45 protein-coding genes and 2 pseudogenes are annotated in these 46656 nt (G+C 66.5%); 20 read left to right on the top strand and 27 right to left on the bottom strand.

Annotated features, from left to right (window positions below; genetic code table 11):
* Positions 1-120: hypothetical protein (locus ADBZ5N_RS03585; protein ID WP_526256116.1), on the top strand; the 120-nt coding region annotated here is incomplete at its 5' end.
* Positions 121-130: 10 nt separating this feature from the next.
* Here the strand turns inward: ADBZ5N_RS03585 and ADBZ5N_RS03580 are convergent.
* From ADBZ5N_RS03580 to ADBZ5N_RS03570, 3 genes are all read right to left on the bottom strand, one after another.
* The gene (locus ADBZ5N_RS03580; protein WP_526256106.1) at positions 131-1354 is read right to left on the bottom strand and encodes a cation:proton antiporter domain-containing protein; all 1224 of its coding nucleotides are present in this window, start codon (positions 1352-1354) and stop codon (positions 131-133) included.
* 27 nt (positions 1355-1381) lie between these two features.
* Positions 1382-2680: an RNA 5'-3' helicase PhoH2 gene (gene phoH2 / locus ADBZ5N_RS03575; protein ID WP_526256115.1), complete on the bottom strand. Its 1299-nt coding sequence runs from the start codon at positions 2678-2680 to the stop codon at positions 1382-1384.
* A gap of 124 nt (positions 2681-2804) precedes the next feature.
* Positions 2805-3635 (bottom strand): acyl-ACP desaturase, encoded by an 831-nt coding sequence (locus ADBZ5N_RS03570; RefSeq protein WP_526256105.1) that lies wholly within the window; start codon positions 3633-3635, stop codon positions 2805-2807.
* Between the two features lie 173 nt (positions 3636-3808).
* Here ADBZ5N_RS03570 and ADBZ5N_RS03565 point away from each other — a divergent pair, with 173 nt between their 5' ends.
* A complete protein-coding gene (locus ADBZ5N_RS03565; RefSeq protein ID WP_526256104.1) occupies positions 3809-5590 on the top strand; it encodes a peroxidase family protein in 1782 nt (593 codons plus the stop codon).
* Position 5591: 1 nt separating this feature from the next.
* Here ADBZ5N_RS03565 and ADBZ5N_RS03560 read toward each other — a convergent pair whose 3' ends face one another.
* Positions 5592-7067, bottom strand: coding sequence for a glycine hydroxymethyltransferase (locus ADBZ5N_RS03560; RefSeq protein ID WP_526256103.1), 1476 nt, complete (start codon positions 7065-7067; stop codon positions 5592-5594).
* A 26-nt stretch (positions 7068-7093) separates the two neighbouring features.
* The gene (locus ADBZ5N_RS03555; protein WP_526256114.1) at positions 7094-8314 is read right to left on the bottom strand and encodes a DUF885 domain-containing protein; all 1221 of its coding nucleotides are present in this window, start codon (positions 8312-8314) and stop codon (positions 7094-7096) included.
* Between the two features lie 42 nt (positions 8315-8356).
* Between ADBZ5N_RS03555 and coaA the strand changes: the two genes are divergently transcribed.
* The gene (gene coaA, locus ADBZ5N_RS03550) at positions 8357-9295 is read left to right on the top strand and encodes a type I pantothenate kinase (RefSeq protein WP_526256102.1); all 939 of its coding nucleotides are present in this window, start codon (positions 8357-8359) and stop codon (positions 9293-9295) included.
* 24 nt (positions 9296-9319) lie between these two features.
* Here coaA and ADBZ5N_RS03545 read toward each other — a convergent pair whose 3' ends face one another.
* A complete protein-coding gene (locus ADBZ5N_RS03545) occupies positions 9320-10117 on the bottom strand; it encodes a (2Z,6E)-farnesyl diphosphate synthase (RefSeq protein WP_526256113.1) in 798 nt (265 codons plus the stop codon).
* Between the two features lie 68 nt (positions 10118-10185).
* Between ADBZ5N_RS03545 and trhA the strand changes: the two genes are divergently transcribed.
* Positions 10186-10929, top strand: a complete 744-nt coding sequence (gene trhA, locus ADBZ5N_RS03540; RefSeq protein ID WP_526256101.1) for a PAQR family membrane homeostasis protein TrhA — start codon at positions 10186-10188, stop codon at positions 10927-10929.
* 78 nt (positions 10930-11007) lie between these two features.
* Here trhA and ADBZ5N_RS03535 read toward each other — a convergent pair whose 3' ends face one another.
* Genes ADBZ5N_RS03535 through mca form a run of 4 tightly spaced genes read right to left on the bottom strand, consistent with a single transcriptional unit; the run spans position 11008 to position 14572 of the window.
* Positions 11008-11394 carry a nuclear transport factor 2 family protein gene (locus ADBZ5N_RS03535; protein ID WP_526256100.1) on the bottom strand — a complete coding sequence of 129 codons (387 nt, stop codon included), beginning with the start codon at positions 11392-11394 and terminating at the stop codon, positions 11008-11010.
* Between the two features lie 10 nt (positions 11395-11404).
* Positions 11405-13414 (bottom strand): thioredoxin domain-containing protein, encoded by a 2010-nt coding sequence (locus tag ADBZ5N_RS03530; RefSeq protein ID WP_526256099.1) that lies wholly within the window; start codon positions 13412-13414, stop codon positions 11405-11407.
* A complete protein-coding gene (locus tag ADBZ5N_RS03525) occupies positions 13398-13688 on the bottom strand; it encodes a hypothetical protein (RefSeq protein WP_526256112.1) in 291 nt (96 codons plus the stop codon). The genes ADBZ5N_RS03530 and ADBZ5N_RS03525 overlap by 17 nt, the downstream gene beginning before the upstream one ends.
* An 11-nt stretch (positions 13689-13699) precedes the next feature.
* A complete protein-coding gene (gene mca / locus ADBZ5N_RS03520) occupies positions 13700-14572 on the bottom strand; it encodes a mycothiol conjugate amidase Mca (RefSeq protein ID WP_526256098.1) in 873 nt (290 codons plus the stop codon).
* Positions 14573-14642: 70 nt separating this feature from the next.
* Here mca and ADBZ5N_RS03515 point away from each other — a divergent pair, with 70 nt between their 5' ends.
* The 3 genes from ADBZ5N_RS03515 to ADBZ5N_RS03505 all read left to right on the top strand — a co-directional run bounded on the left by ADBZ5N_RS03515 (position 14643) and on the right by ADBZ5N_RS03505 (position 16491).
* Positions 14643-15083 (top strand): DUF4307 domain-containing protein, encoded by a 441-nt coding sequence (locus tag ADBZ5N_RS03515; protein ID WP_526256097.1) that lies wholly within the window; start codon positions 14643-14645, stop codon positions 15081-15083.
* Positions 15084-15306: 223 nt separating this feature from the next.
* Positions 15307-15801 (top strand): transcription elongation factor GreA, encoded by a 495-nt coding sequence (gene greA, locus ADBZ5N_RS03510; protein WP_526256096.1) that lies wholly within the window; start codon positions 15307-15309, stop codon positions 15799-15801.
* Positions 15802-15831: 30 nt separating this feature from the next.
* Positions 15832-16491, top strand: a complete 660-nt coding sequence (locus ADBZ5N_RS03505; RefSeq protein WP_526256095.1) for a GPP34 family phosphoprotein — start codon at positions 15832-15834, stop codon at positions 16489-16491.
* A gap of 5 nt (positions 16492-16496) precedes the next feature.
* On the opposite strand, the gene ADBZ5N_RS03500 is transcribed toward ADBZ5N_RS03505, so the two are convergent.
* From ADBZ5N_RS03500 to ADBZ5N_RS03480, 5 genes are read right to left on the bottom strand one after another with little or no spacing between them, the layout of a single operon-like run.
* Complete coding sequence (locus ADBZ5N_RS03500) at positions 16497-16793, bottom strand: TM2 domain-containing protein (protein WP_526256094.1); 297 nt, start codon at positions 16791-16793, stop codon at positions 16497-16499.
* 29 nt (positions 16794-16822) lie between these two features.
* Positions 16823-17977 carry a cystathionine gamma-synthase gene (locus ADBZ5N_RS03495; protein WP_526256093.1) on the bottom strand — a complete coding sequence of 385 codons (1155 nt, stop codon included), beginning with the start codon at positions 17975-17977 and terminating at the stop codon, positions 16823-16825.
* Positions 17978-18013: 36 nt separating this feature from the next.
* Positions 18014-19099: a hypothetical protein gene (locus ADBZ5N_RS03490; RefSeq protein ID WP_526256092.1), complete on the bottom strand. Its 1086-nt coding sequence runs from the start codon at positions 19097-19099 to the stop codon at positions 18014-18016.
* Positions 19100-19152: 53 nt separating this feature from the next.
* Complete coding sequence (locus ADBZ5N_RS03485) at positions 19153-20547, bottom strand: cystathionine beta-synthase (RefSeq protein ID WP_526256091.1); 1395 nt, start codon at positions 20545-20547, stop codon at positions 19153-19155.
* Between the two features lie 48 nt (positions 20548-20595).
* Positions 20596-21585 (bottom strand): alpha/beta hydrolase, encoded by a 990-nt coding sequence (locus ADBZ5N_RS03480; protein ID WP_526256111.1) that lies wholly within the window; start codon positions 21583-21585, stop codon positions 20596-20598.
* A gap of 232 nt (positions 21586-21817) precedes the next feature.
* On the opposite strand from ADBZ5N_RS03480, the gene ADBZ5N_RS03475 reads away from it, so the two are divergent.
* Together ADBZ5N_RS03475 and ADBZ5N_RS03470 are read left to right on the top strand one after the other, a co-directional pair.
* On the top strand, positions 21818-22765 hold the full coding sequence (locus ADBZ5N_RS03475; RefSeq protein WP_526256110.1) for an SGNH/GDSL hydrolase family protein: 948 nt from the start codon (positions 21818-21820) through the stop codon (positions 22763-22765).
* Between the two features lie 39 nt (positions 22766-22804).
* Positions 22805-24022, top strand: a complete 1218-nt coding sequence (locus tag ADBZ5N_RS03470; protein ID WP_526256090.1) for an acetyl-CoA C-acetyltransferase — start codon at positions 22805-22807, stop codon at positions 24020-24022.
* A gap of 58 nt (positions 24023-24080) precedes the next feature.
* Here ADBZ5N_RS03470 and ADBZ5N_RS03465 read toward each other — a convergent pair whose 3' ends face one another.
* Both ADBZ5N_RS03465 and ADBZ5N_RS03460 read right to left on the bottom strand, forming a co-directional pair.
* On the bottom strand, positions 24081-24926 hold the full coding sequence (locus tag ADBZ5N_RS03465) for a hypothetical protein (protein WP_526256089.1): 846 nt from the start codon (positions 24924-24926) through the stop codon (positions 24081-24083).
* 145 nt (positions 24927-25071) lie between these two features.
* Positions 25072-25923 (bottom strand): Bax inhibitor-1/YccA family protein, encoded by an 852-nt coding sequence (locus ADBZ5N_RS03460; protein WP_526256088.1) that lies wholly within the window; start codon positions 25921-25923, stop codon positions 25072-25074.
* A 156-nt stretch (positions 25924-26079) separates the two neighbouring features.
* On the opposite strand from ADBZ5N_RS03460, the gene ADBZ5N_RS03455 reads away from it, so the two are divergent.
* From ADBZ5N_RS03455 to ADBZ5N_RS03425, 7 genes are read left to right on the top strand one after another with little or no spacing between them, the layout of a single operon-like run.
* A complete protein-coding gene (locus tag ADBZ5N_RS03455) occupies positions 26080-27132 on the top strand; it encodes a 3-hydroxyisobutyryl-CoA hydrolase (RefSeq protein WP_526256087.1) in 1053 nt (350 codons plus the stop codon).
* The gene (locus ADBZ5N_RS03450) at positions 27129-27905 is read left to right on the top strand and encodes an enoyl-CoA hydratase (protein ID WP_526256086.1); all 777 of its coding nucleotides are present in this window, start codon (positions 27129-27131) and stop codon (positions 27903-27905) included. The genes ADBZ5N_RS03455 and ADBZ5N_RS03450 overlap by 4 nt, the downstream gene beginning before the upstream one ends.
* Before the next feature lie 9 nt (positions 27906-27914).
* Entirely contained in the window at positions 27915-29594 is a 1680-nt protein-coding gene (locus ADBZ5N_RS03445; protein WP_526256085.1) for an alpha/beta hydrolase, read from the top strand.
* Positions 29595-29604: 10 nt separating this feature from the next.
* Positions 29605-30048, top strand: a complete 444-nt coding sequence (gene lpqV, locus ADBZ5N_RS03440) for a lipoprotein LpqV (protein ID WP_526256084.1) — start codon at positions 29605-29607, stop codon at positions 30046-30048.
* Positions 30049-30055: 7 nt separating this feature from the next.
* On the top strand, positions 30056-31030 hold the full coding sequence (locus ADBZ5N_RS03435; RefSeq protein ID WP_526256083.1) for a patatin-like phospholipase family protein: 975 nt from the start codon (positions 30056-30058) through the stop codon (positions 31028-31030).
* A 39-nt stretch (positions 31031-31069) separates the two neighbouring features.
* On the top strand, positions 31070-32263 hold the full coding sequence (locus ADBZ5N_RS03430) for an acyl-CoA dehydrogenase family protein (RefSeq protein WP_526256082.1): 1194 nt from the start codon (positions 31070-31072) through the stop codon (positions 32261-32263).
* A gap of 1 nt (position 32264) precedes the next feature.
* The gene (locus tag ADBZ5N_RS03425) at positions 32265-33722 is read left to right on the top strand and encodes an aldehyde dehydrogenase family protein (RefSeq protein ID WP_526256081.1); all 1458 of its coding nucleotides are present in this window, start codon (positions 32265-32267) and stop codon (positions 33720-33722) included.
* Between the two features lie 17 nt (positions 33723-33739).
* Here the strand turns inward: ADBZ5N_RS03425 and ADBZ5N_RS03420 are convergent, their stop codons facing one another.
* Both ADBZ5N_RS03420 and ADBZ5N_RS03415 read right to left on the bottom strand, forming a co-directional pair.
* On the bottom strand, positions 33740-33871 hold the full coding sequence (locus ADBZ5N_RS03420) for a hypothetical protein (protein ID WP_526256117.1): 132 nt from the start codon (positions 33869-33871) through the stop codon (positions 33740-33742).
* Positions 33872-33929: 58 nt separating this feature from the next.
* A pseudogene (locus tag ADBZ5N_RS03415) lies at positions 33930-34068 on the bottom strand (NAD(P)H-dependent amine dehydrogenase family protein); the annotation flags it as partial.
* A 35-nt stretch (positions 34069-34103) separates the two neighbouring features.
* Between ADBZ5N_RS03415 and ADBZ5N_RS03410 the strand changes: the two are divergent.
* Positions 34104-35297 carry a thiolase family protein gene (locus ADBZ5N_RS03410; protein ID WP_526256080.1) on the top strand — a complete coding sequence of 398 codons (1194 nt, stop codon included), beginning with the start codon at positions 34104-34106 and terminating at the stop codon, positions 35295-35297.
* Positions 35298-35383: 86 nt separating this feature from the next.
* Here the strand turns inward: ADBZ5N_RS03410 and ADBZ5N_RS03405 are convergent, their stop codons facing one another.
* Positions 35384-37009 (bottom strand): long-chain fatty acid--CoA ligase, encoded by a 1626-nt coding sequence (locus tag ADBZ5N_RS03405; protein WP_526256079.1) that lies wholly within the window; start codon positions 37007-37009, stop codon positions 35384-35386.
* 638 nt (positions 37010-37647) lie between these two features.
* Between ADBZ5N_RS03405 and ADBZ5N_RS03400 the strand changes: the two genes are divergently transcribed.
* Entirely contained in the window at positions 37648-37956 is a 309-nt protein-coding gene (locus tag ADBZ5N_RS03400) for a hypothetical protein (protein ID WP_526256109.1), read from the top strand.
* Positions 37957-37960: 4 nt separating this feature from the next.
* On the opposite strand, the gene ADBZ5N_RS03395 is transcribed toward ADBZ5N_RS03400, so the two are convergent.
* Together ADBZ5N_RS03395 and ADBZ5N_RS03390 are read right to left on the bottom strand one after the other, a co-directional pair.
* Positions 37961-39064, bottom strand: a complete 1104-nt coding sequence (locus ADBZ5N_RS03395; RefSeq protein ID WP_526256078.1) for a YncE family protein — start codon at positions 39062-39064, stop codon at positions 37961-37963.
* 370 nt (positions 39065-39434) lie between these two features.
* A complete protein-coding gene (locus ADBZ5N_RS03390) occupies positions 39435-40439 on the bottom strand; it encodes an oxygenase MpaB family protein (RefSeq protein WP_526256108.1) in 1005 nt (334 codons plus the stop codon).
* A gap of 95 nt (positions 40440-40534) precedes the next feature.
* On the opposite strand from ADBZ5N_RS03390, the gene ADBZ5N_RS03385 reads away from it, so the two are divergent.
* Both ADBZ5N_RS03385 and ADBZ5N_RS03380 read left to right on the top strand, forming a co-directional pair.
* On the top strand, positions 40535-41161 hold the full coding sequence (locus ADBZ5N_RS03385; protein ID WP_526256077.1) for a TetR/AcrR family transcriptional regulator: 627 nt from the start codon (positions 40535-40537) through the stop codon (positions 41159-41161).
* Positions 41158-41622 (top strand): DUF3060 domain-containing protein, encoded by a 465-nt coding sequence (locus ADBZ5N_RS03380; protein WP_526256076.1) that lies wholly within the window; start codon positions 41158-41160, stop codon positions 41620-41622. Before ADBZ5N_RS03385 ends, ADBZ5N_RS03380 begins: the two co-directional genes overlap by 4 nt.
* 28 nt (positions 41623-41650) lie before the next feature.
* Here the strand turns inward: ADBZ5N_RS03380 and ADBZ5N_RS03375 are convergent, their stop codons facing one another.
* The 5 genes and pseudogenes from ADBZ5N_RS03375 to ADBZ5N_RS03355 all read right to left on the bottom strand — a co-directional run.
* Positions 41651-41902: a hypothetical protein gene (locus ADBZ5N_RS03375; RefSeq protein WP_526256075.1), complete on the bottom strand. Its 252-nt coding sequence runs from the start codon at positions 41900-41902 to the stop codon at positions 41651-41653.
* Between the two features lie 650 nt (positions 41903-42552).
* Positions 42553-42711: a hypothetical protein gene (locus ADBZ5N_RS03370; RefSeq protein WP_526256074.1), complete on the bottom strand. Its 159-nt coding sequence runs from the start codon at positions 42709-42711 to the stop codon at positions 42553-42555.
* A 16-nt stretch (positions 42712-42727) separates the two neighbouring features.
* Positions 42728-44548 carry a glycoside hydrolase family 2 protein gene (locus tag ADBZ5N_RS03365; RefSeq protein WP_526256107.1) on the bottom strand — a complete coding sequence of 607 codons (1821 nt, stop codon included), beginning with the start codon at positions 44546-44548 and terminating at the stop codon, positions 42728-42730.
* Positions 44549-44789: 241 nt separating this feature from the next.
* Positions 44790-45689 carry an alpha/beta fold hydrolase gene (locus tag ADBZ5N_RS03360; RefSeq protein WP_526256073.1) on the bottom strand — a complete coding sequence of 300 codons (900 nt, stop codon included), beginning with the start codon at positions 45687-45689 and terminating at the stop codon, positions 44790-44792.
* Between the two features lie 442 nt (positions 45690-46131).
* Positions 46132-46656 (bottom strand): annotated as a pseudogene (locus ADBZ5N_RS03355) (hypothetical protein); the annotation flags it as partial.

Raw genomic sequence — 46656 nt, 5'->3', positions numbered from 1 at the left:
CACAAGACGATTCGGCAGACGGTTATCGACCGCGGGCTGATCGGCGAGAAGCTCTCCGAAGAGGAACTGGACAAGCGGCTCGACGTGCTGGCGATGGCCAAGGTGCGCGACGAGGGCTGAACGCCCGACGCTACGGCGTCGGCGCGGCCATGCGCGTCGAGGCCAACCGGCCAATTCCCGGCGCGAGTGTCAGGCTGTGCAGCAGCAGGCTCAGCGTGACCGTCACCACGACGACGGTGCTGATCAACTCGGTGTTCTCGATCTCGCCGCGATTGATCACCAGCAGGCCCAACACCACGGTGCCGATCCCACGCGGGCCGAACCACCCGATGAACCATCGGTCGGACATCGGCAAGTCGGTACGCACCAGCGAAACCAGCACGGTGACAATCCGAACCGCGAACAGCGCCAAGACGGCGAACAGTACGACCCGCCAGTCCGCGCGCAGCCAGCCGTCGATCACGGCGAAGGCACCGAACATCGCGAACACCATGAGTTCCAGCAGTTGCGCGGCGGCATCGGAAACCTGAGTCGGAATGTCCTCGTCGGTGCGGCGCCGGGTGATCAAGGAGAACGCGAGCCCACCGGTGAAGGCCGCGACGAAACCACTGGCCTCGATCTGTTCACCGAGTTGGAAGCAGACAAAGGCTAGCGCCAGGGTGGCCAACTGCGCCCAGGTGTCGCTCATCCATTCGTGCCGCCGCGACCATGCCACCACCAGCCCGCCGAGGAGTCCGACCGCACCGCCCGCCAGCAGGGAGGCGAACTCGGTGCTGAACATGAACCACACCCAGTTCACGTTGCTGGGGCCGGCGTTCTCCGTGTGCTCGGATGCTAGCGCCAGCGCCGTCAGCAGAATCGCCAGCGCGAAGCCGTCGTAGAAGCCGCTCTCCACCGACAGGGCATGCCGAACCCGCTCCGGTATCCGGCGATCCTCCAGCAGTGCCTCGATCAGCGCCGCCTCGGTGGGCGCCACGATTGCCGCCACACACACCGCCTCCCACCACGGCAGCACCGGAAGCAGAACCGTCGCGGTGAGGGCGCCGAGTAGCACCGTCAGCGGGATACCGACGATGAGCAGTCGCAGCGTCACCGGACCGTGCACCCGGATGCGGTCCAGTCGCAGCTTGGCTGCCTGGTTGAACAGGATCATGGTGAGCGCCAGTTGCGCCAGGACGGTGTAGCCCTCCGTCCCCGCTCCGGCCTCCAGAACGCCTAATCCGAAGGGCCCCAGGCCCATTCCCAAAAGAAGGAAGATCAGTGCGGGCGCGATGAAAGAGCGGTTGACCCGTTCGGACACTACGGCGTAGCCGAGCACCAGCACGGCCAGGACGAGCGGGGTTGTGTAGTGCACGACAGGCGAGGCTAGACGCGCGGTGGTTTAGGGCAGCGCGCCGGGGCTGAATTCCTCCAGCATCTCGGTGACCAGTGCGGCGATCGGCGAGCGTTCACTACGCATCAGGGTGATGTGTGCGAACAGCGGATGGCCTTTGAGTTTCTCGATCACCGCGGCCACCCCGTCATGCCGGCCCACACGAAGGTTGTCGCGCTGGGCGACATCGTGGGTAAGCACGACCCGAGAGCCGGCCCCGAGCCGGGAGAGCACGGTGAGCAGAACGTTGCGTTCCAGGGACTGGGCCTCGTCGACGATCACGAACGAGTCGTGCAGCGAACGGCCGCGGATGTGGGTCAGCGGCAGTACCTCCAGCATTCCGCGGGACTGCACCTCCTCGAGCACCGCCGGGCTGGCCAGCCCCTCCAGGGTGTCGAAAACGGCTTGCGCCCAGGGGCCCATCTTGTCGCTCTCGCTACCGGGCAGGTAGCCCAACTCCTGGCCGCCGACGGCGTAGAGCGGGCGGAACACCACCACCTTGCGTTGGCTGCGCCGCTCCAGGACGGCCTCCAGGCCGGCACACAGTGCAAGAGCGGACTTCCCGGTACCGGCCTTGCCACCCAGTGACACGATGCCGACCGACTCGTCGAGCAATAGATCCAGAGCGACCCGCTGCTCGGCGGAACGCCCGCGCAGTCCGAACACCTCCCGGTCGCCGCGGACCACCTGGATCCGCTTCTCGGCATTCACCCGGCCAAGTGCATGCGAGCTGCCCCCCAGCAGTCGGACGCCGGTGTGGCAGGGCAGATTCCGGGCATCGGCCAGGTCGATCTCGCCGTCGGCGAACAGCGTGTCGATCTCCTCGCTGGCGACATCCAGTTCGGTCATGCCGGTCCAGCCGGAGGTGACAACGTCCTGGGCGTGGTACTCGTCGGCGGGTAGTCCGACCGCTCCCGCCTTGACCCGCAGCGGAATGTCCTTGCTGACCAACGTCACTCGCTTGCCCTCAGCAGCGAGGTTGGCCGCACACGCCAGGATCCGGGCATCGTTGGTGCCGGTGCGGAAGCCGCTGGGCAGCACCGCGGGATCGGTGTGATTGAGCTCGACGTGCAGAGTACCGCCTTGTGTCCCAACGGGAATGGGACAGTCCAGCCGGCCGTGTTCGAGGCGCAGATCGTCGAAGAGCCGCAGTGCCTGCCGGGCGAACCAGCCCAGTTCGTGGTGGTGGCGCTTGGCCTCCAACTCACTGATCACCACCAGCGGGACGACGACCTCATGCTCGGCGAACCGCGTACAGGCCCAGGGATCGGACAGTAAGACTGAGGTGTCAAGCACGTACGTCCGGATGGGCGAGTGCGGATCGGTCACGGGCGCTCCCTCGGCTCGTGGCCGCGAACCGGAGGCTCGCTGGCCATCAAAGGCGACGCTACCCGTCTGGATAGCAGCGCACCATGCAGGCGCGCCGGGTGTGTCAGGCGGCGATGCGCTTCTTCAGCAGCGGCTCGTCGGCCAGGCCCCATCCGGTGATGGCGTCGAGCAGGACCGCGGCCGCGGCGCCCTCGTCGAAGACGCCGGTGTCGGCGACGCTGCGCAGTTTGGTCTCCCGGTACTCAAGGATGTCGCCGCCGACAACAGGAACGGCGATCGAGCGCCGCGCGATCGCGGCGATGGTCGAGTCGCGGTGGTGCTCCACGCAGTGCATGACCAGATTGTCGAAGAACTCCGCGTGCCGCTCCTCGTCGGCGGCGATCCGCCCGACCAGACTCTTGAGCACCGGTTCCTCGATCTTGGCTTCGAGGTTGCGGGTGTAGACGGCGTGCGCGCGCTCGTAGAGCGCCATGAAGACCAGTGTCTCGATCTGGGTGTAGTTGCTGGCCCGGTAGCCGCGCATGACGTGGTTGACGCGGACCTGTTCGTCGGCAACCGGGTCGAAGTTGCGGGTCACCAGCAGGTACTCACGCAGCGCGATGGCATGCAGGTTCTCTTCGGCGGTCCAGCGGCCGATCCAGCGGCCCCACCTGTCTTCGAGGATGAAGTGCTCGACGAGTTCACGGTGGTAGCCGGCGAGGTTGTCCTTGGTGATGAGCAGGACTTCCACCGCGTCGACGATGGCGGTGGGGAGGGTGACCTGGGAGGGGTCCCAGTCCTGGCCGCCGAGGAAGGCGAAGTTGCGGCCCTCATCGAACGGGACGTAGTCGTGGGCGTACCACTCGTCAGCGGTCTGCAGGTAGCGGGCCAGATTGTCGGCGACAACCGGCTCAAGCTCCTGGGTCAACGCAGTCGCGACAGGTTTCTGTGCCATGCGGTAACTGTAACCGAAGTTAACGGGTGTTCAGAAATCTGGCGCGCGCTCGGCGTAACTGGACTTACGGCGTCGTCAATTTTGTCAAACCCCCCCTCGTGCGCGTCGAGATCATGTTGGATTCCGGAATACCAACAGCACACAAGCCGCAGGCGGCTACCGGAGAAGAGGTCGTGGTGTTAGACAAGATCGAGGACGCGCTGAAAAAGGCCGGGATGACCCGGGAGTGGGACAAGTACCCCACCCAGGCTCTGCAGATGGCGAAGTTGTATTTCGACCGCGAGTCGCTGCGGGCACGGAACCTGTTCGACACCCCCGGCGAGCCTGCGCATGATTTTCCCGCCGAGCCGCCGCCAGAGGCGCTGCGGGCCCGGATGCCCGACGGCAGCTGGAACGATCTTTCCGATCCCGCGATGGGGATGGCGGGGTCGCGCTTCGCCCGGAACTTCCCGCTCGACTTCGTCGAGGCCGAGACGCCGCCCCGGCTGTTCACGCCGAGCCCGCGCGTGGTGGCCGAACAGCTGCTCAAGCGCGACGTTTTCAAGCCGGCCACGACGCTGAACACGCTGGCGGCCGCGTGGATCCAGTTCGAGAATCACAACTGGTTCTTCCACGGCCGCGGCGAGCCCGACGATGTCATCGAGGTCCCGTTGGCCGCCGATGACCCGTGGCCCGAGCACCCGATGACGATCCGCCGCACCCCGGAGCTGGCGCGGCCGGCGGGTATGCGCTGCCCGGTGTTCCGTAACGAGGAGACGCACTGGTGGGACGCCTCCCAGGTGTACGGCAGTGGCTATGACAAGCAGGCGGCACTGCGTACCTTCGAGGACGGCAAGCTGAAGATCGGCTCAGACCGGCGCCTGCTGGAGAACAGCGAATACGCGGGCATCGATCACACCGGCATGTTCCAGAATTACTGGACGGGTGTTTCGCTGCTGCACACGTTGTTCACGTTGGAGCACAACGCATTATGCGATGCGCTGAAGAAGGCCTACCCCGATCTCGGCGATCAGCGGCTATTCGAACTCGGCTGGCTCGCCATCTCGGCATTGATCGCCAAGATTCACCTCGTCGAGTGGACGCCCGGGATCCTGTCCCACCCGGCGACCGCATGGGGACTGGTCAACACCTGGTGGGGCCTCACCGGTGAGGAGGCCTACCAGCGCTTCGGAAACGCCCGGCCGGTGAACAGTGACTTCATCAGCGGCCAGGCGGGCGGCAAGCACGACCACTTCGGCGTTCCATTCCAGTTCACCGAGGAGTTCGTCTCGGTCTACCGCATGCACGCGCTGATCCCCGACGAGTGGAAGTTCTACTCGCTGAAAACCGGTGAGAAGATCAAGGAAGCCGAATTCACCGAAATTCAGGGCAAATACACGCGCGGGTTCATGGACGAGTTCTCGATGACGGACCTGTTCTACTCCTTCGGGGTCCAGCATCCGGGAGCGATCTGCCTCAAGAACTATCCGCGCACGCTGATGCACTTCGAGCGGATCGATGGTGAACTCAGCGACCTGGCGACTTTGGACGTGGTCCGCGATCGCGAGCGGGGCGTGCCCCGCTACACCAAGTTCCGGAAGGGATTGCGGATGCCGGTGCCCAAGACCTTCGACGACATCACCTCGAACAAACAGTGGGCGCGTCAGATGCAGGAGGTCTACGACAACAAGATCGACGACGTCGATCCGATCGTCGGGATGTACGCCGAGGACCTCATCCCCGGACAGGGATTCTCCGACACCGCGACCCGGATCTTCCTCCTGATGGCGGCGCGGCGGGTCAACAGCGACCGCTTCCTGACCACCGATATGCGGCCCGAGGTCTACACCCAGGTCGGCTACGACTGGGTCCAGTCGACCTCGATGACGGACATCCTGCTCCGGCACTACCCGGAACTGGCCCCCGCGCTCTCCGGCGTCGCGAACCCGTTCGGGCCGTGGAAGACAGTCGGCTGAGTTACAGGGCCAGTCCTGGGTAGAGCGGGTTGGCGTCGAGCAGCTCAGCGGAAGCCGAGCGCACCCAGTCCGCGGTTTGGTCGACCAGGGTGTACTTGGCCTTTGACGGTCCGTTGGGGCCCGAATCGGGGGTGGTGTTGGACAGCACCTCCACCACCAGTTCGGCGACCCGGTCGAACTCGGCGGGCCCGAAGCCGCGGGTGGTGAGCGCCGGGGTGCCGAACCGGATACCGCTGGTGTACCAGGCGCCGTTGGGGTCGGCGGGGATGGAGTTGCGGTTGGTGACGATGCCGGCGTCCAGCAGCGCCGACTCGGCCTGCCGACCGGTCAATCCGAAGGACTGCACGTCGAGCAGCACGATGTGGTTGTCGGTGCCGCCGGTGACCAGGTGCGCCCCGCGCCGCATCAAACCGTCGGCGAAGGCCTGGGCGTTGTCGGCCACCCGCTGGGCATAGGCCCGGAACGAGGGCTGGCGCGCCTCGGCGAACGCCACCGCCTTGGCGGCCATCACATGCGACATCGGGCCGCCGAGCACCATCGGGCAACCCTTGTCCACCGCATCGGAGTACTCCGCGGTGGCCAGCACCAGTCCACCGCGCGGCCCGCGCAGCGACTTGTGGGTGGTGGTGGTGACAACGTGGGCGTGCGGCACCGGGTCTTCGTCACCGGTGAACACCTTCCCGGCGACCAGTCCGGAGAAGTGCGCCATGTCGACCATGAAGGTGGCGCCCACGTCATCGGCGATCTCGCGCATCTTGGCGAAGTTCACCCGGCGCGGGTAGGCGGAATAGCCGGCCACCAGGATCAGCGGCTTAAATTCGCGGGCCGCGGCGGCGATGGCGTCGTAGTCCAGCAGGCCGGTCTGCGGATTGGTGCCATAGCTGCGCTGCTGGAACATCTTGCCCGAGATGTTGGGCCGGAAGCCGTGGGTGAGGTGGCCGCCGGCGTCCAGCGACATGCCCATCAGACGCTGACTGCCGAGCTTGCCGCGCAACCGTTCCCACTCCGCTTCGGAGAGGTCGTTGACGTTCTTCACACCGAGCTCGGCCAACGCGGGCGCCTCGACGCGGGTGGCCAGGATCGCCCAGAACGCCACCAGGTTGGCGTCGATGCCCGAGTGCGGCTGCACGTAGGCGTACTGGGCGCCGAACAGTTCGCGGGCGTGCTCGGCGGCGATCGCCTCAATGTTGTCGACGTTCTGGCAGCCGGCGTAAAAGCGGTGCCCGACGGTGCCCTCGGCGTACTTGTCCGACAGCCAGGTTCCCATGGTCAGCAGAACCGCCGGGGAGGCGTAGTTCTCGCTGGCGATCAGTTTCAGCGAGTTGCGCTGGTCGTCGAGTTCTTTAGCCGTGGCCGCGGCGATCCGCGGCTCCACCGATCCGATGACCGTCAGCGCCGCCCGGTAGGCCTGGCTGGCGGTCGCGGCGTAATCGGCGCCCGGTGCGGTCGCGGCAGACAAGATGGCGTCGGTCGTCATGGGGCAAAGCGTAGTCCCTGTGCGGCTTACAGCGACGACTCGCTGCGCAGCGCCGAGGGGATCAGCGGTTCATCGAGCAGTCGGCCGAACCGCTCGGTGAGGCCGATACCGGCCGGCCGGTCGTCCAACCAGCCCCGCAACAGCCGATAGCCTTCCACGTAGGTGCTGGTGTAGGCCCGCCACAGCGGCGAGCACAGGAACTTCAGCATCTGCCGGGCGCGGGTGTCGTCCACCAGCAGCCAGCGCTGCAGATACGCCACCACGTCGTCGACGTCGCGGTGCTCGTCGTGCAGCATGATCGCCGCATCCTGGCGCACCCGGGCCAGACCCGCCCGCGCCTCGGCCAGTGCCTCGGCGCGCTCCCCGTCGAAACGCAGGCCGAGGTCGGCGTAGATCTCCTGCGCCCAGCGCCCCCAACCCGGGCCCACCGCGGCATGCAGCGCCAGGTCCGCGAGCCCCTCAGCCATCAGGCACTGCGGGGTGTTCACCAGGAAGATGGTGTGTTCCTGCTGCCCCAGTCCGCTGACCAGCCCGGCTTCTTTGCGGCAGTGTTCGGTGTGGTGGCCGGGGTAGGACTCGTGGGCGATCAGCGACGGCAGGGTGGACATCTGCTGTTTGAGGTCGGCGTTGACCGCCACCCGGGAGCGGTAGTCCCCCTCGTAGTAGTTGAAACCCGACCACGGTTTGTCGGTGACCACCTCGTAGACGACGGTCTCGGAGTCCGGCAGCGGGAAGGTTGCCCGGACGATGTCACGCAGTGCACTGGAGAACGCGTCGACGGCCTCGCCGAGCCGGTCCGGCGGCAGTTCATCGGCCCGCCGGTCGGTGGCCATCCGGTCAGCGAGCGAGCCGGTGCCGCCGAGGACCTCGTCGATGCGGGCGTGCGCGGCGCGGTAGTGCTCCGGGTCCCCCGGGGAGATCTCGACGTCGAAGTAGGCGCGGACTTCGTCGACGAACCCGACGTCCTGGCCGGCGAACTTACCTGCCGCGCATTCCAGCGCCCGCAGGTGCGCGGCGAGGAAGTCGGCCCGCTGTTGGGTGAAGACGGGGGTGCGGGGCACGCCGAGCAGTTCGGACAGCAGCCGACGGGCCTGCGCGGCGAGCGCGGCCGGGTCGGGGGTCGGCTCGTCGGCCACCTGACGGCGCAGCCGTTGGTCACCGGTGAAAGAATCGACGTAGCCTTCCTCGATGCGGTCGAACCGCAAGCCGAGCAACAGGTACTCGCGAATGAGGTGGTCTGGATCCATGCCGATATCCATGCCCATCACGCTAACTGCAAGACTTGTGCCATGGCTCGGCTGAACGAACCCAGCCCCTATGTGGAGTTCGACCGGAGCGACTGGCGCGGTTTGCGCATGTCGACCCCGCTCAAGCTCACCGAGGAGGAACTGGTTGGCCTGCGGGGCCTGGGCGAACAGGTCGACCTGCTCGAGGTCGAGGAGGTGTATCTGCCGCTGGCCCGGCTGATTCACCTTCAGGTCGCCGCACGCCAAGGCCTCTTTGCCGCCACCGACGAATTCCTCGGCGAACCCCGGCAGAACCCCGACCGGCCGGTGCCGTTCATTCTCGGCGTCGCCGGCAGTGTGGCGGTTGGCAAGTCGACCACCGCCCGCGTGCTGCAGGCACTGTTGTCCCGGTGGGACGACCATCCCCGGGTTGATCTGGTCACCACCGACGGGTTCCTGTATCCGAATGCGGAGCTGACCCGCAGAAATCTGATGCACCGCAAGGGTTTTCCGGAGAGCTACGATCGACGTGGCCTGATGCGTTTCGTGACCTCGGTCAAGTCCGGTTCAGACCAGGTGTGCGCGCCGGTCTACTCGCATCTGATCTATGACATCGTCCCCGGCGAGAAGCACGTCGTCACCCACCCGGACATCCTGATTGTGGAGGGCCTCAACGTCTTACAAACCGGACCCCGACTGATGGTTTCGGACCTGTTCGACTTCTCGGTGTACGTCGACGCCCGAATCGAAGATATCGAGCAGTGGTACATCGAGCGATTCCTGGCGATGCGGGCCGGCGCCTTCGCCGATCCGGCATCGCACTTCCACCACTACTCCGGCCTGACCGATGATCAGGCTATCGTTGCGGCGCGCGATATCTGGCGAACTATTAACCGGCCCAACCTGATCGAGAACATCCTGCCCACCCGGCCGCGGGCAACCGCAGTATTGCGCAAGGATGCCAATCACTCGATCAACCGGCTTCGGCTCCGCAAAATCTGACGGTTCCCCGCGAGGGGGAAGGAGTCAGCCTCCGAACCGCCGGTGCCGGCGGCTGTAGTCACGCAGCGCCCGCAGGAAATCCACGCGACGGAAATCCGGCCAGTGCGCCTCGGTGTACCACATCTCCGAATAGGCGCTCTGCCACAACAGAAAGCCGGACAGTCGCTGTTCACCTGAGGTGCGGATCACCAAGTCGGGATCGGGCTGGCCGGAGGTGTAGAGATTCTCCGAGATGCCCTCGATGGTGACGGCCTCGATCATCTGCTCCGGGGTAGCACCGTTGGCCACCCGCTTGCCCAGGAGTTGACGCACCGCGTCGACGATCTCCTGGCGCCCACCGTAACCAACGGCCACGTTGACGTGGAAGGAACCCCTCGGCGCGTGCAGGGTGGCGTTGTCCACCGCGTCGCGGACCCGTCGCGCCGGCTGCTCGCCCAGCAGTTCCAGATCCCCAACCGTCCGAACGCTCCACCGGTTCGCCGGGGCGCAGATCTCCTCCACCACATCGGTGATGATCTCGATCAACGCCGCAAGTTCGTCGGGGTCACGCTGAAGGTTCTCGGTGGACAGCAGATAGACCGTGGCCATCTCGATGCCCTCGCGCGCGCACCAGCGCAGCATCTCGGCGATCTTGGCCGCACCCATCCGGTACCCGTAGCTCACGTCACAGTAACCAGCGTCACGCGCCCACCGCCGATTACCGTCGCAGAGCACGGCGATATGGCGCGGAAGTGCAGATTTGGAGTTCGAAAGCTCCTGCCGCAGCCGCGCCTCGTAGAGCCGATAGGCCGGCCCCTTGAGCAGCGGGGGAATGATCTCCACGACCAGCAAGACTACTGTGGCCATGGGCAGAAAGAGCACGCTCTGGCGCGTCCGGCAGGGAGGCGGAAATGACCACAGACGCCGACGTCACCGAACCACGGCCGACCGGTCCCGCGGACGGAGCGGCGGAGGACTTCCCGGAAGCCGTCGTCGACAGTGTCAGCCGATTCCTGCACAAACCGCGAGCCCGGGGATGGATCCACGTCTACGCGGCAATCGTCGCCGCGGTCGCGGGCGCGACGCTGGTGTCGGTGTCCTGGTCGCTACAGGGCACCAGGGCCGGGCTTGCCACTCTGCTGTACACCTTGACCAGCGTGGCGATGTTCGCCGTCAGCGGCGCCTACCATCGGGTGCGCTGGGTCTCGCCGACCGCGCACACGTGGATGAAGCGTCTCGACCACTCGATGATCTTCATGTTCATCGCCGGCAGTTACACCCCATTCGCCCTCCTGGCGCTCCCCGAAAGGGATGGCTGGACACTGTTCTGGATCGTCTGGGGCGGTGCACTGGCGGGGGTTCTGCTCAAGATGTTCTGGCCGACGGCACCGCGCTGGGTCGGGGTGCCGCTGTATCTCCTGCTCGGTTGGGTGGCGGTGTGGTTCGTCGGCCCGATCATGCACGGCGCCGGGGTCGCCGCGCTGGTGCTGCTCATCGTCGGCGGCGTGCTCTACAGCATCGGCGGCGTGCTGTACGCACTGAAGTGGCCCAACCCGTGGCCGGAGACCTTCGGTCACCACGAGTTCTTCCATGCCTGCACCGCGGTGGCGGCGATCTGCCACTACATCGCCATGTGGTTCGCGGTGTTCTGGTGAGTGCCCCCGCGCCGGTCGTCGCGCTGGGGTAACACCCGGCGCCGGGTGTCGCGTTGGGGTAGCGCTCGGCGGCGGGATTTACACCTGGCTGATGTGGGCCGGGGACCAGTAGGCCTTCATCGCGGTGATCTTGCCGCCGTTGTTGAAGACCATCACGTCGATGGGCTCGATGCGCATGCCGCCACCCTCCGGCCCCACCGTGATCGCGAACAGAAACGCCGCCTCATGACCGGCGACCCTCAGCGTGATGAGTTCGGTTCGACGCGGCAGACTTTCGATGTTCTTGTAGAAGCCGCGGATCGCGTGCCGGCCGATGTGTACCTCGCCGCCGACCGGGTCCTCCACGGTGGCGTCGTCGGCGAACAGTTCGACGATCTGGTCGGCGGTGCCGCCACCGACCAGCTCCAGGTACCGGTGGACGACGGACTGGATGTGCTCGGCCCCGAGGGGTCCAGTGTCGGACATGGCGCCGACGCTACACCGGCACTCCGAGCGCTTCGGCGAGTTCTGCTTCGCTGGTGACCGGCAGGTCACACACCCGTCCGCGGCAGACGTAGGCCGCATCGGCCCCGCGAACCCGATCGCGCCCGTCGAGCAGTGGCATGGAGTCCACCGGCCCGCCGACCACGACGGTGCCGCCCGGTGCCAGTCGCCGCGCGGCGGCCAGAAGATCCGACCCCAAATCGCCGGTGGCGACCGCCACCTGCAGCGGACCGCGGACGGCCGCCTCGGCGACGGCCAGCCAGTGCCCCGCCGATCGCGGAGCCCGGGCCAGCAGTGCGGAGTGGGCCAGCAGCGTGGTGGCCGCGGACTCGCCGTAGCGTCCGGCGCGATCGGCGTCGACCATATGCGCCGCGGTCAGCAGCGCCTCGGCAATGGACGATGCTCCCGACGGGGTCGCCCCGTCCACCGGGTCCGCAGGACGGACCATCAGTTGTTCGGCGTCATCAGCGGTGTCGAACCAGCGACCGGGCCGATCCGGATCGGCGAAGTGGCGCAGCGCCAGGTCGAGCAACCCCGTGGCGTGCTGCACCCAACGCTGATCGCCGGTGAGCTGGTAAAGCGACAGCAATCCGGTGGACAGCATCGCGTAATCCTCAAGGACGGCCGCGCTCTCCCCCACCCGGCCGCCGAGGCTGGCCCGTCGCAGCCGACCGTCCACCAGATGCAGCGCGATGATGCCCTCGGCGCACCGCACCGCGGCGTTGAGCAAGCTGAAATCCTCCAGTGCCACAGCAGCTTCGGCCAAGGCGGTGATCGCCAATCCGTTCCATGCGGTGACGATTTTGTCGTCCCGGCCGGGTTGCGGCCGGCCCCGCCGTGCATCCAGCAGCGCGGCCCGTATCCGCCCGAACCGCTCGGCATCCCCAGGCAGCGGGTCGTATTCGGCAGGCAACTGCAGCACCGAGGCGCCGTGCTCGAAGGTGCCGTGCTCGGTGACACCGAAAACCTTTGCCGCCCAGGCCCCGTCGTCATCGCCGAGAACCGCGCGCAACTCAGCCGGCGTCCACACGTACGTCGACCCCTCCACGCCCGCGGCATCGGCGTCCAGTGACGAGGTGAACATTGCATCATCGGCGAGGTCGTCGATCAGGAAGGCGGCGGTCTCGGCGGCCACCCGCCCGGCAAGCGGGTCCCCGGTGCGCCGGAACCAGTGCGCGTACACCCGCAGCAGCAGCGCGTTGTCGTAGAGCATCTTCTCGAAGTGCGGAACCACCCAGTCGGCATCGACGCTGTAGCGGGCGAAGCCCCCGGCAAGCTGGTCGTAGATCCCGCCGCGGGCCATCGCCGCACAGGTCCGCCGGACGGTGCCCAGCGGCACCGGGGAGCCGGTGCGTTCGTGGCTGCGCAGCAGCGCCTCCAACAGGGCCGACGGGGGAAATTTGGGTGCGCCGCCGAAGCCGCCGCGGGTGGTGTCCTCCTCGCGGAGCACCGCGGCGACGGCGTGGTCGCACAGTTCGGCGGTCACCTCGGGGCCTCCGCCAGGAAGCCCGGAGGCCATCCGCCGCAGCTCGCCGGCGATGTGGTCGCTGGCCTGTTCGACGTCGTCGCGTTGTTCGCGCCAGGTGTGGCCGACTGCGGCCAGCAACTGCAGGAACTGCGGCTTGGGGAAGTACGTGCCGCAGAAGAACGGCCGCCCGTCGGGGGTCAGGAAGCAGGTCATCGGCCAACCGCCGTGGCCGGTCATGGCGACGGTGGCGTTCATGTAAATGGCATCGAGATCGGGGCGCTCCTCGCGGTCGACCTTGATGCAAACGAATTGGTTCATCGCGGCGGCGACGATGTCGTCCTCGAAGGACTCATGGGCCATCACATGGCACCAGTGGCAGGCGGCGTAGCCCACCGACAGCAGGATCGGCACATCGCGGCGGGCGGCTTCGGCCAGCGCCTCGGGGCTCCACTGTTTCCAGTGCACCGGATTGTCGGCGTGCTGGCGCAGGTAGGGGCTGGTCGCGCCGGAGAGTTCGTTACCCGCTGGACTCACGCGGCGGCTCCCTGGGATCTGCTCCCCGCGGCGCTTCGCTCCTGCCCGCTACCGCGTCGCCGTCCGAGAACACCGCATCCTCGGCACCCGCCTCCCCGGCCTCGCCGAAGCTCGTCGGCACCCGCCTGAGATGCCGATTCATCGACCACACCAACGTGAAGACGCCGATGAGCAGGAGTACGACCACCAGCAGCCCGACCGGACTGGCCTTGCCGAAATCCGGTCCGGTGTTGGCCGGACCCTCGGCCAGCAGCGTGATCAGCACGTTGTGCATTGGCGCAGCGCTCACTCGTATCGCTCGATTCCGGTGAAAAGGTCGTCTTCCGGCAGCACGGCGGGTACCCGCGAGCGGGCCAACTCGAACTCCTCGGTGGGCCAAAGCCGTTGTTGCCACTCTAACGGCGTGGCGAAGAAGAACCCACCGGGATCGATCTGGGTGGCGTGGGCCTTGAGCGCATCATCACGCTGGGCGAAGTACGGTGCGCAGTGCACCCGGGTGGTGACCCGCTTGGCGAACACATCCTCGTCGGGGTCCCAGCTCTCCAGCCACCGGGCGAACGGACCCTCCTGACCGTTCTTGGCGAACTCGTCCTGCAGCAGTTGCATGCGCTTACGCAGGAATCCGTGGATGTAGTACAGCTTGCTGACCGACCACGGTGGGCCGGCCTCGGGGTGCAGCCGTGGATCAGCAGCCGCTTCGAAGGCGGCCACTGAAACCTGGTGGCAACGAATGTGATCCGGATGCGGATAGCCACCGTTCTCGTCGTATGTGGTCATGACGTGCGGCCGGAATTCCCGGATCAGACGCACCAGTCGGGCCACCGGCTCAGCCAACGGCACCAGGGCGAAACACCCCTCCGGCAACGGTGGTGGCGGGTCTCCCTCCGGTAGCCCCGAATCGACGTACCCGAGCCACTGGTGTTCAACGCCGAGGATCTCAGCGGCCTTGGCCATCTCGTCGCGACGGATGTCGGCGATCCGGCCATGCACATCGGGAAGATCCATGGCCGGGTTGAGAATGTCACCGCGCTCCCCACCGGTCAGGGTGACCACCACCACGCGGTCGCCTTCGTCGGCGTACCGCGCCAGGGTGGCCGCGCCCTTACTGGACTCGTCGTCCGGGTGGGCGTGAACCGCCATCAAACGCCGTTCGGTCACGTGTCCCATAGTCCCATCCGTGGTGGGGGTGCCCGCAACAGAGTCTGGCGGCGAAGGGCACACTGCTCCCATGAGCCAGACGTCGGCCCGACGGACCCCCCCGTCGTCGCGGTACGGGCGGGCCCCGATAGCTGCAGCGACCCGGCGCCGCATCGTGATCGCCCTGGGCGCTCTGACGGTACTGCTCGGATTGGGCCTAGCCATCGGCGCCTACCAGCGCTTTGAACGAGCCCCCGTAGAGGGTGAAATGGCCGCCTACGACGTGCTCGACGAGCAGACCACGTCCGTCACAATCAGCGTGACGCGAAGGGATCCGGCGGTGCCGGTGGTGTGCATCGTGCGGGCCCGTTCCCGCGACGGGGCCGAGATTGGCCGGCGCGAGATCCTGGTGGGCCCCTCCACCGAGCGAACGGTACAGGTCACCAGCACCGTCAAAACCTACAAAAGGCCCTACGTCGGGGACATTTACGGATGCGGAACCGTTGTGCCCCCGTACCTGAGGGCACCCTAAGCTGCGGGAAGCCGGCCAGGCCGAAACCCGGCGGTCGGCACCCCCGCCGGTGCTACACTTGCCCGGTACACGGTTCCTATCGGGAGCCGTGTATTGCTTCATTAGCGGGGTGTTTCGCTGCTCGGGGAGCGGCAGTGCACGCGGTATCCACCGCACCTCCCAGCAGCGATGACACACCGCACCCGGGAATGACGCGGAAGACACGATCGAGGAGCGCGACGAGATGGCCGACAACCAGGTGGTCTGGCTGACGCAGGAGTCCTATGACCGACTCAAGGCTGAACTGGATCAGTTGATCGCGAACCGCCCGATCATCGCCGCCGAGATCAATGACCGGCGCGAGGAGGGCGATCTTCGGGAGAACGGCGGCTACCACGCCGCCCGCGAGCAGCAGGGTCAGGAAGAGGCCCGGATCCGCCAGTTGCAGGAGTTGCTGAACACCGCCAAGGTCGGCGAGGCGCCCAAACAGTCCGGTGTCGCACTGCCCGGATCGGTGGTGAAGGTGTACTACGACGGTGACGAGTCCGATACCGAGACATTCCTGATCGCCACCCGCCAGGAGATCGTCAACGACGGCAAGCTCGAGGTCTACTCGCCCAACTCTCCGTTGGGTTCGGCCCTGCTCAACGCCAAGGTCGGCGAGACCCGCACCTACACCGTCCCCAGTGGCAATACCGTGAAGGTCACCCTGGTCAGCGCTGAGCCTTACCACTCGTAGCCCGCCGCGGCAGCGTTACAGTCTGGGCTCATGGCGCGCATCGCCGAAGACCTGTTGTTGCTGCTGCTGGACAATCCAGAGGCACAGCCCAGAGTGGAGCGTTCCCGGCTGGGCCGGATTCTGGCTGCAGCCCTCATCCTTGATCTGGCGTATGAGTGCCGGGTGCGCCCGGCCCAGCAGGAGGATCCGGTACCGCCTGGACGTTTGATCGCACTGGCCGGGCCCGTTCCGCTCGATCCTTCGTTACGCCCAGCGCTGGCGCTGCTGCAGCAGCAGCCGTTGACCGCCGAGTCGGCGATCGCCGCGCTGCACAGGCACACCGAGGATGACGTCCTCGACCAGCTGCTGCGTACCGGCCAGATCCACCAAGTCGCGTTGACCCAACATCGTTTGCGGCGCAACCACTATCGCTGGCCAGTCAAAAACCGGGCCAGGGTTGCCGTCGCCCGCTCCGAGGTTCTGGGTGCGATCTTCGAGAATCGTCGCCCCGCGCCGGTCGTCGCCGCGGTGATCAGCCTGTTGCACGCGGTCGGCGGGATGGGCGCCATTCTGGATCTCAACGACGCCGGAGTCCGTGCTGTTGCCCTGCGCGCCAATGACATTGCCAACGGGGACTGGGTGGACGGCTCTGATACCGCTCAGGTCAATCTCGAACTGACCGCCGCAGAGGTGTTACCTGCGCTCGGCTGAGACGGTCAGCCGCGCAACGACCGACCGTGGGAATCCTTCACCGACCCGGTGAAGATCAGCATCGCGTCGAGCAGACCCCAGACTGCGGCGCCGAGCAGGAACGGCAGCCCCGAGAAACCGAGAATCGTGGTGAGGATGCCGAAGATGCCGACGCACAGTTGGAGTATCCCGATAACGGTCGAGCCGAGGTAGAACCGACCCGCCCCGAAGCAGCCGAAGAAAAGTTGGAGAACTCCGGCCACCACACCGGATTTGTCGGACATCGCCTCTTGCGGTCGGCCGGGAAACGGCGGTGTCGACATTTGGCCAGAGTAGCCCGCCGGCCAACGCATCAACCCAAAGCCTGCTGCAGGTCGGCGAGCAGGTCCGCCGGGTCCTCGATCCCCACCGACAGCCGCACCAGGTCTTCGGGAACCTCCAGTTGCGAACCGGCGGTCGATGCGTGTGTCATCGCACCGGGGTGTTCAATGAGCGACTCCACGCCACCGAGAGACTCGGCGAGGATGAAAATCTCTGTCCGCGAACAGAAATCTCGCGCAGCTTGCATACCGCCCTTCATCCGCACTGACACCATGCCCCCGAATCCGTGCATCTGGCGGGCCGCCACCGCGTGGCCCGGATGGTCGGGCAACCCGGGGTAAAGCACACTGCTGATCGCCGGATGGCCGGCGAGGAACGCGGCCACCAGGGCTGCGTTGTCGCTGTGCCGGTGCATCCGCAGCTCCAGTGTCTTCAGGCCGCGCATGGTCAGGTAGGCGTCGAAGGGCCCCGGTACCGCACCGGCGCCGTTCTGCAGGAAGCCGAAGGCGGCATCGAGTTCCTCGCTGTTGGTCACCAGTGCGCCACCGACCACGTCGGAGTGTCCGCCGATGTACTTCGTCGTCGAATGCAACACGATGTCCGCCCCCAGGTTCAGCGGTTGCTGCAGCGCCGGTGAGGCAAATGTGTTGTCCACCAGCACCGTCAGACCACTGGCATGTCCGATCTCGGCGATCGCGGTGATGTCGGCGATGGACAGCAGCGGATTCGTCGGCGTCTCAACCCAGATCATCCTGGTTTGATCGGTGATCGCCGACCGCACCGCGTCGAGGTCGGCGAGGTGCACAGCAGTGTGCTCGACGCCCCACTGCCGGAACACCTTGTCGATCAGCCGGAACGTCCCGCCGTAGGCGTCGTCGGGGATGACGATGTGGTCGCCGGGTCGCAGCACCGCGCGTAGGGCACAGTCGGTGGCCGCCATCCCGGAACTGAACGCCCTGCTGAAGCGACCGTCCTCGACGGCGGCCAGCACGGTCTCCAGCGCCGCCCGCGTCGGGTTGCCGGTACGGGCGTACTCGAAGCCGCCGCGCAGGCCACCCACCCCGTCCTGTGCGAAGGTGCTGCTCGCGTAGATGGGGGCGTTGACCGCCCCGGTCGCAGGATCCGGGCGGAATCCGGCGTGTATGGCCGTCGTGGCGAAACCGTGCCGGCGGTGGGTGTCAGTCATCGCCGTCGAGCCTAGTGGCAGGCCGGCGCTGACGGGTCAGGCGGTCGCGGGCGCCACCGCCCCGCCGCTGAGTTTGCGGTAGGCGTAGACCACCAGCAGCAACGCGATCGGCGCAGTCGCGAGTAGACCGACGCCGCACAGTAGAGCGCCGACCACCAGCAGCGACTGGCTGACCAGCCACACCAACAGCGACTCACCGAAGCGGGCACGGACGATGCCGATGCTGGTGCGGATGCCGTCGAGCGCCGAGAGCCCTCGGTCGACGATCGCGACGGTGGTGAATGCGGTGAACAGCGACACCGCGACACCGATCACAGCGGCGATCAGGGATCCGACGTAGGGAACCAATTGCAACGGGAAGGTGACCAGCGAGGACACGATGCCGACGATCAAGGCCGCAAGGAGCACAGCGCCGACCCTGCGGGGGGCGAAGAACGAACCAAGAGTGACCGGTCGGCCGTCGGCGATGTCCAGCAGGCCGCCGTAGTAGGCCGACGCGATCGCTCCAGCGAGAACGAAGAACACGATCCAGCCGATCATGGCGATCACGGTTCCGGCACCCGAACTCCCCGGGGTGACGAATTCCGTTAGGCCATCAGCTGATTCGTAGACATCGAAGGTCTCCGGCGCGACAGCGCTGATCAGCGCGAAGAACACGCCCGCCACCACGAAGAAGATGAGCCCGAAGATCAGCGTGGCCAGCAGCAGGGGGACGGCGTTCTTGGTGAACTTGTTCCACGCCCAGCTCAATCCTTCGCCGATGCTGAAGGCGGGCTTACCGAAACCCGGCGGGGGCGGGTAGTAACCGCCCTCGGCCGGAGGCGGGGGTGGATAGGCCCCCGGTGGGGGCGGGTAGCCGCCGGGCGGGGGGTAGGCACCCGGGGGCGGGTAGGCACCCGGGGGCGGGTAGGCACCCGGGGGTGGGTAGGAACCGGGGGGCGGGTAGGAACCGGGGGGCGGGTAGGCACCCTGTCCCGGCGGCGGATAGCCCCATCCGGGCGGTGGAGCGCCGAAACCTTCCTGCGGCGGCTGAGGGGCGGCACCACCGGGGTACTGCGGGGGCGGATAGCCTCCGGGCTGCGGGTACTCACCGGGATGGGGCGGCTGCGGCGGGGTGGTCATGGTCTCCAGTTCATCTCAGAAGCATCTTTCACAAGAGCCCCAACCCTATCGCGTCAACGTCGACGCGGCCCTTCGGAGAGGTAACCGAGCAGGTCATGGCGGGTAATCACGCCGACCGGTTTGCCGCCTTCAACCACCATCACCGCATCGGCGTCGCGAAGTACCTTCTCGGCCGCGCTCAACTGCTCCCCGGCGCCGATCAACGGAAGGGGTGGGCTCATGTGCTGGGCCACCGCGTCGGCCAGGTGGGCCCGTCCCTCGAACACCGCGGACAGCAATTCCCGTTCGGACACGCTGCCGGCCACCTCGCCGGCCATGACCGGCGGTTCGGCGCCGACCACGGGCATCTGCGAGACGCCGTATTCGCGCAGGATGCCGATCGCGTCGCGCACCGTCTCCGACGGATGGGTGTGCACCAGGTCCGGAAGCGCGCCCGACTTACCGCGGAGCACATCACCGACAGTGGGTTCGGGCAGCGACTCGTCCAGGGGCCGGCGCAGAAATCCGTATGACGACATCCAGGCGTCGTTGAAGATCTTCGACATGTAGCCCCGGCCGCCGTCGGGCAACAGCACGACGACCAGCGCATCGGGGCCGGCCTCCTCGGCGACCTGCAGAGCCGCCACCATCGCCATCCCGCATGAACCGCCGACCAGCAGGCCCTCCTCCCGGGCCAGGCGGCGGGTCATATCGAAGGAATCCGCGTCGGACACCGCGATGATCCGGTCCGGCACCGCCGGGTCGTAGGCGGACGGCCAGAAATCCTCACCGACGCCCTCCACCAGGTAGGGCCGGCCGGTTCCCCCGGAGTACACCGACCCCTCCGGGTCGGCGCCGATCACCTGAACACGTCCGCCGGACATCTCCTTGAGGTAGCGGCCGGCGCCGGTGATGGTTCCGCCGGTTCCCACCCCGGCGACGAAGTGCGTCACCGTGCCGTCGGTGTCGGCCCAGATCTCAGGCCCGGTGGTCTCGTAGTGGCTTGCCGGGCCGTTCGGGTTCGAGTACTGATCCGGCTTCCAGGCACCATCGATCTCCTCGACCAGTCGGTTGGAAACGCTGTAGTAGCTGTCCGGGTGGTCCGGCGGAACCGCGGTGGGGCAGACGACGACCTCCGCGCCGTAGGCACGCAGGACGTTCTGCTTGTCCTCGCTCACCTTGTCCGGGCAGACGAACACGCACTTGTAGCCCCGCTGCTGGGCCACCAGGGCTAGGCCCACACCAGTGTTGCCGGAGGTCGGCTCGACGATCGTGCCGCCGGGCTTGAGTTGCCCGCTGGCTTCGGCGGCCTCGATCATCTTCACCGCGATGCGGTCCTTGGCGCTGCCGCCGGGGTTGAGGTACTCGATCTTGGCGGCGACCCGACCGGCACCCTCGGGCACCACTGAATTCAGTTGCACCAGGGGTGTGTTGCCGATCAGCTCAGTGACGTGCTGGGCGATGCGCATATGTCCATGGTGTCAGACGCATCGGAGGCGCCCCGAAGGCTGAACGGCTCAGCCGGTGGCTTCGCGGATGTACTTGCCGATCTGACGCAGTGAGCGAGTAGCTTCCGGAACCAGCGGGGCGGCCATTTGGAAGTCATGGATCTGCCCCGGCCACACCCGAACCTCGGTGGGTACGCCTGCGGCGGCGAGGCGCCGGGCGGCCAACCGGGCGTCGTGCAGCAGCACCTCGGAGCCGGAGACGTGAATCAGTGTCTGCGGAAATCCGGGCTCGATATGGTCCAGCGGCTCGTAGACGTCCTCGGGTACTCCGTCGACGACATTCTTGGCCGCAGCGCGAGCCACCAGGGCGACCAGCGCGTCAAAAGCCTTGGGCGGGAACATCGCATCGGTGTGGACGTTCGGGTGCTTGAGCTTGGGGTCCTGTTCCAACTGCAGGAGCGGTGAGATGGCCACCATCGCGGCCGGGGTCTCGCCCTCGGCCTGCAGGCGCTGCGCCAGGGCCATGGCCAGGTAACCGCCGGCCGAATCGCCGGCGAGCACGATCTGATCGGGTTCATAGCCGCGCAGCCGCAGCCACTGATAACCGTCATAGCAGTCGTCGACAGCCATCCCGATGGTGTGCTTGGGAATCAACCGGTAGTCGACCACCAGCACCGGCGAGTCGGCGAACTTCGACAGCGCCACCGCGATCCTGCTGTGCGAGTTCACCCCGCAGGTGAGGAATCCTCCGCCATGCAGGTAGAGCACAACACGGCGGCGGCCGTCGGCGGGCAGCACGCCTGGCGCCCGCACCAATTGCGCCGAGGCATTGGACAGCCCGACGGTGGCGCGCACCGTGCCTGGCGAGGGAAGCAGGGCGCGGGCCACGAAGTCGACCATGCCGAACGGCCACGGCCAGTGCGGCACATGGCTGAGCACCGCCAGAGCCGGCCACATGGTCAGTCGGGTGCCCAGCGACACCAGTCGTGCCGGGACACTGGGCCCGTCCTCGACGACCTCGACGGGTGCGCGGTCGCTGACCGGATATCGCCGCGGCATGCGGCGGGTCACCGCTGGTGAAACCTTGCTCGGTGCGGTCATCGTCAACACTCCCTACGCCGTTGTAGCGATGTGCCGTTCGGGCCTTCGTCGGCCCCGGTGGACCTCAAGCTTGGCAGCTGTGGGCCAGAACACAACCAAAGATCGCGATTTTTCGCCGGATCTGATACCGGTCTGTAACCGGAAAGTACTCTTGAGCACTAGTTTTCCCCGGAATCGTCACCCTAAACTGATCCGCGTGGGCATATGGTTCGGCTCCGCGAGAACATTGGCCGTTGCCGGCGTTCTGGCCTCCACCGGCGGCGCGGTCGTCGGTGCCCGCAACTTGCTGACCGGTCAGGCCGAGCAGGCCCGCAGCGTCATTCCCAAGGCCTTCGGAGTCCCGCCCCGTGCCGACGGCGTCTACGCGCCGGGCGGCGGACCGGTGCTCCGCTGGGAGCGCGGCATCCAGGTTGGCCTGCACCTGATGGTCTTCGGGGACTCCACCGCCACCGGATACGGCTGCTGTTACGCCGAGGAGGTCCCCGGCGCGCTACTCGCCCGCGGGTTGGCCGAGACCTCCGGCCGACTGGTGCGGTTGTCCACCAAGGCAATCGTGGGTGCGACGTCCAAGGGCCTGGCCAGTCAGGTCGATGCCATGCTGGTCGCCGGGCCGCCGCCGGATGCGGCGGTGATCATGGTCGGCGCCAACGACGTCACCTCCCTCAACGGCATCGGGCCGTCGGCCCGCCGCCTCGGCTCCGCGGTGCGCCGTCTGCGGGCCGGTGGCACAGCGGTGGTGGTGGGTACCTGCCCGGACTTCGGGGTGATCACCGCCATTCCCCAGCCGCTGCGGTGGACCGCGCGCTCCCTGGGCTTGCGGCTGTCCCGGGCGCAGGCCGCCGAAACCCGCGCTGCCGGTGGCATTCCTGTGCCGTTCGCCAACCTGATGGCTCCGCACTTCATCACCGAAGCCGACCGGTTCTTCTCCGACGACCGCTATCACCCGTCAGCGGCGGGTTATGCGTTCGCCGCCAGGCAACTTCTGCCCCCGCTGTGTGAAGCCCTCGGCGAAGCCCCGCCGGACGCGCACTCCGGGCCGCTAACTCGGCCCGCCGCACCGCGACTGGCCCGGCTGGGCAGACTCCTCGGGCGAAGCACCACCGGGGTCCCGGCAGCTGTGGTCGCGCCCGCGGGCTAGGTTTCTGGGTAGTCCCCACCTCTCACCCAGGAGTGCGTCATGCCCGAAGCCGTCATCGTGTCCACCGCCCGCTCCCCGATCGGCCGCGCCGGTAAGGGCTCGCTGGTGTCCATGCGCCCTGACGACCTGGCAGCGCAGATGGTGCGCGCCGCGTTGGACAAGGTCCCGGCCTTAGACCCGCGCGAGATCGACGACCTCATGCTGGGCTGCGGGCAGCCCGGCGGGGAGGCCGGCTTCAACATCGCCCGCGTGGTTGCCGTCGAACTCGGCTACGACTTCCTGCCCGGCGTCACCGTCAACCGGTACTGCTCCTCGTCGCTGCAGACCACCCGGATGGCCTTCCACGCGATCAAGGCCGGTGAGGGTTCGGCCTTCATCTCCGCCGGCGTGGAGACCGTGTCCCGGTTCCCGATGGGCACCTCCGATGGCTGGCCGGACTCGCACAACCCGCTCTTCGCCGAGGCCGAGGCCCGCACCGCCGCCACCGCCGGGGGTGCCGGGTCCTGGCATGATCCGCGCGAGGACGACCTGCTGCCTGACGTCTACATCGCGATGGGTCAGACCGCCGAGAACGTCGCCCTCTACACCGGGATCAGCCGCGAGGACCAGGACCGCTGGGGGGTGCGCAGCCAGAACCGTGCTGAGGAGGCCATCAACAGCGGGTTCTTCGCCCGCGAGATCTCGCCGGTGACGCTGCCCGACGGCACCGTCGTCTCGACCGACGACGGCCCGCGTGCGGGCACCACCTACGAGAAGATCAGTCAGCTTCAGCCGGTGTTCCGGCCGGACGGCACCGTCACCGCGGGTAACGCCTGCCCGTTGAACGACGGTGCGGCCGCCGTCGTCGTCATGTCCGACGCCAAGGCCCAGGAACTGGGCCTGACGCCGCTGGCGCGGATCGTGGCCACCGGCGTCTCCGGCCTGTCGCCGGAGATCATGGGCCTGGGCCCGATCGAGGCCGTCAAGAAGGCCCTCGGCTACGCCAAAATGTCGGTCTCGGACATCGACCTGTTCGAGATCAACGAGGCCTTCGCGGTGCAGGTGCTCGGTTCGGCACGGGAACTGGGCATTGATGAGGACAAGCTCAATGTCTCCGGCGGCGCGATCGCGCTCGGCCATCCGTTCGGGATGACCGGTGCCCGGATCACCGCCACCCTGCTGAACAACCTTGCGACACATGACAAGACCTTCGGCGTCGAAACCATGTGCGTCGGCGGCGGGCAGGGCATGGCCATGATCGTCGAGCGGCTGAGCTGAGTTCGCCGAAAGTGCGCTCAGATCGACGAATTCGCCGGAATGGGCAAAATTCTCGATCTCAGCGCACTTTCGATGCGGTCGCCAAGGCCCGATGCAGCCTGGCGAGAATCTCCTCGCGCGGCGTCCCCGCCGCGATCCGGATGACGATCCAGCCGAGATCGGCGAGTTCCTCCAGTCGGATGATGTCCCGATTGAACTGGTAGCGGTCAGTTCGATGGTGGTCTCCGTCGTATTCGACGGCGATCTTCATCTCCTCCCACCCCATGTCGAGGTAGTACTTGACGCGGCCGCCGACGTAGACGGGGATCTGCGTTTGCGGCTTGGGAAAGCCGGCGTCGACGAGCAGCAGGCGCAGCCATGTCTCCTTCGGAGACTGGGCGCCGCCGTCGGACAGCGCCAGCGCGGTCCGCAGTTGCCGCAGGCCGCGGGCACCCCGATGCGAGGCGGCAAGTTCTTCGACCGCTTCAGCGCTGAACTTCGCAGCGTTGGCCAACGCATCGAGGCGGGCAACCGCTTCACCGAGCCGGCCCCGGCGGCCGATGTCGTAGGCGGTACGCGCCACCGTGGTGACCGGAAGGCTGGCTCGGAGAGCACGCTCGCCGTCGGTGAGTTGCTCCTTGTAAACGCGGATTCCCGTCGGCGGGCGCGCGTTCGACCAGATCAGTTCGATCGGGAGGGCGTCATCGATCCACCTCGCCCCGTACAGGCGCGCCGCCGTCAGCCCCGACAGCACGGCGTCGCGGCGCGACCACAGCCATGCCGCCTCGGCGAAATGCCGGAATGTCGGCGTCACGTCCGGTCGGAGGTAAACCCCGGGGTAGACCCTGCGGAAGTACGTGAGCAGCGCGTACTTGTTGACCACGCCGGTGGCCACTGCTTCGGCGCCGATGAAGGGAGATTCCATGGCGCCAGCTTTGGCAGCGCCCCTCCGCCGAGAGTGCGTCCAGATCGCGGATTGGCGCGAACTGTGGATGAAAGTCGATCTGTGCGCACTTTCGGCGCCCACGAAAAAAGCCCCGCCGAAGCGGGGCTTTCTCGGTTGGATTCGGCTAGTCGCTCCGGAAGTAGCTGAGCAGCCGCAGGATTTCGACATAGAGCCACACCAGCGTGACGGTCAGGCCGAGGGCGACGCCCCACGCGGCCTTCTCCGGTGCGCCGGCGCGGATCATCTGATCGGCCGAGTCGAAATCCACCAGGAAGCTGAACGCGGCGAGGCCGATGCAGACCAGCGAGAAGATGATCGCCAGCGGACCACCGGCGCGCAGGCCCATGCCCTCGCCGCCGCCAACCCCGAACAGGCCCATTACCAGGTTTCCGAGCATCAGCACCAGCACGCCGATCATGCCGGCAACCAGGAAACGGGTGAACTTCGGGGTGACCCGGATGGCTCCGGTTTTGTAAACCACGAGCATGCCGAAGAACACACCGATCGTGCCCAGAACGGCCTGGGTAATCAGGGCGCCGGCGTTACCGTCGGCGACCACCACATTGCCGAACACCCACGAGATAGCGCCCAGGAAGAGGCCCTCCAGGGCTGCATAGCTGAGCACGATCGCCGGGTTGTCCTGCTTGCGGCCGAACGTGGCAATCAGCACCAGGGCCAGACCGCCGAGCGAGCCGACCAGGGTGAACGGCATGGCCAGGCCGGGGCTGCCGCCGACCAGGAAGTAGGAGATCACCGCCACCACGGAGAGCACACCGAGGGTGATCCCGGTCTTGGTGACGACGTCGTCGATGGTCAGTTGCCGCGAGACACCCGTCTGCGGCGGATAGGGGGCGTAGGGCTGGCCCTGCTGATAGGCCACCTGCTGAGCACCGGCGATACCGGTGCCGAATTGCGCGTACCCGCCCTGTTGCTGTTGGGGCAACGAGCGGAATACCGGGTTGCTGCTTTGCCGCACCGCGGGATCCTCCCAGTAAGACGAATGAACACTGCGTCAACGAACGGCCCGCCCGACCGGTTCCCGTAGGCGCCTTCCGGATTTCGCCGTCGTAGGATCACCTTACCTGGGATCCCAGTATTCGCCACCGGCTTCGGCCCTGGTAAAACTCCGACAGTGAGCGCTGACACCGACGAAGTGCTGGTCCGAGTCGAGCGTGGGATCGGATTCCTCACGCTGAATCGCCCGCAGGCGATCAATTCGCTGAACCGGACCATGGTGAGCGTTCTGGACGCGACGCTGAACGCCTGGGCCGACGACGACGAGGTGCGGGCCGTGGTGCTGAACGGCGCCGGCGAGCGCGGACTGTGCGCAGGCGGTGACGTCGTCGCGATCTACCACAGCGCCAGGGCCGACGGCGCCGACGCGCGGCGGTTCTGGTTCGACGAGTACCGCCTCAACGCCCGCATCGGCCGCTACCCGAAGCCCTATGTCGCGATCATGAACGGCATCGTGATGGGTGGCGGCGTCGGGGTGAGCGCCCACGGCAACGTCCGCGTGGTGACCGACAGGTCCAAGATCGCCATGCCCGAGGTCGGCATCGGCTTCATCCCCGACGTCGGTGGAACTTATTTGTTGTCCCGAGCCCCCGGGCTGCTCGGTCTGCACGCCGCGCTGACGGGCGCGCCATTCAACGGCGCCGACGCCATCGCACTGGGCTTCGCCGACCATTACGTCGCGCACGCCGACCTCGAGCCGTTCACCGCCATGGTCGAGGCTGCGGGCCCGGAAGCGGCCGTCACCGCCTACGCTCAGGAACCACCGCCCAGCCCGCTGGCCGCACAGCGGGAGTGGATCGACCAGTGTTACGCCGGAGAGACGGTCGCCGACATCGTCGCGGCACTGCGCAGCCATGATGAAGGTTCGGCCACCGACGCCGCCGATCTGATCGCCACCCGCTCGCCGGTCGCCCTGGCCGTCACCCTGGCCGCGGTGCGCCGGGCTGCGACGCTGGATTCCCTGGAGCAGGTTCTGGTGCAGGAGTACCGGGTGTCCAACGCATCGCTGCGCTCCCATGACCTGGTGGAGGGCATCCGCGCCCAGTTGGTGGACAAGGACCGCAACCCGCAGTGGTCACCGGCGTCGATCGCGGCAGTCACCGACGACGACGTGGCGGGCTATTTCAAGCCGGCCGATCCGGACCTGACCTTCGAAGGAGAAGCGCTGTGATTTACGAAACCATCCTGGTGAGCCGCGCCGACCGGGTCGGCACCATCATCCTCAACCGCCCGCAGGCGCTCAATGCCCTCAACAGTCAGGTGATGCGTGAAGTCACCAGCGCTGCAGCCGAATTCGACGCCGACCCCGGCATTGGTGCCATCATCATCACCGGCGCCGGCGAGAAGGCCTTCGCCGCGGGCGCGGACATCAAAGAGATGGCGTCGCTGTCGTTCTCAGAGGTGTTCGAGTCCGACTTCTTCGCCGCGTGGGGCAAACTGGCCGCGGTCCGCACGCCACTGGTCGCCGCGGTAGCCGGGTACGCGCTGGGCGGCGGTTGCGAACTGGCGATGATGTGCGACGTACTGATCGCCGCCGACACCGCCAAGTTCGGCCAGCCGGAGATCAAACTGGGTGTGCTGCCCGGTATGGGTGGATCGCAACGGCTCACCCGCGCGATCGGCAAGGCCAAGGCGATGGACCTCATCCTCACCGGCCGCACCATCGACGCCGCCGAAGCCGAACGCAGCGGCCTGGTGTCCCGCGTGGTGCCCGCCGCGGCGCTTACGGAGGAGGCCAACGCGGTGGCCACCACTATTTCGCAGATGTCGCGGTCAGCGGCCCGGATGGCCAAAGAGGCGGTCAACCGCAGCTTCGAGTCCTCGCTCACCGAAGGTCTGCTCTACGAACGGCGGCTGTTCCACTCGGCGTTCGCCACTGACGACCAAACCGAGGGGATGGCAGCCTTCACTGAGAAACGAGCACCCGACTTCACCCACCGCTAGGGTGCTGTCGTGACTGTGACCGACGCGCCGACGAGAACCGTCCAACCGAAAAAAGACTGGTGGCAGCGCCGGTACACCTTCACCGGCACCGCGGTCGGGATGCTGTTCCTCTGGCTGTCGCTGACCCCGTCGCTGCTGCCCCGCGGCCCGCTGTTCCAGGGCATTGTCAGCGGGGCGGCCGGCGCGATCGGCTACGCGCTCGGCGTGTTCCTGGTCTGGCTGGTGCGGTTCATGCAATCCCGGTCGAGCAGCCCGCCGGCACCGCGCTGGGCCTGGCTGGTGCTGCTGGCTCTGGGTGCGCTGGGCGTGGTGTTGGGGGTCGTGTACTTCCGATACTGGCAAGACCACGTTCGGGACCTCATGGGGGTGCCGCGGCTGCGTTGGTTCGACTACCTGCAGGCCGGCGCAATCGGGGTGGTGCTGCTGTTTGTCTTCGTCGAAATCGGCCAACTGATCGGGCGGTTCGGCCGATTCCTAGCCCGGCAGCTCAGCCGTATCGCGCCGCCGCGTGTCTCGTTCGTCGTCGTGGTGGTGCTGCTGCTGTCGCTGGGCATCTCCATCCTCACCGGGGTGGTGATACGCGGCGCCATGGGTCTACTCAACAAAAGCTTCTCCGCAGTCAACGACGAGATGGATCCGAACCATCCGGCCCCCACCACCTTGCTGCGCTCCGGCGGCCCCGATTCGCTGGTCTCCTGGGCATCACTGGGCCACCAGGGCCGCATCTTCGTACGGGGCGGCCCCACTGTGCAACAACTGACGGAGTTCAACGGCGCACGGGCCACCGAGCCGATCCGCACCTACGCAGGCCTTAACTCCGCCAAGGGAATTCGGGAAACCGCTGATCTGGCCGCCCGCGAACTGGAGCGCACCGGCGGGCTCAAACGCAAGGTGATCGCGGTAGCCACCACCACCGGCACCGGTTGGATCAACGCCGCCGAGGCCGACTCGCTGGAGTACATGTACAACGGCGACACCGCCATTATCAGCATGCAGTATTCGTTCCTGCCGAGTTGGCTCTCGTTTCTGGTGGACAAAGAGAACGCCCGGCAGGCCGGGCAGGCTCTGTTCGAGGCGGTCGACGAGAGGGTCCGCGCACTGCCGGAGGGTCAGCGGCCCAAAATCGTGGTGTTCGGCGAAAGCCTCGGCTCGTTCGGCGGTGAAGCGCCGTTTCTGAGTCCTAACAACATCATCGCTCGCACCGACGGCGCCCTGTTCTCCGGGCCGACTTTCAACAACACTATGCGCGACTCGATCACCGACAACCGCGATCCGGGTTCGCCGGAATGGCTGCCGATTTTCGACAACGGCGCCAATGTGCGATTCGCGGCCCGGCCGGACAACCTCGAACGTCCGGACGCTCCCTGGGGCACACCCCGCATCGCCTATCTGCAGCACGCCTCTGATCCGATCGCCTGGTGGACCCCGGATCTGCTCTTCTCCGAACCGGATTGGCTGCGCGAGCCGCGCGGCTACGACGTCTCCGGGGATATGAACTGGATCCCGGTGGTCACCTTCCTCCAGGTGGCCGCCGACATGGCGGTGGCCGTCAATGTGCCCGACGGCCACGGGCACCGTTACGTCAAGGATGTGGTCAACGCGTGGGCCGCGGTGCTGCGGCCGCCGGGCTGGTCGCCGGAGAAGACCGAACGACTGCGCGGGCGGGTCACCCAGGATTACGCGCAGTAGATTGATCGCCATGCTGAGCACACGACATCGGGTCCAGACGAGTGCAGCGCTGGTCGGCGCCACGGCATTCCTGCTGGCAGGCTGCGCGTCCGGAACGGAGAAAGCCGACAAGTCCGGCGAGGGCGCGTCGGCGGCCGCAGAGTCATCGCCGCCCGTCGCCGCTGCGCCGGGCAACCCCGCCATCGGTGTGTCCCCCGGCGGTGTGACCACCCGCATCGACGAGCCCGCGCAGTCCACCGAGGAGCAGTACGCACAGTCCTGCCTGGCCACCAAGACCTGGATGGACGCCAAGGGCGGCGATGCCAAAGGGCTCGTTGAGCCCTTCCTCAAGGAGTTGCAGAGTTCCAACGAGTCCGGGCCGGCCACCTTCAACCGGACCTGGTCGGAGCTGAGCGCAGCCCAGCAGGCAGCGGTCATCATCGCGGTCGAGGCCGCCGCTGACGGCGGTTGCTGAGCCTTTCATGGCCAAGCGGGTAGCTCTCGCGCTGGGCAGTGGCGGCGCCCGGGGCTTCGCCCACATCGGAGTCATCAACGAACTGCGCGACCGCGGCTACGACATCGTCGGGATCGCCGGTTCCTCGATGGGTGCGTTGGTGGGCGGACTGTTCGCCGCAGGCTCCCTCGACGAGTTCACCGAGTGGGCCACCACCCTGACCGGGACCGCGATGCTGCGACTACTTGACCCGTCGATCTCCGCCGCCGGTGTTTTCCGGGCCGGCAAGATCCTCGACACGGTTCGCGACATGCTGGGCGAAGTGACGATCGAACAGCTTCCGATCCCCTACACCGCGGTAACCACCGACCTGCTTGCCGGCAAGTCGGTGTGGCTGCAGCGTGGCCCACTCGACGAAGCCATCCGAGCGTCGATCGCCATCCCCGGAGTGATCGCACCGCATGTTCTGGACGGCAGATTGCTGGCCGACGGTGGGATCCTCGATCCGCTGCCGATCGCCCCGATCGCCGCGGCCAACGCGGATCTGACCCTCGCAGTGAGCGTATCGGGGATGGAGTCCGATATGGCCGATGAGGGCGGCACCGGGGTAAGACAGACCCGTGAACGGCTGAACCGGTTGCGGCGCAGCACATCAGCGCTTCTCGACCGGTTGAGCACCGGAACGGTCCCGTTCGACATCACCGATATCGACGCCGAGGAAGCGCCCGCCATGCCCGACGACGAATTCGGTGACGCCGAGCGCGGCACTGCGATCCCCAAGCTGCGCAGCTTCGCAGTGATGATGCGCACGATCGACATCGCCCAGGCCGCCCTCGCCCGCCACCAGATGGCGGCCTACCCGCCGGATGTGCTCATCGAGGTGCCGCGTACGGCCTGCCGCAGCCTGGATTTCCACCGCGCCGCCGAGTTGATCGGCCTCGGCCATGAGTTGGCGGCGCGGGCTCTGGACCGTATCGAAGGCGAGGCCTATGAGCGTGACTAAGGCGCCGCCCAACGTGGAACTCAGCCGAGAGGAACTGCCATGACCATCACGGCACCGCCGCCGAAGAAGGACACCTATTCACCGCTGGAGTTATTCGACGTCGACCGCCTGCTCGACGACGACGAACGCGACATCGGGGCCACCGTGCGCAGGTTCGTCGACACCCGGCTTCGTCCCAACGTTGCCGAGTGGTTCGAATCAGCCAGCTTGCCCAGGGAATTGGCCCGGGAATTCGGACAACTCGGCGTGATGGGCATGCACCTGACGGGCTACGGCTGCGCGGGCACCAATGCCGTCAGCTACGGCCTGGCATGCATGGAATTGGAAGCCGGCGACAGCGGCTTCCGCAGCTTCGTATCAGTCCAGGGTTCACTGTCGATGTTCTCGATATGGCGCTACGGGTCCGAGGAGCAGAAGCAGCAGTGGCTGCCCAAGCTCGCCGCCGGGGAGGCCATCGGATGCTTCGGGCTCACCGAGGCGGACTTCGGATCCAATCCGGCCGGCATGCGCACCCGGGCCCGCCGCGACGGCGGCGATTGGGTGATCAACGGCACCAAGATGTGGATCACCAACGGCAACCTCGCCGACGTCGCCACCATCTGGGCGCAGACCGACGAGGGTATCCGTGGTTTCCTCATCCCCACCGACACAACAGGTTTCACCGCCAACGTCATCCACAAGAAGCTCTCGCTTCGGGCCTCGATCACCTCTGAACTCGTCCTGGACAATGTGCGACTACCGGCCTCTGCTCAGCTTCCCCTCGCGCACGGACTCGGCGCGCCGCTGTCCTGCCTGAACGAAGCCCGGTTCGGCATCATCTTCGGGGCGATGGGTGCGGCCCGGGATTGTCTGGAGACCACGCTTACTTACACCGCCAACCGGGAGGTCTTCGACCGGCCGCTGTCCAGCTATCAACTCTCCCAGGAGAAGCTGGCCAACATGACCTTGGAATTGGGCAAAGGCGTACTGCTGGCGATCCACTTGGGCCGCATCAAGGATGCTGAGGGCGTTCGTCCCGAGCAGGTGAGCCTGGGCAAGCTCAACAATGTGCGCGAGGCATTGGCGATCGCCCGGGAGTGCCGGACCCTGCTGGGCGGCAGTGGCATCACCCTGGAGTACTCGCCACTGCGCCACGCGAACAACCTCGAGTCGGTGCTGACCTATGAAGGCACCTCGGAGATGCACCTGCTTTCCATCGGCAAGGCACTGACCGGCCACGCAGCCTTCCGCTGAGATGGCGCAGAGCACCGCGCACCTGATCGCCGGGCAGTGGCGCGACGGGTATGGCGAGGTTTTACGCAGCATCAACCCGACTCGTCCCGGTGAAGTTGTGGCCGAGGGCAATTCAGCCACCGACGCCGATGTCGAGGACGCGGTATCAGCCGCGACTGAGGCGCTGAGGGGCTGGGCTGCGACCCCGATCCATGAACGCGCCGCGGTGCTGGCCGCCGCGGCGGCGATCATCGACCTCAATGCCGATCAGTGGGGTCTGGAACTGGCGACAGAAGAGGGCAAGACGCGAGTCGAAGGTGTCGGCGAGGTGCGCCGCGCGGCGCAGATAATCCGGTACTACTCCGCCGAAGGTGACCGGTTGGCCGGAGACATATTTGCCTCTCCGCGCGCCGGCGAGCAGATCCTGGTGACCCGCAGGCCTGTTGGTGTGGTCGGTGTGATCACACCCTTCAACTTCCCCATCGCCATCCCGGCCTGGAAGATCGGCCCGGCCCTGGTGTACGGCAACACCGTCGTGTGGAAGCCGGCCAGTTCGGTACCACTGCTGGCGATGCGGTTGGCCCAGGCCCTCGCCGAAGCCGGTCTGCCACCCGGGGTGCTCAACATGGTGATCGGCGGCGGCCGCATCGGGGACGCGGTGACCAACCACCCGGGGATCGCCGCGATCACCTTCACCGGCTCAACCGCGCTGGGGCGAAGCATCGCCGCCGCCGCAGCCGCCCGCGGCGTTCCGGTTCAGGCCGAGATGGGCGGTAAGAACGCTGCCGTGGTGCTTGACGACGCGGACTTCGATTTGGCACTCGAGCAGGTGATGCTGGGTGCCTTCCGCAGCAGCGGCCAGAAATGCACCGCCACATCGCGGTTGATCCTCACCGAGGGGATCGCCGAGCGGTTCCTCGCTGCGTTGGTACAACGCGCGGAGACACTCTCGGTGGGCGATCCGACCGATGACCGCACCCAGATGGGTCCGGTTATCAGCGGAGCGGCGCAGGCGAAGATCACCGCCGGACTCGATGCAGCCAGGTCGCAGGGCGCGGCGGTAGTCGTCGGCGGCGGTGCCTACCGCGATGGTCCGCTGACGGAAGGCTTTTTCGTCGCACCCACCATCGTCGAACTGAACGGTCCAGCGGAAATCTGGAACGAGGAACTGTTCGGCCCGGTGCTGGCCGTTCGTCGCGCGCGCGACTCGCGGGAGGCCTTTTCGCTGGCAAACGACGGCGAATTCGGGCTATCCGCAGCGGTATTCACCCAGGACGTGACCCGCACGCTGCAAGCCATGGAGGAGATCGACGTCGGGGTCTTGCACGTCAACTCCGAGTCGGCAGGCGCTGACCCGCACGTGCCGTTCGGCGGCGCCAAGAAGAGCGGTCTGGGCCCCAATGAACAGGGTCAAGCTGCCCGGGAGTTCTTCACACACACCATGACGGTGTACCTGCGCGGCGGAACCGCACGCCCCTGAGCGATCGCCGTAGCTGATTACTCGGACAGCAGATAGTCCGACAGCGACTCCAGTGCCTGACGCGCGTACCCCGGCCACACCCAGGCCAACACCCGCACCGCGGGAACGGTTAGCGCCGACTTGGGGTGCAGCGTCCACTGCCAACTCACGCGCGTGCCAGCGCCCTGCGAATCGAAGTTCCGGTGAGCGACGGCAGGTCGAAGAACCCTTCGATACCTCTTTGCCGACCTTGTGTTTCGAATGCACCCAGCAACCGGCCAGTCCAAGCTCGGGATGCTCCAGAACCGCCCGAATCGCAGCCGTTCCGACCGAACCGGCCGGCCCACTGCAGCACCCGAGGCGCCACAGGAGGCAGACTAGCGGTGAGCAGAAGGGATCACCATGGGCCACAACAAGGTTTTCGTCGTCGGGGTCGGGATGACCAAGTTCGAGAAGCCCGGACGCCGCGAGGGTTGGGACTATCCGGAGATGGCCCGGGAGTCGGGCACCAAGGCGCTGGCCGACGCCGGGGTGGACTACACCCAGATCGAGCAGGGCTTCGTCGGCTACGTGGCCGGTGACTCCACCTGCGGCCAGCGTGCGCTCTACGAACTGGGTATGACGGGCATCCCGATCGTCAATGTCAACAGCAACTGCTCAACTGGTTCCACCGCGCTCTACCTGGGCGCGCAGTCCATCCGGGGCGGGCTGGCCGACTGCGTGCTGGCACTCGGCTTCGAGAAGATGCAGCCCGGCTCCCTGGGCGGCGGCGCCGATGACCGGGAGTCCCCGCTGCGCCGGCACATCAAGGCACTGGCCGAGATTGACGAGTTGGCTTTCCCGGTGGCCCCGTGGATGTTCGCCGCGGCCGGCCGGGAGTACATGCGCAGTTACGGTGCCACCGCCGAACACTTCGCCAAGATCGGCTACAAGAACCACAAGCACTCGGTGAACAATCCGTATGCGCAATTCCAGACCGAGTACAGCCTTGAGGACATCATGAACGCGCCGATGATCTCCGATCCGGTGACGAAGTTGCAGTGCTCGCCGACGTCGGACGGCTCGGCCGCGGCGGTGCTGGTCTCCGAGCGCTTCCTCGACGAGCATGATCTGGCCGGCCAAGCGGTGGAGATCGTCGGTCAGGCGATGACCACCGACTTCGCCTCCACTTTCGACGGCTCAGCCAAGAACATCATCGGCTATGACATGAATGTTCAAGCTGCCCAGAAGGTTTACGACCAGAGCGGTCTAGGTCCGCAGGACTTCGGAGTCATCGAACTACATGACTGCTTCTCGGCCAACGAACTGCTGCTGTATGAAGCCCTCGGTTTGTGCGGGGAGGGCGAGGCGCCGAAGCTGATCGACGCCGGGGACACCACCTATGGCGGCCGCTGGGTGGTCAACCCCTCCGGCGGACTGATCTCCAAAGGCCATCCCCTCGGCGCCACCGGTCTGGCGCAGTGCACCGAGTTGACCTGGCAGTTGCGCGGGACGGCCGATGCTCGTCAGGTCGAGAACGTCACCGCCGCACTGCAGCACAACATCGGCTTGGGCGGGGCGGCGGTCGTCACGGCCTATCAGCGCGCGGTCCGGTAAGGACACGCCGAACTCGACGAAGCGGCGGGTCTCACTCGGGATTTCACGCCCGTTCGTTGGTTTGGGCGCACGGTGAAAGCGGACAGCTAGATGGTATGGACCTGGTAGGCGCCCTCGGCGTAGCGGGCCCGGATGGTCTTCTTGTCGTACTTGCCGACGCTGGTGCGCGGAATCTCCTCAACGAAGGTCCAGCGCTCCGGCAGCCACCACCGAACCACCTTGTCGGCCAGGAATTCCCGAAGGTCTGCCGGGGTGGCCCCAGCGCCGTCCTGCAGGACGACCGCAGCCAGCGGACGCTCCTGCCAACGCTCGTCGGGCACCCCCACCACGGCGGCCTCGCGCACCAGGGGGTGGGCGATGAGGGTGTTCTCCAGTTCCACCGAGGAGATCCACTCACCACCGGACTTGATGACGTCCTTGGCCCGGTCGGTCAGAGTGATGTAGCCCTGCGGGTCGATCCGGCCCACATCTCCGGTGCGCAGCCAGCCCGATTCGAACTTCGACGGGTCGGTATTGCGGTAGTAGGACCCGGTGATCCACGGCCCGCGGACCTCCAACTCCCCGACGGAGTGGTTGTCGTTGGGCAGCACCCCGCCCTGATCATCGACAATGCGCGCCTCCACCCCGCACATCGGCCGGCCCTGGGTTGAGCGAATCTCCCAATGCTTCTCCGGCGGGGTGTCGGGGGCAGGCCAGGCCAGGGTGGCCATCGGCGAGGTCTCGGTCATTCCCCACAGCTGCCGGATCTGGACGTCGTGGCGCTGCTCGAAGGTCTGCATTAGCGACAGCGGCACCGCCGACCCTCCACAGGCCACCAACCGCAGCGACGAAATGTCGTGGCCGGGTTCGCGATCCAGATGGTTCATCACGTCATTCCAGATCGTCGGGACAGCACCGGCGACGGTGGGCCGCTGAGTTTCGATCAGATTCACCAACGACTTGGCGTCCATGAACCGGTCCGGCAGAACCAGATCGGCGCCGGCCATCAGCGCCGCGTAGGGCAGCCCCCAGGCGTTGGCGTGGAACATCGGCACAATGGGCAGCGCCTTGTCGGCGAAACTCAGCCCCATCCCGTTGCCGGCGCACACCGCCATCGAGTGCAGGTAGCTCGACCGGTGACCGTAGACCACGCCCTTCGGGTGGCCGGTCGTGCCGCTGGTGTAACACATTGCCGCAGCGGAGTTCTCGTCGATCTCGGGCCAGTCGAACTGGTCAGACTCCGCGGCGGTGAGTTCGTGGTAGCGCAGCACCCGCTTACCAGAGGCTTCCAGCGACCCGAGATCGCCCTCCCCGACGGCAATCACGGTGTGCACGGTTTCCATCCGGGGCAGCACCGGGGCGAGGATGGGGGCCAGGGACATGTCCAGTATGACGATTCGATCTTCGGCCTCGTAGGCGACGAACTCGATCTGTTCGGGGAACAACCGGATGTTGAGTGTGTGCAGCACCGCCCCCATCGACGGGATGGCGACATAGGCCTCGAGGTGTTCCTGGTTGTTCCACATGAAGGTGGCGACGCGCTGATCACCGTCAATTCCCAGTCGCCGCAGCGCGTTGGCCAACCGCGCGGCCTGCTGACCGATTTGCTGATAGGTAGCGTGCCGGAAACCGTCGCCGGTGGCGGTGGTGACAGTGCGGTCGCCGTGAACGTTGACTGCGTACCGCAGGATCTCGGCAACGGTGAGCGGGGAGTGCTGCATAGTGCTCTGCATTGACGATTCTCCTTCGATCGGGGCCGGTACACGCCGATCGTATCGCCGTCGAATACCAGCGGGCCTGGCCTATCAGCGTCGACCGGGCCCTTCTGTGCGGCAGGTTCTGCTGGGTACCCCTGTTCCTTGGTTGACCAGGATGGACTCCGCGTTGGGGACCAACCAAAGCTGCGTCGTACCCGATTCGGTCCAGGTGCGCATCAGCCCGCCCACGCACGGGCTTAGCATCGGCTGAGCATCGCCGTGGAGGCGATGTCCGGGCACCTCCTCGTTGTCGTGTCGGCTTAGACGGGCTGGAATTGGCTTTGCACCCAACCGGCGACGACCGCGAGGCGGCTGGGTCGGTGTACCGCGAGGAAGCCGAAGGGCCGGTCGAAGTGCACTCTGGGGTAGGTGACGTCGTGCGCGGCAGGTGCGACGTGGCGATGTCGGTCAGCCGGCCCGGAGAGCCGGGACCGCAGGGGAGAGCCGAACTTCTGCTACTCGACCCCCGGTCGGGCCGATCGGATCCATCTCAGTTCTCCCGGGGATGCGTCGTCGTAATGTGTCGACGCGCGCGGCCTGGCCGCGGGCCTTCTCGGCCTTCGGCCTCCTCGCGATGCGTCGTATAGCGTGAGCTCAATCGAGGAGGCATCGTGATCCGGACAGCCCTGGGCGCCGCCGCGGTCGCGGGGCTTGCAATCCTGGCCGCACCTGCCGGTACCGCATGGGCCGAGACGGCCCAGGAGACGATCAACCGCCTGCAGCAGCAGGGTTATGCCGTGCAGATCGACAAAATCGGTACCGGGCCGATATCAAAGTGCGTGGTAACCAGCGTGCGCAGTCCGCACACAGTGACCCAGTGGGTGCCCTACGTGGGGCCGGGACTCGGTGACGCCGACACCTTCCTGGTGCCGGTCGTCACCAGTCGAACCATTTCGGTGTCGCTCAACTGCAGCCAGCAGTAACCGCTCAGGACGCGGCGCGAAGTCCCTTGCTCAGGGCCTGCACCGCCAGTGCGGTGATCCCACCCTCGTAGTCGCCTACGTAAACGCGGGTGCCATCACGGCTGACTGCTAGGCAGGACACCGGCTTGCCCACGTCGACGTTGCTGGACAGGCGCACGGTGTGTGCGTCGAACACCGAGACCTGCTCGCCGTGCGCCAGGTAGACCGCGGCCTCGCCGGCGATGATCCCGACTGGAACGCCGTCGACGGGGGTCGTGGCCAGCACCCGCGCCGAAGAGGTGTCCACGACGTGCAGGACGGCACCCTGAGCGGGATCCCACCCGGTGACGAACGCCCGACGGTCATCGCCGTGAACTGCGATATCGGTGATCGCCGCACCGACTGAAATGAACTGCACCCGACCGGTCCGGATCTCGATGACAACCAGGGCGCCGCCGGCGGCGGTGCTGAGCGCGGCGTACAACCGGGTTCCGGCCCCGTTGATCCGGACGGCGTCGATCGCGGCGCCTGGGGCTGCGATGACGGGGATAGCGGTAACCGTCCCGCTTTCAACGTCGATGACGGCGATGTCGGCGACATCGTCGGCGGAGCGGGCCACATAGAGCGCCTCGCCGGCTGGCCCGACCGCCAGTCCGCCGGCACCCACACCGACCTTCCGGGCGGCAAGCGCGGCGCCGGACTCTAGGTCGACGGCAACGACGCCGTCTTCCCATATCGACGCCGAGCGCAGATATGCGCGGTCGGCGGTGGCGACCGCGTACGGTTCGGCGATCCCGGGCACCGTGGTGGCGACGGTCAGGGTCGCGGTGTCGATCACCGACGCTGCATCGGCCCCGTAATGGGCCGCGACCAAGTGGCGTCCGTCACGGCTGACCCCGAGTTCGGTGACGGCGCCGGGTAGGCCGGTCAACGCACCCTCGGCCAGGCGGGAAACCCGATGCAGAGGGACGGCAGGCAGAGTGTCGCTGCTGACGGTGGCATGGCGGTGCTTGGGCAGGGGGTTGTTGGGCAGGGGGTTGTTGGGCAGGGGGTTGTTGGGCAGGGACGCAAGCCACGCCGAATCGGTAGGGCGTGCGGCGAGCGCGGTGCCGCCCGTGGTGGTTGCCATGTTTCGTCTCACCTCTCCGAGCCGGGCCGCAGCCCAGCCTCCGTAAAAATCGGGATTATTGCCCTGGAAGTTCTGCAGGGCGATCAAAGCGAGTTTAGCCGCTCGCACCGACCGAATTTGCCGTTCGCCCGCCGCGGGACTACCAGCAGACCTTCAGAAATGACCGCCGCAACAGCGTTATTCCGCCGCCGCAACGGGCTCTGTGAGTTACGCGTATCAGCAGACCAACGATGTTTTTCCGCAAATAGTGACATTACAAATTCATCCTGTGAAATATTCAGGAGACGGAAGTATTTTCGGCGCCATGACGCTGAAAAGCGGCGAATGTCACAGCGGCACCTGGAAGGTGTTTTTCCAGACCGCGGCGGGATTACTTCGCGAGCGTCTGCTCCACGACTTCGCGGTCGCGGTACTCGTCGGTGCCCGGCACATAGGTCGGTTCGGTGTGCTCACACACTGTGCCGCCGGACACTCGGCGCTGCGCCTGCCGGAACTCCGGCAACGGCCCCATCGCGGCCTGGGTTCCGTTGATCGCCGCCCAGGTCGCCGCCCGCCGGGCGGCCCGTTCAACCGGATGCGGAGGCCGGTACATCACCATCTCGGCGGCCCAGTCCGGCATCGCATCCCGGATGGCCCAATCGAAAAACTTCGCGGCCTGGGGCACGTCGGGATTACTCATCAGCGCCGCCCCGGTGGCCAGCGCCGCACCGTGGGTGAGCGCAAGCCGGGGCAGGTAGGAGCGCAGACAGTCCAGCGTCTCGGCCTTGGTCGTGGGCAGGTCCGTACCACCCAGCGCATGGCCCACCCGGACGAACTCGCCGTAGTACCGGTCGATGTCGCGCAGTGGAACGGGGTGGTACATCTGGTGGGCGGTTGCGATCCCCCACACCACGGTGGCGTAATTCCACCGGAGCCAGTCGGGATCGTCGGCGTCGTAGGCCAATCCGTCGGGCCGCACGCCCTTGACCGTGTGGTGCATCGCGCGCACCGTCTGGGCAACCTTCTCGGCGGTCTGGGTTGATCCGTAGGCGGTGCCGATGAAGAACGCCAGCGAGTGCGCCAACCGAACCTGCGCGCCCTCGGCGTCCAGCCGGCCGGTGGGCAGCCCGTCGCCGTCACGTTCGACCACCCGGGAGTGGTCAGATCCCATCCAGAAGATGCTCGGATCGAGGCGCTCCATGAAGGCCGCGCACTGCAGGCCGAAGATCAGCGCGGAGGTGTGCGAATGGACATGCCACACCGCGCTGTCCGGGCCGAACCAGCCGGGATCGCCCTTTGGACCGGCGAACTGAAGACCCCGGAAGAACTTCCTGCGGACGTCCTTGTCGAAGTCGGAGCGCACCTTGTGCTCGAGAAGTTGATGCGGAAGCAGCACCCTCATCGCCGCCCCTTCCCGGGTTTGGCTACATCTGTAGCCAAAATAGCACCGCTGGGCCCCACTGCGGGTCAGGGCAGGGATATTCTCGCCGCATGTCACGCGCCACCCGATGGGCCGGGGTCTCCCCCACCGACCGTCGGGCGGAGCGCCGTCTGCTCCTCATCGACGCCGCCTACACGCTGTTCGGCGGCGGCGGAGAGGCCGCGGTGTCGGTGCGTTCGGTCTGCCGTGCCAGCGAGTTGAACACCCGATACTTCTACGAGAACTTCGCCGACACCGACGAGTTACTCGGCGCGGTCTATGACCGGGTCCGCGCGGAGCTCGCTGATCGCCTCGCCAGGGCGATGGCCAGCGGATCCGAGGGCAAGCGGCTACGGCTCCGAGCCGGCATCCGGGCGGTCCTGGAATTCAGTTCCGCTGATCCGCGCCGCGGCCGAATCCTGTTCACCGAGGCCCGAACCAATCGCGTCCTGGCCGAGCGCCGGGCCAAGGCTCGAGACCAACTGCGCGAATTGGTGCTCAACGAAGGCCGTCGTCGCGATCCGGGCGCAGATCGGGTAGCAGGTGAAGTCGGAGCAGCGATGTATGCCGGAGCGATGGCCGAGTTGGCCCAGCAGTGGCTGGCCGGCACCCTCGGCGTCGACCTCGACGCAGTTGTCGACCACGCCGTACGGCTGCTACTTCCGGTGTCCGAAGTCGGCAAGAACCTGCGGCGATGACCGAAACCCCCGGCGCCGGAAGCCTACCCCGCGGTATCGGGACGCGATTGGGTTGGCTGACGTTCAGCCTGCTTACGCTCGGCCTGGGGATCAGCGGCGGGCTGATCCTGCACGATCAGCTCAACACCCCGGTAGCCGGCCGGGCAACCCTCCCGCTGTCGGAGCGGCTGGCACAGGTACCGCCCTCCGGCCCGGCCGGCGATCCCGTAATCATCTCCGGCGTGGGCAGTTCCCGGGCGGTCCGCTGCGAGGGCAACACGGTCAGCGTCAACGGTGTCCGCAACGAGGTCACACTCACCGGACGCTGCACGCGCGTCGATGTGACCGGAGTGGAAAACACCGTCATTGTGGAATCTGCTGAGGCAATTGACGTCTCGGGCGTGGACAACACGGTGACGTTCCTCTCCGGCGAACCGGAGTTGAGCAGATCCGGTATCGGCAACACTGTGGCCCCGGGTTAGCCGACGGACGGGTTCGGGCCGGAGCAGTTCAGACCCTGACCTCGTCCGGTATCTGCACGGCGGGCGCCACCCGCAGGCGGATCTGGCGGTGCACAACGGCCAGCAGGGCCCACTGCACCAGGCCGATCGCAAGCACCGGCCACAACAGGCCGGCCACGACAGCCAGTCCGCCCGGGTGATCCGGTGCGGGCGCCCCGGGAAGCCGAATCCATTCCGACGCGAGGAAGGCCGAAATGGCAAAGATCATCGAGATGAACAGGTAAAAAGCGATCCCGATCACAGCCGAACCCCTTTCTCTCCCTTGATGCGTTGCCACCGACAGTACGTACCTCCCAGAGGCAAACCTCGCGAACAGCGACTCACGAAGCAGTTTTCATATGAGATACATACGATCCGGATCGGACGCCACCGGGAATCCCGGCCGGTGGCCGATAAATTTTGGGAATCCGTGGTCATTCCCTGACAGCCCATGGGTATGCCACGGGACCGTTCAGACGGCCGGAGTTCCCACCTGGATGCCGACACAGGGCCCTGGCAGTCGCGAGAGTCGTGTGGTGTCCGACTCGTCGGGGTCTGACGTCGACGCAATCACGAAGGCATCCCGGTGGAGTGCCTTCCGTACCGCCAGGATCAATAGGAACTGCACTAGGCCCAAGACCAACACCGGCCACATCAATGCGGCGAGAACCGAATACGACAGTCGTCGGCGCCGACGCGGGACATTCTCATGCCCAACCCATTGCACAGCCACGAAGATCGTCGGAGCGAGAAGCATTGCTGTGCCTACGTATACGGCGACTATGCCCATAATGCCCATCGCGACCTCCTCCGAGATCCCAGTACTGCCCACGGTAGCGGGGAGAGCTGTGATGCGCCGCACAGGCTAGGGCACGGTTTGCTAACGAGCCTGTAACTATTTGCAGCTCGCGTCTATGCGATGAGTCCGGGAACGCCAACTCCGGTGATCACCGCCGCCGAGGCGATGACAATGCCGATTGAAAGGCCGCGGAGGCGAACCATGCCCGATCCGGCGCGCTCGTCGTCGTGCTTGAGCTTGTGCTCAGCTTCGGGCCGGACCGCAACGGGCAAAAGCCCACCACAACTATCAGCGGACATCCGCCGGTTGCGTTGCCGCGGAGCCGGCAGCGATCACCGCTTGATTCCGTTCAGCTACAACTGAAATGTCCATCTTCACCAGCCGGCGGTCATAGGACAGGAAACCGTTGACTTCGTTTTCCACATCCGTCATCTGGGTGTAGATCGCCCCCGACAATCCGGTCTGGCGCACGATGTCTTCGAGGTCTTGGCTGACCTCCACGTAGCGTTGGGTGAGCCGGGCCGGGTCGTCGACGATCTCATAGGACGCCGGCCGGCCGGGCCAGCGATTCGTGGCGGGTACAAATCCGAGGCCGCCGTACTCACCGTTGACTCGCACGCGGGGTCCGGGGACGGTTGGACGGCCCGGACCGACGTAGGTGTGGTCGTCGTAGATGTCGCCGGCGCCGGTGTCGCCCCGCGATTTACAGCAGTTGACTCCGCTGTTCGCGTTGACCATCCGGGTGGGGTCTGCCGTCTTGACGGCGGCGGCGATCCTGGCGGTGTCGAACTCCCCCCAGCCTTCGTTGAAAGGCACCCAGCCGACGATCGAGGTCACACTGCGAAGTTGATCGATCATCGCCAGCAATTCTCGTTCGAAGTTGGCCTTGGCGGCGGGTGTGGGATCCGGTGCCGGTCCGACCGGAACTCGAAGAGACACATCAAGCGACGGCATGTCCTGCCACACCAACAGGCCGAGCCGGTCCGTCCAGTAGTACCAGCGCGCGGGTTCGACCTTGGCGTGCTTGCGCACGAAGTTCATCCCGAGTTCCTTGATCCGCTCCAGGTCGGACTTGAGTGCGTCGTCGGTCGGAGCGGTGAAGATGCCGTCGGGCCAGTACCCCTGGTCCAGGGGGCCGTGCAGAAAGGTGATCCTGCCGTTCAACGCGATACGAGGTCTGCCCTGCGCATCGTTGACGGTGCCGATGGTGCGCAGTCCCGCGTAACTGGAGACCGTATCCACCACCTTCGCGGCGGTATTGACCAGGCTCACCTTCACGTCGTAGAGAAACGGATCGTCCGGGCTCCACAGCCGCGGGTTGGGTATCCCCAGGCGGATGGGCTCATCAGCGGCGCCGGAGTTCACGGCGACCACCCGGCCATCGGGCTCCGAGACGAACACCACAGCGCGCTCATCGCCTGCCCCGGCGGTCCGCGGCGTGACGGTCAGACCCTGCAGGTCGGAGGTGATGTCAAGTTTGGTGAGGTGGGTGGCGGCGACCGGCTCAATCCAGACCGTCTGCCAGATACCGGAGGCGCCGGTATAGAAAAGCCCGGCAGGCTTACTGCGCTGCTTTCCGACCGGGAACGGGCCGGCTTCGTGTCGGTCCTCCACCTGAACCGTGATCTCCTGGGACCCGATACCCCGCAGCGCCGGTGTGATGTCGACGCTGAAGCCGGTGAATCCGCCTTCGTGCCGGGCCACCTGTTGCTTATTGACCCACACGGTGGCGACCTGGTCGACCGCGCCGAAGTGCAGCAGTACCCGTTGCCCCCGCCAACTGCTCGGGACGCGAAACAGCTTGCGGTACCACATCTGTTCGTCGTGCCGGCCGATTCCCGACAACGCAGACTCGACGGGGAATGGAACCAGAATCTGCTCGGTGTAAGCCCCTGGCGGCGGGGGGGCTGTCAGCGCGAACGGACCGGACCGGCCGAAGTAGTTCCACAATCCGTTGAGGTTGAGCCAACTGCTGCGGGCCATCTGGGGGCGGGGGTAGTCGGGCAGGGCATTGTCTGCGTTCACCAGGTCTGTCCACGGTGTTGACAACGGTGCCGGTTGCTGACGCCATGTGCCCACCGCGTTGGCGGGCGGGTCGGACGGCATCATCACGGCAAGCAACGCCACCAACAGGATGACGATCCGCGCGGTCCGTGCCACCGGTTCCACCTCCGAATTCGACCGTCCCGGCCGCCAGGTGGTTATGCGGTGTGACCCCTACTCGGGCCGGTAGCGAAGTTGCCGACGGCACCCTAGCCCGGTCTGACCCCGCGGCGGGGTCAAAGCCGTAAAAGAGTTCTACCGGATCGCCGAGCGGGACTGGCGAGGCTCTGCACCCGCCCATGAACATTCAGTCGGCGAGTCCCCTCGTCTCCTGCGCAAGAGCGATGACCCGCGCCCGCACCAGATCGGGGCACTCGTCGATGATGAAGTGCCCGGCATCGACCGGCTCGAACGTGTAATCGTCGGCGTTGGCGGTCTGGGCTGTCGCCAGCGAGTGGTGCACGGCGAAATCGCTCATCCCGAACAACGCCCGGATTGGCGCCGTGGCGCGTCGCTGCTCGGGATGTCTTGCTGCGGCCGGCAACTCGCGCATCAGGAAGGTCCGGTAGGTGTCGGTGGCGGCGCGAGCGCAGACCGGATCGCGGAATCGGTCGGCGTAGACCTTGACCGCAGCGCGGTTCACCCGGTGGGCCTTGGGGCCGACGCTGAAAATCACCCGCTCCAAATAGGGGGTGCGTTGCTGTAGGGCCATGCCGATGCTCGCCACGAACGGCTGGTAGGCCAGGAACCGCCAGAAGTGCGGCAGGGTCGTAGCGGGTGTCTGCCACGGGTGTGCCATGTTGCACACCAGATATCCGTCGAATCGGTCGGGTCTGGCCAGCAACATCCGGTAGCCCACAAAGCCACCCCAGTCGTGGCCCACCAGGAGAGCCCGATCCAGTCTGAGAACGTCCATCAGCGCCAACACGTCGTTGGCCACGTCCTCCTTGGCCCAGCGGTGCGGCGGCGGGCCTGACCACCCGTAGCCGGGCAGGTCTGGGGCGATGATGCGCAGCCCGGGTGGCGGGGCAGCCAGCAGATCGCGGTAAACCCAGTGGTGTTGAGGCCAGCCGTGCAATGCGACGACGGGCCTGCCGTCGATCGGCCCGGCCTCGGTGACGTGGAAGCGCACCCCCCGCGCCTCGACGAACGAGCGGCGAACATCCGGGATGGGCGGCGGTTCGCTTCCGGCTGACGTGGTGGCCACGACTGCACTATAGAAGCGCAGCACAGACCCACTCAGGCGCTACCAGGCAGCTGAAAGTCCTCCCTGACGACCGCCGAGACTGCACCAGTGACGACATCCCGCGGCGTGTCGCCTACCTAGTTTCAGTCTCGAGCGCCATGAGCCCCCAAACCGACACTTGGCGGATTTTAAGTCCGAGGATGTGCTTTCGCGGGTGTCCCCCCGGTGTTCTTGCAGCGGTCAATAAAGAGGCCGTGAACGGCTCATACGCTCCGCCGGCGTTCTGTCGTGTTCGCGCCGATACGCAGCGGTTGGGTGCAGGACTTGTGACACCCTCGTGACACCGAGTCGATCCACGTGCAAAAAGCTGTTGCGCCCAAACAAGCCTCTCTTCCATGCAGGCTTAGGCCCGCGCGGTCGCTGACCTCCACCAAGTTGACAACAACGTGTCAGGTCACGACACCTAGGGGAGGCTGCGTGTGGAGATGTTCACACCGCCCCACCCAAATCCGTACATGGGCCCGATTGCGGCGTAGACAATGCCAGCCGGATCGACGTGGACCCCAAAGACAATATCGCCTGTAAGGCCGTTGCCACCTTGGTTCGTGCCATCGCTGGCGAGGCCGTAGTCGGTAAACGTGGCACCGCCGTCGGTGGAGATCGCCAGGCCGTCACCGGTTGCGGCGTAGATCTTGCCGCCAGTGGCGTACACCCCGAACACCTGCCGGCATGACCCCGGCCCGTAGGCAGCGCAACCACCACTGTATAAGCGCTTGGTGAACGTGGCACCGCCGTCGGTGGAGATCGACAGTCCGTTCCCGGTGCCAGCATAGATGATGCCACTCTCGTCGACGTATGTCGCATTCACTTTGGCGTAGGGCAGGCCACTGTTGGCGCCGCTGCGGTAATTCCACGTCGTGCCGCCGTCGGTGGAGATCGCCAGGCCGTCAGTTGTGGTGGCGGCGTAGATGATGCCGTCACGGACGTA

The sequence above is a fragment of the Mycobacterium sp. genome, from assembly GCF_044370595.1.
Taxonomy (GTDB): Bacteria; Actinomycetota; Actinomycetes; order Mycobacteriales; family Mycobacteriaceae; genus Mycobacterium.
This window is presented reverse-complemented; position numbering and strand designations above follow the sequence as displayed.

What these genes read in the sequence shown, in the direction of transcription:
- ADBZ5N_RS03570 (WP_526256105.1), bottom strand. Translation starts at nt 3,635, where the DNA reads ATGGCACAGAAACCTGTCGCGACTGCGTTGACCCAGGAGCTTGAGCCG.
- ADBZ5N_RS03560 (WP_526256103.1), bottom strand. Translation starts at nt 7,067, where the DNA reads ATGACGACCGACGCCATCTTGTCTGCCGCGACCGCACCGGGCGCCGAT.
- ADBZ5N_RS03555 (WP_526256114.1), bottom strand. Translation starts at nt 8,314, where the DNA reads ATGGATCCAGACCACCTCATTCGCGAGTACCTGTTGCTCGGCTTGCGG.
- coaA (WP_526256102.1), top strand. Translation starts at nt 8,357, where the DNA reads ATGGCTCGGCTGAACGAACCCAGCCCCTATGTGGAGTTCGACCGGAGC.
- trhA (WP_526256101.1), top strand. Translation starts at nt 10,186, where the DNA reads ATGACCACAGACGCCGACGTCACCGAACCACGGCCGACCGGTCCCGCG.
- ADBZ5N_RS03535 (WP_526256100.1), bottom strand. Translation starts at nt 11,394, where the DNA reads ATGTCCGACACTGGACCCCTCGGGGCCGAGCACATCCAGTCCGTCGTC.
- ADBZ5N_RS03525 (WP_526256112.1), bottom strand. Translation starts at nt 13,688, where the DNA reads ATGCACAACGTGCTGATCACGCTGCTGGCCGAGGGTCCGGCCAACACC.
- ADBZ5N_RS03515 (WP_526256097.1), top strand. Translation starts at nt 14,643, where the DNA reads ATGAGCCAGACGTCGGCCCGACGGACCCCCCCGTCGTCGCGGTACGGG.
- greA (WP_526256096.1), top strand. Translation starts at nt 15,307, where the DNA reads ATGGCCGACAACCAGGTGGTCTGGCTGACGCAGGAGTCCTATGACCGA.
- ADBZ5N_RS03505 (WP_526256095.1), top strand. Translation starts at nt 15,832, where the DNA reads ATGGCGCGCATCGCCGAAGACCTGTTGTTGCTGCTGCTGGACAATCCA.
- ADBZ5N_RS03500 (WP_526256094.1), bottom strand. Translation starts at nt 16,793, where the DNA reads ATGTCGACACCGCCGTTTCCCGGCCGACCGCAAGAGGCGATGTCCGAC.
- ADBZ5N_RS03495 (WP_526256093.1), bottom strand. Translation starts at nt 17,977, where the DNA reads ATGACTGACACCCACCGCCGGCACGGTTTCGCCACGACGGCCATACAC.
- ADBZ5N_RS03490 (WP_526256092.1), bottom strand. Translation starts at nt 19,099, where the DNA reads ATGACCACCCCGCCGCAGCCGCCCCATCCCGGTGAGTACCCGCAGCCC.
- ADBZ5N_RS03485 (WP_526256091.1), bottom strand. Translation starts at nt 20,547, where the DNA reads ATGCGCATCGCCCAGCACGTCACTGAGCTGATCGGCAACACACCCCTG.
- ADBZ5N_RS03480 (WP_526256111.1), bottom strand. Translation starts at nt 21,585, where the DNA reads ATGCCGCGGCGATATCCGGTCAGCGACCGCGCACCCGTCGAGGTCGTC.
- ADBZ5N_RS03470 (WP_526256090.1), top strand. Translation starts at nt 22,805, where the DNA reads ATGCCCGAAGCCGTCATCGTGTCCACCGCCCGCTCCCCGATCGGCCGC.
- ADBZ5N_RS03465 (WP_526256089.1), bottom strand. Translation starts at nt 24,926, where the DNA reads ATGGAATCTCCCTTCATCGGCGCCGAAGCAGTGGCCACCGGCGTGGTC.
- lpqV (WP_526256084.1), top strand. Translation starts at nt 29,605, where the DNA reads ATGCTGAGCACACGACATCGGGTCCAGACGAGTGCAGCGCTGGTCGGC.
- ADBZ5N_RS03435 (WP_526256083.1), top strand. Translation starts at nt 30,056, where the DNA reads ATGGCCAAGCGGGTAGCTCTCGCGCTGGGCAGTGGCGGCGCCCGGGGC.
- ADBZ5N_RS03430 (WP_526256082.1), top strand. Translation starts at nt 31,070, where the DNA reads ATGACCATCACGGCACCGCCGCCGAAGAAGGACACCTATTCACCGCTG.
- ADBZ5N_RS03425 (WP_526256081.1), top strand. Translation starts at nt 32,265, where the DNA reads ATGGCGCAGAGCACCGCGCACCTGATCGCCGGGCAGTGGCGCGACGGG.
- ADBZ5N_RS03410 (WP_526256080.1), top strand. Translation starts at nt 34,104, where the DNA reads ATGGGCCACAACAAGGTTTTCGTCGTCGGGGTCGGGATGACCAAGTTC.
- ADBZ5N_RS03405 (WP_526256079.1), bottom strand. Translation starts at nt 37,009, where the DNA reads ATGCAGAGCACTATGCAGCACTCCCCGCTCACCGTTGCCGAGATCCTG.
- ADBZ5N_RS03395 (WP_526256078.1), bottom strand. Translation starts at nt 39,064, where the DNA reads ATGGCAACCACCACGGGCGGCACCGCGCTCGCCGCACGCCCTACCGAT.
- ADBZ5N_RS03385 (WP_526256077.1), top strand. Translation starts at nt 40,535, where the DNA reads ATGTCACGCGCCACCCGATGGGCCGGGGTCTCCCCCACCGACCGTCGG.
- ADBZ5N_RS03380 (WP_526256076.1), top strand. Translation starts at nt 41,158, where the DNA reads ATGACCGAAACCCCCGGCGCCGGAAGCCTACCCCGCGGTATCGGGACG.
- ADBZ5N_RS03365 (WP_526256107.1), bottom strand. Translation starts at nt 44,548, where the DNA reads ATGATGCCGTCCGACCCGCCCGCCAACGCGGTGGGCACATGGCGTCAG.